The following is a 57,671-nucleotide window of genomic DNA, read 5'->3' on the forward strand; positions in this document are numbered from 1 at the left end:
GTGTAGCCCGCAAACAGCAGCCACGTCATGGTGACGGACGGGAACGCCGTTGTGGTATCCATCAGCCAGTTATGCGTCAGGCTTTCCAGGCCAACAGCCTTGAGGATGGAATTGACCACGCCGTACTGCGGGTTGAAAATATTGAGGAAGATCATGCCCATTGCGGCGTTGGAGATGATATTCGGGATCATGTATGCCGTACGAACAAATTTCCAGCCGCGCGGCTTTTTGTACAGTACAAGCGCCAGGATAACGCCGATGGAGACATGAATAATACAGTGGATCAGAATCCAGACGATTGTGTGGCCGCACGCCTGCCGGAAGGTCGCATCGCTGAACAGCTGTGTATAGTTCTGCAGACCGATGAATGTCATCGAGTCGCCTGTGAGCCGGTAATCAAACAGCGAGGAAACAAACACGATCACCAGCGGAACAGCATAGATCAGCAGGAACAATGCGACAGCCGGAAGCAGGAACACCGGCAGCCAGCCCTTTTTACGTTTCATAAAGCGGTTTCCTTTCTTGTTGAGGAGAAAAACAGGGACCCGTTTTTTGACGGGTCCCTGCGGTAAACAGTTTACTGGTTCTTCGCTGCAGCGTCCGTCAGCGTCTGGCAGAAGCCCTTTGCGTCCAGCTCACCCGAAGCGAGCAGCGGGAGCTGCTGGCTCATAACGTCGAGCAGGTTGGCGTACATCGTAGCCTGCAGAGTATCCGAGCGCTTTTCGCCCTCAGTGGTTGCAAGGTTAAGGAACTCAGCAAGCAGCGGGTACTTGTCCTTTGCGGTGTCGGTCAGCTCTACCGTGTTGGAGGCCGGAACCATACCCTGCATCTCCATTGCGGTCTGCTGTGCCTCAGCCGAGGTAAAGAACTTGACCATCTCAATGGCAGCCTCTTCTACCTTCGGGTCGTCCTGCTTGGTAACGATGTAGCCCTGAATCGGTGCATCGTATACGAAGTTGCCCGGGAACAGCGCTACGCCGACCTTATCAGCGAAGCCTTCCTCTGCCATGGAGGTATCGGAGAAATCACCGATCATCCACGGGCCGTTCGCCAGCATTGCGGTCTGGCCGGACAGGAAGTTGTTTGCAGCATTCTCATACTTGCCGCCGATTGCATCCTGCGTGGTGTAGTTCTGGTACATCTTCTGGATTTTCTCGGCTGCTGCGATCATTTCCGGCGTGTTGTAGTCGGTCGGGTTCATGGTATTCATGAACTCCAGGCCTGCGTCGGACTCGGTGCCTACCATAGCGCCCATCCACAGCTGGGTTACCCACGCAGAATCTGCGGTATCCATGGACAGCGGGGTGACGCCGGCTGCCTTCAGCTTGTCGCACTGCTGGAAGAACTCGTCCCAGGTCTTAGCCGGCTCGGTGATGCCTGCCTGCTTGAACAGCTCCTTGTTGTAGAAGTAACCGATAACCTGACCTTCCATCGAGGAAGCGTAGATCTTGCCGTCGCGGCTGTTGGTAGCCAGTGCGGTATCGGAATACAGTGCCTTCCAGTCTGCATCGGAATTTACCGCATCGGTCAGATCAACTGCCAGATCCTTGGCAACGACCATATCCAGCAGATTGTAGCCGCCGCCGTAAATAACCGGCGGGAGATCGCCCGTGCCAAGCTGTACCTTGATCTTGTCGATGTAGTTCTGGTCGCCCGGAACGTCTTCCTTCTTGATCTCGTACTTGCCTGCGTACTTCTCATTGAATTCCTTAATCAGTTCATCGCATACCGGAGCGGACGTATTCGTGCCGCACTGGAACGTCGGATAGTTGATGGTGATCACACCGGAGTTGTCACCGCTCTGTGCAGAATCATCCTTCTTGCCGCCGCAGCCGGTCAGTGCACCGGTCAGCAGCGCACCTGCCATCAGCAGGGAGAGGATACGCTTTGTTTTCATGTGGGGTTCCTCCTCTTTCTCTCCTTACGGCATTTGTCTCATTCAAATACCGCTCTGTGTTTTGTTGTATTTATTATACCCGAGGAACAGTCTGCCCTCAATGCAGTAAACCGGTCAAAACATATGACGATTTTGCTTTTCGTTCACACGCTCTGTACTCCTCTTTGAAAACATAGGATTATTTTGCGCCAAAACAGGATATTTTTTTCTAATGCCGCTTCTCCCCCTCCGGATGGTACACAAAGCGGTCGAATTGTGGTATATTTAGGGTAACTCCGCAGCTCCATTGTATGGTGCTGCCCTTGTATGGTTCGCAGAATCTCCCGTGAGGTGTATTGTATGGCAAAACGCAAGATCTCTCTTATCGGGCTGGTCGTTGTGATGATATGTGTTCTGGTATTCGCACCTGTTGTCACCGCCGGCATCTATTTTATCCATACCGTATCCGGTCAGCTGCAGCATACCGCCAGCGAGACGGTTTCCATGTATCTGAACGAATTCACCGACCGCACCGACCGCATGATGGAGACCCTGCGGGATGGTGTGTACTACCTGACCTCAGACAGCGCCGCCCAGCAGATGATGAGCAGCAGCAAACCGCTCACCCAGATCCAGATTCTCCAGCTGGAGCAGAATTTCAGCCGCGCATTCTCGCTCGGCGATTCGCTCAACCCCGATGTGGTCAGCGCCATCTACCTGATCAAAAACGACCAATATGTGCCGGTCTACGGCGGCAACTACTATTTGAATACCTCGTGGCGCGTCCGGCAGATGTACCAGACGCACGAGGACTGCAACTCCGCACGCACGCTGTACACGCACTACGCCATCATTGGATACGCATATATGATCGTCGATTTTGTTGACCTTAACACCATGCAGCCGCTTGGCAAAATCATCGTGGAGCTGAACATCGACAAGCTGCTCTCCACGCTGTCACTGAACCAGCTTTACCCTTCCACTGTCGTCATTTTCAGCGGTGCTCAGGGCAAACGCATCGGCTCTCTGCAGACCGACCTGTTCCGCGAGAACGAGGATATGAACAAGTGGTATCATGCGTCCAGCTCACTCCGAAAAAGCCGTGAGCGCGTGGACATCTATATTCCAAACGCCGAAATCCTCGCCGGTGTGCGCCAGAGTACGCGTGTGTATTTTCTCGTCTGTGCTGCCATCCTGATCCTGGCCCTGCTGCTGGCCGCCACCTGTCTCATCCTGCTGCTGCGTCCTCTGCGGCAGATGCTGCACACCATCGGCAGTATCGGCAGCGGTGATTTTTCCGTGCGCATGGATGAAACGCCATACACCGAAACGACCGCTATCTCGCATGCCTTCAACGACATGGCCGACCGGCTGGACACCCTGTTTCAGGAGGTCTATCAGCGCGGTCTGCTGCTGCGCGACGCAGAGATTCATCAGCTGGAGAGCCAGATTCAGCCGCACTTCATCTTTAATATTCTTGAACTGATCAATGTCCGCTGCATGGTAGCCGGTCAGCCAGCCATCTGCACCACGGTGCAGAATCTGGCACAGCTGCTGCGGGCAAGCGTTGTTAACCACGGCAAGCAGATTATCACCCTGCAGGAGGAACTGGATTCTGTAAAATACTATCTCGCCCTGCAAAAGGAACGCTTTGAGGAAAAGCTGCAGTACACCGTCGATGTGGAGGACGACAAGCTGCTCGGCTGCTACCTGCCTAAGCTGACCATTCAGCCTCTGGTAGAAAACAGTATCGTACACGGACTCGAACCCAAGCGTCACGGCGGCTGGGTGCGCGTCAGCATCTGGGAGGAGGAGGACGCCGTGTACATCCGCGTGCACGATGACGGCGTAGGCTTTGACCCGTCCGCCATCCCCCAGCCCGGCAGCGATGACAAGCACCACACACATGTTGCACTGCACAACATCGAGCGCCGTTTTCAGCTGCTGTACGGCGAGCCCTACGGCATGTCGATCAAATCCGAACCCGGACACGGCACGAGCATCGTGCTGACGCTCCCCATCATCACCGCACCGCCCGAAAAGGAGAAAGACCTATGCTGAAAGTTATGATCGTTGACAATGAATCCGCCATCCGCAAGGGTCTGGTACACTGCATCCACTGGGGCGACCTCGGCTGTGAGATTGCCGCACAGGCAGATGACGGCATGATGGCGCTCGAGCAGATTCCGGTCATTCAGCCGAATATCGTTATCAGCGATATCCGCATGCCCGGCATGGACGGTCTTGAGCTTGCCGAGATCATCGCCCGCGACCATCCCGGCATCAAAGTCATCATTTTGACCGGCTATCCAGATTTTGCCTACGCGCAGCGTGCCATCCAGTATCATGTGGTGGATTTTGTACTCAAGCCGATGACGGTAGAAAACCTGACCAATGCCATCGAAAAAGCCAAGGCCGCCATAGCGGAAGACCGCAGCAGTCAGGACCTGCAGGAGAGGCTCTCCACGACCTCGGCGCGCAACATGGAGCTGCAGCAGAGCATGCTGCTGCATGACCTCGTCCACCGTGTTGCATGCTCGCAGCTGTATGTGCTCAACCGCCTGGCTCAGCTGAAAATGGACCTGCACAGCTATTTTGTACTCAAGCTGTATATTACCTCGCTGTCCGAGGAAACGCTGACCGATGAAGAATACAGCGAGTATCTCAACCAGTCGCAGGAGATTCTGTCCGACTGTCTATCCTCCTACCCGCATTACTACATTGCCCGCGGCACGCAGGACTGCTTTGTGGTCATCTGTGCCGCCGGGGAAGCGCCCATTACCGCATTATGCAGGGAAGCGGTGAATATTGTCGGCAGTCTGGCGCATTTTCTGCTGTTTATCGGCATTTCTAACTGCAATGACAATCCCATCTGTCTTGCCGACGCCGCCGATGAAGCCGCACAGGCGGTGCGCTTCACCGTCTTCACGCCCGACCATCCGGTGACGCACTTCGCTGAGCTCAGCTCGTTCCCGCAGCAGCTGACCGACGAAATCTTTGAAATGCTCTCTGCCCTTAAATCTGCGATGGAACTGCGTAATCCCGCCGACACAGAGCAGCTGCTCGACTGCATTTTCGCCTATGCGGACAGCAACAAGCTGCCGCCGGATACCGTGCGCAATATCTGCGTATATATTCACCAGTTCGGCATGGAGCTGCAGTTTCCCGGAATGGCCGGACATTCGCTCGAGGGCGGCAGCATTTCCTCGCTCAAGCGCATTATGGAGACCAACTCCATCGCCGAGATGGAATCCTGCACCCGCGCACTCGTGCAGCAAACGCAGGACATGGCGCAGAGCAGCGCCGCCAGCGCAGATCATATCGTTTCCTCGGTACAGACCTACATCAGCGCACACTATGGCGAGCAGCTTTCGCTCGACCAGCTCGCCCAGCAGTTCTATCTCAGCTCAAGCTATCTCTCGCGCCTGTTTAAGCGCGAGACCGGCACAACGCTGACGACTTATCTGCAGAACGTGCGCATCGAAGCCGCAAAAAATCTGCTGCGCACTACGGCACTCAAAAGCTATGAAGTTGCCGAGCGGGTCGGCATTAACGATCCTGTGTATTTCTCACGCATATTTAAGAAGATCACCGGTCTCAAACCGAAGGATTACCGTCACAGCGTGCAGAACGAATCATCTGTATAAACGAAAAGAAGCGAAAAACGCTCCGGCATGCATCCCATCGGAACCTTTCCGCAATTCTCAAAATTGTCTGCGCAAGCAAATCGGTTGCATTTTCCGCACCTTTACTATATAATATAGTTAAATATTTTTAATTATCAGCAAAATTCATGGCAATACCGCATAATCGAATAAGAGCGGTCTGCGAGCAAATTCTGCATCCGTATCCGTCGCGGTACTGCCCTATATAAAGGTAATCTGGAAAATGAATACAACTTGGGAAACACACAAATTTGAGCACTACATATTCAGCCTTTTGCTGGCGGTGGAAGTCATTATGTCCTTTACATTTTTAGGATATGTGCACATTCCGCCGATTTCTATTACCACAGCGTATATCCCTATCGTCATTATCGCCTGCCTGTTTGGCCCGGCCGAGTCTTCCCTCGCGGGACTGCTGTTCGGTCTTGGCAGTCTGTATAAGGCTTCCGCGACCTATGTCATGCCTGCAGATGCGGTCTTTTCTCCGTTCCGGAGTGATTTTCCCATTGGAAGCATACTGCTGAGTGTCGGCACGCGCGTGCTGTTCGGTTTTCTGCTCGGCTGTCTGTTTCAGCTGGCACGCAAAAGCAAACGAAAGAATCTGTGCAAGCTGCTCATCACAATCGCGGCGCCTAAGCTGCATGCGCTTCTGGTCTATACTGCGATGGGTCTGCTCTTTCCCTCTCTCGGTTTTAATATTTTATCAATATTTATACTTGAAAAAAGTGACCTCATCATCCTGCTGTTCTGTGCTGCGATCGTTCTGACGATTGACAAGCTGTATCACAGTCCCTTTATCCAGACCTATAAAAAAGCGGTCAATGAATATGAAAACACCCCGTACTGGTCTCCAAAGATTGGTTTCGTGCTGGGGGGTGTAAGTACGTTTATCTTCTGTATGGCGGTCCTCTCGACCGTGTACTTCTCCAACCGTATGTACTACATGCTCGGGCAGCACGGCGTAGATGTCACACAGCACATTCATCGGGATATTCTCCACCTGCAGGTGCAGTTTTTGACTGCCATGCTGGCACTCAACTTCATTCTGCTCATCCTCATCCTGATGGTCTACCGCTACATGAAATTTCGTGAGTACACCGGCGAGCTGGACTTCCTGACCGGCATTATGGGCCGCAAGCTGTTCCTGCACACCTGTCTCCGCAGCCAGAAGTCCCACGCCGGAGCAGCCGGCTGGTTTCTGGTCTGTGATCTGGATTATTTCAAGCACATCAACGACAAATACGGCCATTCTGTCGGTGATGAGGTCCTCAAGCAGTTTGCCGAGCATTTACAGAACACCTTTCGTTTCTGCGGCTCTGTCGGCCGTATCGGCGGTGACGAGTTTGCCGTAATGCTCGATATAGATCTGTCGCAGGACCAACTGGAGAATCTGCTGACGCAGTTCCTGCGCGATGTTTCCGGTATTCTCGAGCAGGTCACGGTCAGCTGCAGCATCGGCGCGTACCGCTTTGTTTTCCCGCAGGAGATCAAGCACCTGCTCACCGAAACCGACCGCGTGCTCTATCAGGCCAAGGAGAACGGCCGAGCGTGCTTCGTGATGGAGGATTCGACTGAAAAGTAAATTGCAAAAGCCCGCACAGCGTAAAGCAGCTGTGCGGGCTTTTGTGTCTGTCGAAACACTAACGTTTTCCGAGCAGCCTCTCGATCGAAACCACCCTTTCGATCGAATTTCGAAGAAAAGCCGCGCCTTGCAGGCACATTTTTCTTCCCTTGTGTATCTCGGAATTTATGAATTTGCTCCGCAAATTCTATTTTATGCGTGCTGCCGCACGAAGTACAAGAGTCGAAATGCTGCTTTTTGACAGACTAAAACGGAGTGCAAACGCACTCCGTTTTACTTTCGATTTTAGAAAGGCTGTGTATAACTCCAGGTACCGATGCCGAGCGGAGAGAACGCAAGGTAAACCGCTGCAACACAAATGAGAATCAGTGCGGTAGCAACCCATCGATATTTCCACGGAGTAAGATCGACAGCGCCGATGTCCTTCTGTACCCATGCCTCCGGATGCTTTGTCTTGTTTCGCTGATTGAAAATGAACATAATCAGCAGCTCAACCGGCAGCAGAACGAATACAGCATACAGATAATGGAACTTGCTGTTGAGGAACAGCAGGAACGAGCCGTAGCAGACCACATGCAGCGCCAGAATGACCTTTGCGCTGTATTTCGGCAGGTGCTTGAAGAAGAAGCCGCCGAATACGGCCGTCAGCACCGGCAGTGCAATCAGCATAACGAGGGAATCCAGGAAGGTCTTGAGACCTGCCGGGAAGAAGTAGATCAGCGGACCAACGATGGTGGTCAGCACCGCGAAGATGATGCCGACATTCTTGCCGATCTTGACCAGTTTTTCCTCGGAAGCGTCCTTGTCGATGAATTCCTTGTAGATGTCCATGGTGAACATGGTATCTACCGAGTTCAGCACCGAGTTGAACGAGGACAGGATCGCACCGAGCATGACGGCTGCGAAGAAGCCCATCAGCGGAGCCGGAACAACCTGCGAAACCAGCTGCGGGTACGCTTCGTCCATCATGGATACCTGATCGCCCTGCAGCTCAAACAGCGCATACGCGATAACGCCCGGCAGCGCAAGGTACATAAAACCAATAATTTTCAGAAACGCGCAGTAGAGTGCGCCCTTCTGTGCTTCCTTGAGGTTCTTTGCAGCAAGTACACGCTGAATAAACGACTGGTGCGTACACCAGGACTGCAGACCGAGGAAGAACAGACCGGTAAATACGGTCGGCCACGGAACTGCAGGCGGCAGCGAATCCGCCGGAGCAATAGAGTTGAGCATGTCCGAATGGTTTTCGATCAGGAAACGCATACCATCGATAACCGACAGACCGTCACCGCCTGCTGTTTTGCCGAGCACGCTCAGTGCGAAGAACGGGATCATGAAGCCGCCGATCAGCAGGCCGATGCCGTTTACCGTATCCGATACGGCAACAGCTTTCAGTCCGCCGAAGATGGCGTAAATCGAGCCGATGACACTGATGATGATACACAGAATGATAACGGCCTGAAACTTGGTTACGCCCAGAATGCCGGATACGTTGAAGATATTTTCAAATACCAGCGAACCGGAGTACAGGATAACCGGAATCTGTACGACAATGTACAGCAGGATGTACGCGATGGAGAACCACAGCTTTGTGCTGCGGTCATAGCGCAGACCGATCAGCTCCGGAATGGTGGTAATGCCGCTTTTCAGATAACGCGGCGCCGCAAACAGCGCCAGCACGATACAGCACGGAGCCGCTACGATCTCGAACGCCATCGGGCTCATGCCCACGCTCCAAGTCTGGCCGTTTGTGCCGACCAGCTGCTCTGCCGACAGGTTGGTCAGCAGCAGCGAACCTGCGATAACAAAGCCCGGCAGTCCGCGTCCGGCCAGAAAATAGCCGTCTGCGGTGCTCTGGTCATCGCCCTTTGTTTTTACATACGAAATAACTGCAACAAGTATCGTGAAACCGATAAACGTCGCCATAGTCCAAACCATTGGAATCCCCTCTTTCACGCGGTCCCTCAACCGCTTCAATTTCCCATATTTGTAATTTAATTCTCAAAAATGCGTATAGTTAGGGCGGACGCATGTGTCGAACTCTGCGTCCGCCCTGTCTATAAACTGTTTATGCTGTCAAATGTGTGTTTGAATTACTCCCACAGGCCCTTGGACTTCATGTCGGAGACGTACTCATCGATATTGGAGGAGTCGATAACCTTGGAGCCGGAGTCGATGAAGGATTCAACAGAGCCGCCCTCAAGTACGGTAACTGCTGCTTCAACAGCCTTGTAGCCCATGTCGTAGCCCATCTGAGCGATGTCGATGGTCAGAGAGCCGTCCATAACTGCCTCAATGGCAGACTGGTTGCCGTCAAAACCGCACAGAACGGTATCTGCGTAATTGGTGTTGCCGGAATCCTTGATAACCTTTGCAGCTGCAAGCGCCATGTCATCCGCGATGGACAGAACTGCGTCTACGCCGTTCGGGTACTTCTGGATAACCGCCTCCATAGCGGCTGCTGCCTTGTCCGGCATGGTGTCGGTGTACTGCACTTCGAGCACCTGACCGCCTGCGGCTTCGATCGCATCGCGGTAGCCGCGCAGACGTGCTTCATGGGTCTCGTCGCCCTGTACGCCTGCAATGATAACCGCCGTCGGCTTGTCCTTGCCGAGTGCCTTGCAGGCCTCAGCAACCGCCTTGCCGCCGTTCAGCGCTGCGTCCTCGTTGCCGGTGCCAACGAAGCATGCCTTCTTGTCCGAGGTGAAGTCGGTATCGAGTGCTACGACCGGCTTGGTCGCGGTATCTACCAACGTTGCGGTAGAGGTGGACTGCTGCGGAGCGATAACAACGGCATCAATGCCCGGGTTGCCGAGTGCAGTCTCGATCATGTTGACCTGCTCATCATACGAGGTAGCCGAGGTCGGAGACTGGATTTCGACGTTTACATTGTCGTGCTCGCTGCCGTAAGCGCGCGCACCGGCAATAACCTTGTTGAAGTGACCGTCCGTATGCTTTACAATAACGGTTACGTTGTAGGCATCACCGGAAGCGGTGGAGCCGCTGTCGCCCGTGCTGCCAGTCGATGCGGACGAACCGCAGCCTGCCAGCATGCCGGCACACAGAGCACTCGCTAACGTCATTGCTAAAAGCTTCTTTTTCATGGTTCAAACACTGCCCTTTCTCTTCTTCTCATATTGATTTTCTTTCTTCTCTATAGGGGGTGGTGCTGGAATTGCGAAAATGCTGCGGACTTAAGGCAACACCGGACAATTAAAGCGGCGGCTCCTTGTGCAGGCTCCGGTCGCACTGCCGCGGTGCTTTGCAGAAATTTTGTGTCCTAACTTTGTTGCAGTTTTGCGGTATTGCCTTAATGAAAAATCTTTTTCTTTTACGGTATCACCGGACAATTCGGCAAGAGCAATTGTTCGGTGATACCGCACCAATTACTGGCTGATGGTCTGGCGCAGTGCGTCGATAGAGGTGTTGACACCGGCATCAACGGTCATGGTCAGGTCTTCCATCTCGAGGGAAACATCTCCGTCGTAGCCCATCATATGGCATACAGAGAAGAATTCCTTCCACCACTGCAGGTCCTTGCCGCAGCCGACAGCAACGTAGTTCCAAACGCGGTCAGCGGACTCGGTAACAGGGCGAGGCTCGAGCAGACCGTCGGTGTCAGCCAGACCGCGCTCGATGCGGGCATCCTTACCGTGAACGTGGAAAATGCAGCCCTTAAGAGCACGAGCAGCCGCGATCGGGTCCGCACCCAGAACCATCATGTGGGACGGGTCAAGGTTGATGCCAAGCATCGGGTCGGTAGCTTCACGCAGCTTGAGCAGGGTCGAAGCAGACCAAACCATGGTGCCCGGGAATTCCTCGATAGCGATGTGCTCAATGCCGCACTTCTTGCAGTGTGCGATGAATTCGTTCCAGAACTCGATCGTTACCTTCCACTGGTACTCATACGCCGGAGCCATGAAATCCGGCCAGGAAACGGTAGAGGTGATCCAGTTCGGGGTGGTGTCGGTTTCGTTGCCGGCCGGCAGACCAGCCATCGCAACGATCTTCTTGACGCCCAGCAGACCTGCAAGCGTTGCGCAGTCGTACATGGACTTCTTGTATTCCTCGCCGGTCTTGCTCGGCCAAAGCGGGTTGCAGGACGTGTTCAGAGCGGAAATACGCATGCCGCGCTTCTCGAGTTCGCCCATGAACTCCTTGCGCTTGCCCTCGTCCGCGAGCAGCTCGGCGGTGTTGCAGTGCTTGCGCGCACCCCAGCCGCCGGCGGTCATCTCGACCGCGTCGATACCGAGGGACTTTACCTTGTCAAGCATGTCCGTGTAGGACAGATCAGCGAATACGTCAGTGCAAATTGCGAGTTTCATATAAAAAACCTCACTTTTCTTCTTTTTTGTTGTAGTAGAAATCGTTGGAGCGATTTTTAGAGAGAGAATTCTTTCAAGTATGTTATCAAAAGGGAATTTTAGCGTTATAAGCGTTTAAGAGTTTACCGCTGCCCGCCTTATGGGAGGCAGCGGTACAGAGAAAAGAAATGAGAGAGTGTCTTAGTTTAGATGGAAATTGGGAGAATTACTTGAAATCTACCCATACGCCGCCCTTGTCAGCGGACTCTACACACTTGGTTACCCAGCGGATGCCGTCGATGCCGTGCTCCAGATCCGGGTAAACCAGATTCTTGAGGGTCTCCTCGTCGCCGCGGTTCTTTGCATCCATTGCGATAGCAAAACGGGTGTACAGGTTGCTCCAGGACTCGATCAGGCCGGTGTAGTGCAGAGCACCCAGGCGCTCGTACTCGAGAGCTTCCGGATTCAGGTAATCCATTGCACGAACCAGAGTCTGACGCGGCTGACCCTGTACTTCGTAGTACAGCTCATCCGGATGCATGTCGTTCCACTCGAGGGAAGCCTTGGTACCGACAATGCGGATGTGCTGGCTGCTCATGTCACCTGCGTTAACTGCGGATGCCCACATACGGCCAACTGCGCCGTTCTCGTAACGCATCAGGACGTAAGCATTGTCCTCCAGCGGTGCGCGGGACTTGATGAAGCTCTGGCGGTCGCACAGCAGCTGCTTCAGCTTCAGCTGCGGGCAGATCAGCTCGGACATGTAGAAGGTATGGGTGGACAGGTCGCCAAGTACGAAGGACGGGCCGGACTTTGCCGGATCAACACGCCACTTCTGACCCTCAGCCTGCTTGTCGCCGGTCGGGTCGCAAGCGAAGCCATGTGCGTAGCGGAGGTCTACCATAGTAACCTCACCGATGTCACCGTTCAGGACCATGGAGCGCATCTGGCTCAGCAGGTCGAAACCGGAGAAGCCGTAGGTTACGCAAACGATCTTGCCCTTTTCCTCAGCCAGCTTCTTGATCTCCTCGCCTTCCTCAACCTTGAAGAACAGCGGCTTCTCACAGATTACATGCAGACCGGCTTCCAGAGCTGCCTTGCAGACCTCAAAGTGCTGGAAGTTCGGGGTTGCGATGTCAACAGCCTCGATGCCGTCCTCGCGCTTTGCTTCCTCAGCGAACATGGTCTTGTAATCCGGATAGAGGCGTTCCTCATCCATGTTCAGGTTCTTGCCGAAGTCTACGCAGCGGGCGAAGTCCAGGTCGAACGCTGCAGCCTTGAGTACGAACGAGGTGTTGTCTCGCATAGCGCCCAGACGATGCTTGTAGCCAACGCCGGAAGTGCGGCCGCCGCCTACGATACCCCAACGGAACGGACGAGCAATTTTCTTTTCACCGATAAACATAATGTTTTCCTTCTTTCTTTGATTTGTAAAAAAGTGTTTGATTCTGTTTTGTACTGCTAATTTTGATGTTTTGTGAAATACATACAACAAATTCGATTTATCTTTGTTTATTGTATCTATTCCCTAACTTCTGGCCTAAGTATAAAATATTTTATGGATATATTCAATAAGCGTTTCTGCTGCAAAGTTCATCAATCCTGCTTTCTGTGAAAAAACACAGAAAACCAGTTCATCAATCCTGCTATTTCGTTCATGGATTCTATGAATGCAAAATACGGAAGGAGAAGAGTATATGCAAAGTGTTGATCCCGGCATCCGAAGTGAGTCGGTTTGTTTTCCGTTTACGCCGTCGCAGACCGCGAGAGAGCTGCTGTTTTACCCGACATGGTGCGGTCACTACTACTGCACCGCCAACTATTTTATGAAGCGCGACAGTTATCCGCCGCTTCTCATCGCCTACATCCGCAAGGGACGCTTCCGCGTGGAGTACCGCGGTGAGTTCAATGTCGCCGAGGCCGGTGACATACTGCTGCTCGACTGCATTGAGCCGCACTACTACCACGCCGAGGACGGACTGGAGTTCGTTTACATGCACTTTGAAGGCTCGAACGCGCGTGAGCTGTGCCGCCGCATCACCGACCGGCACGGCTGGCTCATCCGCCGCGATAACAACACGCTGATCGGCAATCTGCTGTACGACATGGTGCGCTTTTATGATGAGAACGGTGTAGAGACCGACATGCAGCGCTCGGCACGCATCTACCGCATGTTTGACCTGCTGCTCTCACCGAGTGCCGCCGAGCAGTCAGCGGATACGCCGGTCGAGCAGGCCATCCAGTACATTCGCTCGCATATCGGTCAGCCGATTTCCGTGGAGGAGCTGGCGTCTACCGTGTGCCTGAGCGCATCCTATTTCGCGCATATGTTCAAGCGCCGCACCGGCTTCTCCCCTGCCGATTATGTCATCAACTCGCGCATTGAGCGTGCGAAGGTTCTGCTCGTGCGCACGCAGAAGCCGATTGCGGAAATCGCCGAGGAGGTCGGCTACTCGACCAGCGGCAGTCTGATCAACCTGTTCGTTAAGAAGGTCGGTACGTCACCGCGGCAGTACCGTATCCAGCATATGTCCAAAGCGATTGATGCGGTATGCAAAACCGATGTGCCGTTCATAGATACAGATGTGCCGGAGCTGTAACCGTGCAAATATGCAAAAAGACGCACATCGCAAGATGTGCGTCTGAGGCTGTCGAAAAACTATCGTTTTTCGAGCAGCCTCTCGATCGAAACCACGCTTTCGATCGAATGCTGAAGAAAAACCGCGTCCTCCGGACACATTTTTTCTTCCCTTGTATAAAAACCGAGGTACATGCCCCCGGTTTTTATGAATTTGCTGCGCAAATTCTATTTTATGCGTGCTGTCGCACGAAGCACAAAATAGAAATCTAACTTTTTCGACAAGCTGAGACGCACATCGCAAGATGTGCGTCTCAGTCTGTCAAAATGTCATATTCCTGCAATTTATACAATTCGCGCGCCAGTGCACGTTAAAAGGTTTACGGTCTGTTAAGACAACACCGCATAATGAGAACCACAGCTTCTTGCGCAGACTCCGGTCGCGCTGCTGCGACGCTTTGCTGAAATTCTGCGCCCTGACTTTGCTGCGCTTCCATGGTAATACCTCAAGTATTACCGCAGAACCAAGCCTCGTCAGCACGCAAAACCTGCTCGCAAGTCGCCTTTTGTCTCATTATGCGGTGTTGCCTGAAAGGATGAAATGCAATAGATTTGTTCTGTTTTACAGTTCCTCGACCGACACGATGCCTTTACGCTCGCCGACCAGTGTCATCAGACGGTTTACCGTGCAGCTGCGCGGCAGGCGCAGTGTGAAGATGGCACAGGCATTGTGCTCACCGTTTTCCGCCGCACGGGTGATCTGGATATTCAGCACTTTGACATCACATCTGCGGTACAGCTGCAGCACATCGTCCAGACACGTTTTATCCTCATATTCCATATACACATTGATCTCGGGAACGTGCTCCAACACACGGTACTCCAGCCGCGAGAACACCTGCTCTGCCAGCATGATAAAGCCGGTGGCCAGAATGCCGCCCTCATAAAAGCCGCCGCCGAACGCCAGACCGATGATAGCCGAGGTCCACAGTCCGGCCGCCGTTGTCAGTCCCTTCACATTCTGCCGTTTGGTGACGATGATCGTACCGGCACCGATGAAGCCGATTCCGGCAACAACCTGCGCGCCCAGACGCGCCATATCAGTGAAATAATGCATATTCAGATACAGATACTGACTGGTCAGCGTGGTGATCGCTGCACCGATGCAGATGAGGATATGCGTGCGGAAGCCTGCCGGACGGCGCTTGTACGAGCGCTCGATGCCGATGATGCCGCCGCAGATAAATGCACAGGCGAGACGCACAAATACGGAGAGCGTGGTAACGCTGCGCAGACCGTCAAAAACAGATAACATATTGCTTCCCTCCCGTTACAGCTCTTCGATCACACACAGACAATCCAGACCGGCCAGTTCGGACAGCAGCTGCGTATGCGGTATTTTTTCATTCAGACGAATCGAAAAGATCGAGCTTGGATGCAGCTGCTCACCGCTCCGGTTGCGCTCGATGTCGATGTCGTAGATCTGCACATTCTGTGCCTTCAGCTGATTGATGATCGTGCTGACATCGTCCATTGAGTTAAACTCCAGATATAGATTGATATCGCGCGCGTTTTCCTGAATGTATGCATCCACGATCGGGAACAGGCGGATGCTCAGAAAGATCATAGCAAACGCGATCAGTACGCACTCGTAAAATCCCGCGCCGACCGCAAGGCCGGTACACGCCGAAGCCCACAAGCCGGCGGCGGTAGTCAGTCCCTTGACCTGCTGACGGCCGGTGACCAGAATCGTGCCTGCGCCGAGAAAGCCGATGCCATTGATGACCTGTGCGCCGAAACGGGAAACGTCGGTTTTTATGCCGATCTCTGCGCAAATATCCGACCACGGCCCTGTCACCATGGTAAATTCGTACAGGCTGAGCAGCACGGTCAGCGTTGCACCCAGACACACCAGCATATATGTACGGAAGCCCGCCGGACGGCGTTTTCGTTCCCGCTCCAGACCGATGCAGCCGCCGAGCAGCATAGCCAGAGCGAGCCGCAGCACGACCGATGCAAAGTGAAATTCGCGAAGATATGCAATCGTTTCTGTCATGTTCTGCTCCTCCTCATTTCCTGCGGAAACCGTTTACGCACACGTTTGCGCTAATGGTCGTTTTACACCCTGCGCTCCTTGGTATATATACAGTATAACACCGAATCAGGCAAAGTTTCATCCCTCACATTGTAAGAAGTATTTTGTTTATTTTTGTGTAATTTGTACATTCGCAAACGTTTGTGTATTTAATTATCACAATTTTATTATATATTAAGTTCTAAATATCTGCATTTGTGAAAATTTTTATTTCGATGCACCCTCTCCGAACTGTTTTTTCCCTTCCGCAGAGCGTAAATACCCCCATTCTGCACAGATTGTGCAGGACGGGGGTATTCATTCTGCATCGCACGAACTGCGCCTGCACGCAGCACAAGGCACTTCCGCCTTACATGGTCCCTTCCTCCTCCATTGCGCTGAGCAGCGGCGTTACCATCTGCTTTTTGCGGCTGACTACACCCGGCAGCACGACCGAATGCTCCCCGCATTCCTTGCGGAACGCGGTATGCACCAGACTCTTTGCACCCCGGCCGACATAAAGCAGTTCGGTCTTTTCCTCGATGATATTGGTCAGCATGACAAACTGCATGGACAGTCCGCTCGTCTTGAGATAGTCCTCCATATAGCCCAGCATTTTATCCCGGATGCCGTTCAGCTCATTCTCGCTGACACTCGTGATCTGCGAAATGGCGATTTTTTTATTCTGCACCTGAAAGTACTTGAAATCCATGTGGAACAACTCATCCATCGAACGGTCGCGCAGGCGCGAGCTGGAGCGAAACATCTCCGTTGCGTACTCTCTGATGTCCAGACCTGCGATCTGCGCCAGCTCCTCTGCGGCAGCGCGGTCGAGCGGCGTACAGGTCGGAGAACGGAACATCAGTGTATCCGACAGAATCGCAGAACACAGCAGACCCGCGATTTTCGGTTCGATCGGCACATTATGCTCATGATACATTCCTGTGATAATGGTCGCGGTACAGCCGAGCGGCTGATTGCGGAAATAGATCGGCCCGCTCGTTTCAACCGAATCAATGCGGTGATGATCGATGATCTCAATGATATTGGTCGAACGAATACCATCTGCCGCCTGATCCCGCTCGTTGTGATCGACCAGAATGACCGACGGACGCTCCAGATCCAGCAGATTGCGCTGAGAAAACATTCCGATATACCGTCCCTGCTCATCCAGCAGCGGATAGTAGCGCATACGCTTTTTGGATACTGCGCGCTTTACATCCTCTACCACATCATCGGGTTCAAAGGTGATCAGTCCCCTGCGGCGCATGACATGGCGCACCGGCACAGCCTGGCTGACCACCTTGGCGCAGCTGTATGTCGTCAGCGGCGTTGCGATGATGGATACCTGATTTTCACTTGCCAGCTTGCGGATGGTACGCGAGACTTTCGCGCCGAGCCCAATAATAATGCAGCCCGCGTTCATCTCAATGGCGCAGAGCTGACTCTCATAGCGATTGCCAAGAATGACCATGTCACGCGGCCCGATATAATCCTCCAGAACATCCGGATTGGCTGCCGCAACTACCACGCTGCCCTGCTCGAACCGCTTTTCGATATCACCGACAATCAGCGTACCATCCAATACATCCACCAGATTGCGATAGCTTGTGCCGGCCTCCGCCAGTGCGTTCGCGTCCTTATCCTCCATATAGAAGCGCGCGATATCACTCAGCGTCAGCAGTCCTTTAAGATGACGCTCCTCATCGACAACGGCCAGCGTCTGAATATCATTTTCGTTCATGTAATTCCATGCGCGGTGCAGCGACATCTCCTCATCAATACCGGGGATCCTGCGGTACTGCACATCGCTCAGACACGGCTCAAACGACTTGATATAACGCGGCGCTTTTACGCCGAAGCGCTCCAGGACAAATTTGGTCTCTGTATTGACATGGCCTGCCCGGCAGGGGATATATGGTTCTCCGGTCAGCCTGTGCTTAAGCTCTGCATAACAGATTGCAGAGCAGATCGAATCTGTATCCGGATTACGATGTCCGATAACAAAAACCGGGTTCATACTGTACCGACTCCTTTGTCTGAGAAATGACCGCGGGAACTGCTGTGGTTTCCCCGACGGTGTATGATTGCGGGTAAAAGGAAACAGCAGCACCGACCATGCCACTGATTCGGGTGCTGCTGTTCCCCTCGGGAAGAAATAGGACAATACCGCATAATACTGCAAGCAAATTTTTCTGTACGGACGAGGCGTGATCTTACAGCAATACCTGATGTATTAACATAAAAGCACAGCAAGGTCAGGGCACAAAATTTCTGCCAAGCGCCGCGGCAGCGCGACCGGAGCCTGCGCAAGAAACCGCGGCAGCGCGACCGGAGCCTGCGCAAGAAGCCGCTGCTCTAATTATGCGGTGTTGCCTTAGATATGGTCATTATGATTTTCCATGCGGATCATGCCGGAAACACCTGCCAGCTCCTGACGGAATGCATTCTGCGCGGACTCATATCCGTTCGGTGGAAAGCTTGCACGGAAGCTGATGATATAGGTGTTATGCGGAGTTCTGCTGAAGGACAGATCAAGCAGCTTCGCAAAATGCCGTTCTGCCAGATGCGACAGTTCCACCATGATGTCGCCCATATGGTCACATTCGATCTGCAGATCCAGTTCCGAGCGGCTTCTGGTGCGGATTTTTTCCTGAATCCCGTCAAACGCCACCAGTGTTACAAAGGCAATCACCGTACCGACCGCCGTGAGCACATAGTATCCCATGCCGACCGACAGACCGAGACAGGCAACGACCCAGACACTGGCCGCCGTTGTCAGTCCGCGAACGGTAAATCCCTCACGCAGGATCGCACCGGCACCCAGAAAACCGATGCCGTTGATGACCTGTGCACCCAGTCGCGCCGGGTCAGAGGGCGTTGTCCCAAATACTGCGATCGTCTGCTCATACAGGATGCAGCTTGTCACCATGACCACACACGAGCCGAGTGCTACCAGAATATGTGTGCGGATTCCTGCCGGATGCGAGGTCCGTGCGCGCTGCGCGCCGACGGCAAACCCGACGATCACTGCACCCAGCAGCCGCAGCACGATATCCACCACTGTAATTTTCCCCATTTTCGTTTCCCTCCTGTCTAAAATATTTGACCGCACCCTGCAATGGCAGGGTACGGTCAGAAAAAGAGAGAGAGATTGTTACGGTTACGTTCTTTTTCTTATTGCATCGTCAAGCGCTCTGCTCGATTTCGCTCCTCCAGATAATCCACCAGCTCCGGCAATTCCCGAATGATATGATCCGGCTGGTAAGCAGCATCTACACCGGCATCCTTCTGCGCCGACAGGAACGACTGGATCTGGATCGCGGCACCAAAATGCATTCGCTTTGCACCGATGATATCACGCGAGATCGTATCTCCCACATAGGCACATTCCTCCGGCTTCGCCTGCATCTGGCGCAGCGAGATTTGGAAAATAGACGGATGCGGTTTCCGGTATCCGGTCACGCTGGACAGGGTAACATCTTCAAAATAATCGCGGATTCCGTACTGCTCCAGCACATCGAACACCGAATAAAGCGATGCCGTGTTGGAGATGACGCCCAGATGATACCCGCGTTTTTTCAGTTCCTCCAGAGTCTCCTTGACCTTCGGACGAAGCTCGCGGTGATAATAGGTCACTTCCCACATGCCGGCCAGCCGTTCCGCTACCTCCTGCAGTTTTTCACGGTCCAGATTGAAGTCCGCCATATAATACTCCGGCCAGATTTCCTCCGGTTTTTTCTCCAGTTCGTTGGATTCGCTCCATTGTTTGTAGGTACGGATACCGCTGTTCAGCTTGTTCCAGAAGGTAATGTCATTACAGCCTGTACCCAAATCATGTTCATTGAGGAACGTCCGCAACTCTCCGGTAACCGAGTGAATCGTCTGATCATTATACCAGATATCCTCGAGCGTTCCTCCCATATCAAATAATATAGTGTTAATCACGTTTACTCCTCCTTCTGCGGCAGTGCAAGGGAGGCACGAACCACATTGTGATCGCTCAGCTCCGGCTGTGTATACCGGGCCAGCGCACTGTCCTGCGCAGCAAAGCCGCAGTCTGCCGTCAGTGTAGAAATCACACTGCTGCAGTGCACGGTAAAGCCGCGCGGCAGCAACCAATCCAGCTTCATATGCAGGCAGCCGCCCTCCGGCAGCGGTTTGCGCCGTGTGCAGTCCGCACCGCCCGAAGCCGCCCGCCATGCATAGCCTGCTGCGGTGCAGTCCTGCAGAAGCGGTTCATACAGGTCGATCATTTTGATCGCCGCAGCCAGTTCCTCCGGCTCGTCACGCAGATGACGAATCACCGCCTTATCGCGTCCGTCAAAGGTATTGGTATTGAGATCGCCGCCCAGCACAACGGGAATCCCCGGAAATACACGCTCAACCTCCTGCAGTACAGCTTTCATCTGCTGCAGGCGGCCCGCGCCGCTCGTCCGGTTTTCCAGATGGATGGATACCGCGCCGACCTCCTGTCCCTGCACATCCAACTTTGCAAAAACCGCATTGCGGCCGCCGATGCGCTTCTGTCGGTCATGATACCAGTTATACTGCTCCGGCAGACGGAGCACCTCTGCCCACAGGATCGGCCAGCGCGAAAAGATTGCATTGCCGTGAAACCCGTGTGCAGCGTCCTTCAGCTCGACAAACTCCAGCCCGAACACATACTGCATTCCCAGCGCACGGGCAATCTCTGCGGCAGTATCCCGCTCGCCCGACCGGGCACAGCCGCTATCCAGCTCATTGGCCAGGATCAGGTCATACGGCCGCAGCGCCGGGCATTCCCGGAGAAAATCTACTGTTTCAGCAAGACATATGCCCCGCTCCATATTGAACACCAGCGGATTCAGTTCTTTCTTCTGCGGCACCGCACCCGCAAACCGGGTCACGATCTCCGCCTCAAAAAACTGAGGAATATCCCGCATCACCGCATCCTGCGATTCCTGCTCCAACCGTGCCGCAGATTGCAGCACGCACTCTTTTGTCAGTTTTTCCATACTGCTCCCCTTTACAGGCGGCGCGGCATCGGTTTTTTGTACAGCTTGAAATATAGCGTCCACGATACCGCGTTGCCGACAAGGATCGGCATCAAGGTATACAGGAAGGTCACATACAGCATCATATTCCGGGCAGCAGGCTCCAGCTGGAACGCTGCGACCACGCACATGATCGTGATAACCGGCAGGCTCGCAAAGCTGTAAGGCACGATCCGCTTATCCGGCAGCAGAAACAGGATGCAGCAGACCGCAGTACCCACCACAGAGATCAGACCGCAGTGGATCCAGTTCTCTGCCATGCCTCCGCCGAGAGGCAGATTGTCATGCAGTACGCCGGTCAGCAGTGCATACATACCGCCGAATACCAGACAGAACAGCAGATCCACGAAAAAGCAGGTAACTGCCATCGGACTCTTGCGCTTGCCTTCCTTGGTTACGAATAAAGCCATTCTGTATGCTCCTTCCGCTTTTACTATCCGCGGCAGGCTTTTCAGCCTGCCGCGTCCGTATCGTTTTCTCTTTTGATTACGTCTTAGCCGAGCAGCGTCCAGAAATCACGAACCGGGTTGATGTTCTCATAGATATCGGTAACATTGAAATCAGAAACGTGCAGCTCGCTGTACGGGGTGGAACCCTCAGCCGGTTCGATATCATCGCGTACCGGCCAGCCGCCCAGCGTATTGAAGTACTTGTAGCCGGATACATCGCCGTCTGCGCCGCCCATCATGAAGCGGACCAGCAGCTTGGCAGCATTCGGATGCTCGCACTCGCCGACAACGTACAGGGTGTTGATCTGCGGGATACCAGTGGTCGGCTCGAGGTTTACCGGAGCGAGGCACCAGTTGTTATCCTCGTTCTTACGCAGCTTGGAGGAAGCGCAGAAGCCGATCGGCGGATTGGTCTGACCCTTGGTACCTACAGCTTCCGCGATCTCGTCAGAAGAAGAGGTGAAGATGGGTTCGTTGTCATGCAGACGCTTGAGGAACTCATAGCCTGCGTTCTCGCAGCCGTCAGACAGCGTCAGCTCTTTACCGTACAGCTCCTTGTAGGAAGCAGCCAGCTCATCCGGAACATCGCCTACGCAGAAACCGGTGATCCAGGAGCCCCATGCCAGATTATCCAGCGGGTTCTGCATCATGACACGGCCCTTCCAGTCCGGCTCGGTCAGCTGCCAGATATTCGTCACCGGAGAACCGTCCGGATAAGCTTCACTGTTGTAGAACAGCTGCGTCAGCTCGACATACATCGGGGTCTGCGTCTTGGTGTACTTTTCATCAATGTGCGACAGGATATCTGCCGGCTTGTAGTTATAGAACTTGCGCGGCAGAATATACTCGTTGTACAGCGTACCGTCCTGATCCTTGATATGCACCACGTCGGCAACGTGCTGACCGGCATCATACTCACGGGTAACCTTTTCCAACAGCTCGTTGGTGGAAATATCGAACGGCTCTACTTCAACGCCGGGATACTTCTCCATAAAGGCATTGGCGACCTTGGTGATACGGGAGGAAATCGAATAGATGGTTACCTTGCCCTCTTCCTTCGCCTTCTCGTACAGTTCCTCATCGGTCTCATCCGTGTTGAAGATACCGGAGGACTCTTCCCACTCGCTCAGTTGGAGCGTGCCCGCTGCCGCTGCCTCATTCGGATCCTGTGCAGCATCGCTGCCCGGGTCCGTCGTCGCTCCGCCTCCGCCGCACGCGGTCAGCGAGAACATCATTGTTGCTGCCAGAATACCTGCTAAAGTGCGCTTGTGCTGTAACATTTGTTTTTCCTCCTTCAGTTTCCTCTCTTTTTTTCTTGTGAAAGTGCGAATGGATGGTATGGTGCTTATTCAACCGAATACTTGATGAGGTTTTCGGTTTTCTTATCAAATACGTTGATCTTGGTGGTGTCGATCGACAGATAGACCACCTGATCCGGGTTGTAATGCGTAATGCCGAGTGCCTTAATGACCATGCTCACGCCACCGACCTTGACGGTGACCAGAGTCTCGGATCCGGCAGGCATCGAGGTGTAGATATGCGCTTCGATGTCGGACGGGGACTGACGCGAGGTGTTGATGGCAATCTGCTCCGGACGAATGCCGAGCACTGCATCGAACGATGCTTCCCGCGGCATATTCTCGTCCTTGAGATGATCGGTCGGGAATGTCATCCGACCCAGCACGCTGTTTACTGTCAGACCGGAAGCGGAAACCTCTGCCTTGCCGTCAACAAAGTTGATGCGCGGGTTGCCGATGAAGTCCGCAACGTACAGGTTTGCGGGGTTGTTGTACAGCTCCAGCGGAGGTGCCACTTGAATGATGATGCCTTCGCGGAAAATCGCGATCTTGGTAGACATGGTCAGCGCCTCGACCTGATCGTGGGTAACGTAGATCATCGTCGTGCCGGTTTCGGTGTGCAGACGCTTGAGCTCGCTGCGCATATCCACGCGGAGCTTTGCATCCAGGTTGGACAGCGGCTCATCCATCAGCAGCAGATGCGGCTCGGAAGCGATAGCGCGGGCGATTGCAACACGCTGCTGCTGGCCGCCGGACAGCTCGGACGGGTAACGGTCTACATACTGGCCGATCTGCATTCGTCCAAGGGCATCCTTGATGCGGCGATCTACCTCATCCTTGGGCAGCTTCTGGATATTCAGACCGAACGCGATGTTCTCACGCACCGTCATATGCGGCCACAATGCATAGGACTGGAATACCAGGTTGAGGTCACGTTCGCTCGGAGGCGCGAAATGAGCCTCCGCAGCGTTGACGATTTCCTTGCCGTCCATGTGAATGGTGCCGTTCTGCGGCTTCTCCAAGCCGGATACTACACGCAGCGTGGTGGTTTTGCCGCAGCCGGACGGGCCGAGCAGCGTCATAAAGTCACCGTCTTCAATCGTGAGGTTTACATCCTTCAGAATGTGGTTCTTACCGTAGAATTTATCAATATGCTTCAGTTCAATTTTGCTCATTTTCCAAACTCCTTTTTTCCGGTTATACCATGCGGATCAACCGCCCATGCTCTTCGCCAGATCTGCGTCGCCAAAGATATTCGCCAGTGCGTATACCAGGAATACGATGGAGAACATGACGATTGCCACGCAGTCAGAAGCCTGCGGAGAGTTACTGTTCTGATACTGGAATGCCAAATACGGCAGCGTGGAGGTTTTCGGGGTCATCAGCAGGATGATCAGATCGAGTTCCTTCATAATGGAAACGAAGATCAGCATGAAGCCCGAAATGAAGCCGCCCTTGGAAAGCGGGAATACAATGCGAATAAAGCGCTTGAAGAAGCCTGCGCCTGCAATCTCGGCTGCTTCCTCCAGCTCGCCGCCGATCTGCAGCATATTGGAGGTGCCGGCGCGGGAAGCGAACGGCAGATGCTTGACGACCGAGGTAATGGTCAGCAGGGCGAACGTGCCGTACAGGGACGGAACCAGTGTTACACCGAACAGCTGCTGCGGACGGGAGAACATCGACAGGAAGATACCGCCGAATGCGATGGACGGGATCAGATACGGAATAAATACCAGCTGCTCTACGACCTTGCCGTGCAGCTTGCCGCGGCCCTTGGCGCAGATATAACCGATGATCTGACCGAAGATGGTGCCGAATACACCGTTTACAAACGTCAGCTTGAGGGAATTGATCAGCGAATTGATAAAGTTAGCATTCTTGAAGATACCCGGCTGGCCTTCCATTACCGTTGCGATCGGATCGCCGATCCAGTAGTGCAGCGTCAGGTTGGACAGTGAGTAGTCGCCCTGCCGGAGCATAAAGGACTCGAGGATCAGCAGTGCGATCGGCATGATGATGCCGAAAACAAAGAACAGGAACAGCACGGCCGTGATCAGCAGCTTATGCTTGCCCAGACGGATCGGGGTGGAACGGCCGCCCTTGCCGCCGATGGTGGCGTAGGACTTGCGCGAGCCGATCAGCTTCTGGTTGACGAATACCGAGATCGAAGCGATGCAGATCATGATGAGTGCCATGGCAAACGCGGTCTGGGTATTCTGGGACTTGCTGTTCATGTACAGCTGGCTGGACAGGGTCACGAAATTGACCTTAGAGCCCAAGTAGTTGATAACGCCGAAGGTGCCGATCGCCTTGGAGAAGGTCAGGATAACGGCGGAAAGCATAGCCGGCAGTACCAGCGGGAAGGTGATCTTGCGGAGAATGGTCGCCTTGCCGGCACCCTGGATCTCGCCCATCTCCTCCAGCTCGGAGTTGATGGAGTTCAGTGCTGCGGAAACCAGCAGATACGCATATGCGTAATAATGAAGCGAAAGCACGGTGATGATCGCGACCGGGCCGTATGCCAGCCAGTCGGGAACATTGATGCCGAGACTCATCAGGAAGCCTGGCGAACCGCCGATGCGTTCGGTCTTGAACATGGTCAGCCATGCCTGCGATTTACACCAGCTCGGGATCATATAAGGAATGATAACTGCCAGCGAGAAGAACGGCTTGAAGGGAAGATCCGTGCGGACCATCAGCCATGCAAGAACCGATCCGATCAGGATGGCGAAGAACGATACGCAGACACCGATCAGCAGCGAATTGAACAGCGGCTGGAGCAGCATCTGCTTGGTCAGTGCGCTGCCGAGCAGGCGCTGCCAGTAATACAATGTGAACGATCCCGCTGTGCCGCCCGCCAGTCGTGCATCCTTCTGTGCCAGCGTAAACGAGGTCGAAATCATATCCAGCAGAGGAAGAACGATCAAGTAGGTCAGCAGCACAATCGCGATCAGCACGATCAGGTTATATGGGTTGGTGACAACCGCCTTGATCTGGTTCTTTAACCTTCTGGATTTGGAGTAGTTCTGATCTTTTGGTTTCATTTCAGTTTTGCCCCTCCTTCAAATTCCGATTGTATTGTTCCACCGCGGTTACCACTTCGGGCAGCGAGCCGATCTTGACATCCGGCTCATACCCCATGCCGCGGTACTTTTCGTCTTTGTGATAAATGCGAGGGTTATCGATCTGAATCATCAGCGGCCATCCGGCGTTCCGCACGCCGCGCACATCGCGAGAGATGGTATCTCCGACGTAGGCCGCCTGTTCTTTCCCGATTCTCATTTCGTTCAGCGCGATCTCGAAAATCTCCGGCCGCGGCTTGCGGATACCGCAGACGCTGCTCATCGTAATCGTTTCAAAATACTGCGCTATGCCGTGTTCCTCCAGAATGCGCGGTACGAAGGTCGTGCTCATAATGTTGGAGATTACACCCAGCCGATACCCGCGCTGCCTGAGAGCCTCCAGCGTTTCCTTCAGCCCCTCGCGTTTGACGATGTGCTTGCGGTATCGGTCGAACATGTAGCAGAGCTCCTCGCCCAGTCCCGCAAGTTTTTCTGCCGGAATGTCAAAGTCCTTCAGGAAGAACTTCTGCCAGATCACATCCGGCGGCAGCTCGATCAGTTCCTGTTCGGTATAGGCCTTGTATGCTTTGGCGCCTGCATTGATGTGCTCCAGAAGCTGCTCCGGCGTTTCTGCTGTGTAAATATGATTCATATGAAGGAAGCACCACAGTCGGCGGATATAATCGCGGTCACTCTCCGGGGTAGCGTCCTGTGTATGTACGGTTCCTCCAATATCGAAGAAAACAGCTTGTATCATAACAACTCCTCTCTCTTCCCTTTTTTCTTTACTCCTGCATTTTCATTTGCATCACGTTTTACGCAAACGTTTTCATTTCCTGATTCAACCGTACCACTATCTCCCGGCTATGTCAATAAAAAATCACATTCTCCTATCAAAGTTTTATGATATTCACAATTTACATCCAGGTGTTTTCGTTAATTATGCACAGTTGCTTTTCTCTCCATATTCCCGTATACTGTAATCAACGCAAACGTTTCCGTAGAAATAAGAAAGAAGGATTCGTATGAAATATGATCTTATGCTGATCGGACCCGCCACGCGGGACATCAATATCGACTATACCGGTCAGGAAGTCCGCGAAATCGGCGGCGCTGTATTCTTCTGTGCATACGCTGCCGCAGCCGCTTCCGCAAACCTTTTCGCTTCAGTCAAGATCCATCCGGACGATACCGATGTACTGGATGCATTTCATCTGGACAGCGACCATATCGCCGTGCTGCCCGCCCAATGCACCACCCTGATGCAGAACACCTACTTCACCGCCGACCGCGAACGCCGCAAGGCCGAATGCCTGGCACAGTCGGATGCCATCACTCCCGATCAGATCCCCGATGTGGACTGCGGCCTGTATCATCTGGCCGGTCTGCTGTACGGCGATTTCCCCAACGAGCTGATCCCCGCGCTTTCCAAAAAAGGCAAGGTATCCGCAGATATTCAGGGATTTCTCCGGCACAACGAAAACGGCCTGATGAACTTCCACGACTGGAAAGACAAGCTGACCTATCTCCCCTATTTTGATTTTCTCAAAACCGATGCGGCAGAAGCCGAGATCCTCACCGGTCTGACCGACCGCCGCGCCGCCGCCAAGCAGCTTTATGAATGGGGCGCAAAGGAGATCCTGATCTCGCACAACAGCGAAATGCTGGTCTATGACGGCAAGGACTATTATACCTGCCCGGTCAAGGCACGCAATCTGTCCGGCCGTACCGGACGCGGTGATACCACCTTCGGTGCTTATCTTGCCAAGCGCATGATGGGCGTTTCCATCCCGGACGCGCTGCTGTTCGCTACCGCAGCCGTTTCGCTCAAAATGGAAACCCCCGGTCCGCTGCAGGGTCCCGAACAGGCTGTCCTCGACTATATCAAGGAATTTTACGCCTGAGTCCATCCGGAACCGCTTCGGCACCCGGAACATATCTGATATTTTTCCCGCCTTCTGCCGTTATCCTTGTCTTTCCCCGGCAAATACGGTATTATATTCTTATTAAAACTACTATGGGAAGGAAGCGGCATCTATGCGACAGCACATTACCATCAAAGATATCGCCCGCATTGCCGGTGTTTCGACTTCTACCGTCTCCCGCGCACTCAGCAATTCGCCTGAACTGAGCGAGCAAACCCGCCAGCGGATCCTGGAAATCTGCCGACGGGAGGGCTACCGTGTCAATGCACTCGCACGCAGTCTGATCTGCAATAAAACCAACGTCATCGGCCTGATCGTTCCCGAGGTGACCAATCCGTTCTATGCCGAACTCTCTCTCGGCATCGAAACGCACGCACGCAGCCTCGGCTACAACATGATCCTGTGCAATGGGCAGAATGATCCCAAAGTGACCGAAGAGCTGTTCGGTTTCCTGATCAGTCATCAGGTTGACGGCATCATCCTCGCCAGCTCACAGCAGGATGCAGGAACCATGATCCAGAATTTCGCTCCCCGACTGCCTACCGTTCTGCTCGGAACGCCGGCACTCGTCAGCGGCGATGAGGTCAACTCGGTCTGCATTGATAATCTGGCAGGCGGCCGTCTGGCAGCAGAGCATCTGCTGGAGCTCGGCCACCGTGACATTGTCTATCTGGGCAACCGCCCCAACAGCCTGACGCACCAGCTTCGTCTGCGCGGCTTTACCGAAACACTGGAAAAAGCAGGTATCACCCCGCAGGTCATCGACAATCCGCATGGTTGCTCCTCGATCGACATCGGCTGTGCACTCAGCCGGGAGTTGTTCGCAAACGGCTGTTCCGCCACTGCGATCTTCGCCTCGACCGATTCCATGGCGCTCGGCGTATTGCAGGCAGCAGACGAATACGGCATCTCTGTCCCCGATGATATTTCCCTGCTCGGCTTTGACAACATCATTTATTCCGCACTGCCAAAGATCGAGCTTTCCACCGTCGATCAGCGCAAGCAGCTTCTTGCAGAAGCCACCGTTGATCTGCTCACGCGCATCATTGATTCGGATGAGCAGGACGAGTTCACGCACCGCATGATCCGTCCGACACTGGTTTCGCGCAGCTCATGCCGCGCATCAAAAAAATAAATCCACAGCACTGCGCACCGACCGCCTTTCTCTCTTAACCCTTTTATCACACACAATACACCAACAGGTCAACCGCAGCGCTGCTGATTGAGAATGCCGCAGGATTCTGCGGCATTCTCATACACCAAAAGGAGGAGCTTATGTACCGCATTGAAACCCATCTGCATACCACCTACATCTCCCGCTGCGGCTGGCTTGGCGCAGAGGCCATTATGAAGTATTATACCGCTTGCGGCTATGACGCGATCTGCGTCACCGACCACTACAACCGTGAATGCTTCGACTATGCCGAAATTGATCTGACCACCCCCGGCAGTAAAACGCAGGCCTTCCTGCAGGGCTATCACCGGCTGAAAAAAGTGTCCGAAAAATACAATATCCGCGTGTATGCGGGTGCTGAACTGCGTTTTGACGAATCGGACAATGATTATCTGCTGTACGGCTTTCACGATGCCCTGCTGGCCGATCCGGATCGCGTCATGCGCGAGGGTCTGGCGGCCTTTGCCCCGCAATACCGCGCAGACGGCGCACTGCTCGTGCAGGCACACCCGTTCCGCAAAAAATGCACCCCCGCTCCGGCGGAATATCTGGACGGCGTCGAGGTGCTCAACCTCAACCCCCGCCATGACAGCCATAACGATCTTGCGCTGGCCTATGCCAAGGAGCATCATCTCATCATGACGGCCGGATCGGACTGCCACCGTCCCGGTGATCAGGGTACGACCGGTATTCTGTCCGACACCCTCCCCGAAGACAGCTTCGGTCTTGCAGATCTGCTGCGTTCGGGCAACTATACCATCATCCGTCCCGAATGCACCGAGGATTGAGACAAAACGATACCATGTAAAAGCTGCTGTTGCCCCAACGCAACAGCAGCTTTTTTGTCGTACATCACGCTTTATCCCCAGTGCACCGCAAACGTTTTCCGTTTGTATTTCACCTTTTATTCTTCTTATTTCATGCAGTTTGCCTTTTCTATTGTTCATTCTGCATAAAAGTATTTTTATTTCATTGTATATTCCGTATACGTTTGCGCTTGTTTTGCACAAAGTAATCTGGTAGAATATCATCAGTAAAAAAAACAAGACTGAATTGAGGTAATTGTAATGCGTAAGAATTTTTCCAAGTTTCTGATGAACACCGCTATGTTTGAGCTGTCCTGCGATCCCGGCACCACTAAGCTGTTCACTGCACACCGCACCAGCCGCAAGTAAGCTGCTCCTCAGAAAACACAAACTCCGCAAGCGAAAACGCTTGCGGAGTTTTTTCTGTTCCGGGCAGCGACAGCCGCCGGCTGCGCCCCCGTTTATGGTTTATCTTTCAAAGGATCATGCTGCAATGCGCTGCATGATGGTCGCCATCTCCGCACGGGTGATGGTAGACTTCGGCGCAAATACCTTGCCCGGCTTGCCCTGCACCAGACCGGTCTTTGCACAGTAGGCTACGCCTGCTGCTGCCCAGTCGGCAATCGTGCTGCCGTCGGTAAACTGCTTGACGATGCTGCTGTCTGCCGCGGTATCCTCACCGCTCAGCTTGCGCTGACGGGTCAGAAGCGTTGCTGCCTCCTGACGGGTCACACTGCGGTCGGGCGAGAATTTGCCGCCGCCGACACCCTGCATGATACCGGTCTTTTCTGCCCATGCAATCGCGGTGCGAGCCTGATGCGTTACCGGAACATCGCTGAAGCTGTCAGTCAGCTTGGTCTTGGGCTGGCCTGCCAGATTGTACAGTGCCTGTGCGACCTGTGCACGGGTCAGCGCCTTGTTCGCGCCGAACTCGTAAGCCTTATCACCGGAGAGCAGACCGTTTTTGGTGACATACTGCGCCGCATCATAGTACCATGCGCCTGCCGGAATATCGGTAAAGTCCTCTGCGTCCTTGCCTTCGCGCAGGGTGTTGCGGATCTCGTAGCTGTCCACTGCCTTGAAGCTGTTCCAGTTGTCCTCATCCTGCTTCTGGTAAGCGGTGCCCTTGATGGAATTCTCGCTGAACTCGATGATGGAGAATACCTGCTTATCCTCTTCATCGGTGTAGAAATCGGTGGAGTAGTCCGAACGAGCCGGAATGTACTCGTAGAACTTGTTGCCTACCGTACCGCCGGTCAGATAGGTCGTGCCGTCGCCGGTATTGACCTTAATGTCGTTCTTCACGGTGGAACGGATATAGATGTGGTCATGGCCGTTGAGGAACAGGTCAACGCCCATTGCGTCGAGCGAATACTCGCTGTCGTTGATATAATAGTCGCGTACATCCATCGGATCATGGTTGGAGGTATACGGGCCTGCGTGCGTCATAACGATGCGCCATTTCTTGTCGGAAGCATCCAGCACGCTCTTGCACCACTGCAGCTCTTTCTTCATGATCTCTGCCTTCTTGTCGGCCGGCGTAACCTCGCCGTTCAGGATTACGAAGATCGCGTCGCCGTACTCAAAGTAGCCCATTGTGCGGTCAAACTGCGGATAGCCGGTGTTCGCGCCCGACATATTGAAGCGCTGTGCGAACGATACGAAATTCCAGTCGCCCTTCATCTCGTGGTTGCCCGCAACAGTAACGGTCGGATACTTGGCGTAGTAATCGCCCATAACGTCAAAGCATGCCTCCCATTCGGTGGACTTATAGCCGTTCTGGGTGGTGTCGCCTGCGGAGATCATCAGATCCGGATTCGGGCAGATCTTGAGTGCCTGGTCGATGGAGTACTTGAAGCTCATGTAGTTCTCTACGGACTCAGACTGCGGGTCAGAGTAGAAGATAACGCTGAAATTCTTATCCGAAGCGGACTTCGGTGCGGTGAACGACTTTTCCTCGCTCATAAAGCTGCCGCCGTCGCCTACGCGGTATACATACTCGGCAGACGGTTTCAGACCGGTGATTTCCACACGATGTGCGGCTTTTTCCTTATAGCCTGCGGTTACGGATTCTACATAAGAGGTGCCGGACTTGCTCTCCCACTTGGAAGCACCCTTTACCTTGTACTGGATAACGCTCTTGGTGACAGCGGGGTCAGTCAGCCAGCTGAAGCGCAGGCCGCCCTGCTTGGTATCCGGCGTAATGGTGATCTGATCGGGTTCGCCCTTTACCTTGCCGTCATCAATATTCAGCACGATCGGCTCGGACTTGGTGTACGGCTTGGTTACGGTTTCCTTGTCGGTCTTAACCTCGATATAGTAGAACATATCGCCGGTCTTATCGGTCGGCAGAGAAGCGGTGTAGGTGCCATTCGATTCCTTCATGGCAACAGCGGTATCGACCTTGGAAGAATCATAGCCGTAGTACAGGGTCGCGCTCTGTACCTTGTCGCTGGTGACGATGCGGGCAGAGACCTCGGCCTTGCCTTTATGCGGTGCGGTGTTCAGCGCGCGGGAGATGATGCGCGTGCCGCTGACGGTGTAATCCACTGCCGGGAAGATAGAGGCATCATAGCCGCGCAGAACAGGCTGCTTGCCGGAGGCACTCCAGTCCCAAACCTTGCTCATATCCCAGCCGAGTGCTTCATAGGTGGACTTATCCTGCATTTTTGCGGTGGAAACATCCTCCCACTTGATCGGCTGCTCGGTCGGCTCGTTGCCGGACAGCAGCGTGCCCTCCCATGCAATATTGCCGGTGATGTTGGTAGCTGCCTCGTCGTCGAGCTGACCGACGATCTTATCCACGTCCGCAACGCCGTTGATGACGGTCTGTGCAGAAACGCTGTCCTTAAGCGTTTCACCGGCGTTGAACGAGCCTGCAATACCGCCCGCATGACCTACCGTGCCGCTCTTTGCGATGGTATCGACCGTACCGGCTGCAAAGCAGCGTGCCAGATAGCCGCCGCCGTCCTGAATGCCGGCAACGCCGCCCGCATCATACGGAGCGGAAACGTCTGCGTTGACATAGCAGTCCTCAACATGACCGACGATCGGGCCTTCGCCCTCCTTCAGCTTGCCGCAGATACCGCCTGCGGTGTGCGAGTTGGACAGATCCAGGCACTTTACCTCACCGGTGACAACACAGCCGGTAATCGTACCGTAGTTTACGCCTGCCAGAGCGCCGACATTCTGCTGACCGGTCACATAGCAGTCGAGCAGGGCAACATCCTTGATATACGCCTGATCGTCCTGATTGCCGACATAGCCGAACAGGCCGGCATATTTCTTTTCATATTCTACGCGCAGTCCCTTGATCGCATGGAACTGACCGTCAAATGTGCCGGTAAAGCCCTGATCCTTTTTGGAAGCAATCGGCTTAAATCCTTTGACGCCGGTCATATCAATATCGGCAGTCAAAACATAATGTCCATCGCGGGGAGCGCCGTCCCTCCAGCTGCCGGACAGATAGAGCAGCTGGTCCGGGGTAGAGATTTCATAGCAGCCTGTTGCCTTATTATATACCGGCGGCTTTCCCTTGTCGCTGGCAGCAAAGGCTCCCGTCGGGAGCATCGTCAAAGCCATTGCAGCAGACAGTGCCAAACTGAGTATGCGTTTTTTCATGTATCTCGGACCCTCTTTCTTAAAATTTTGTTTCTTTCTCGATTCTGCAGCGAAATCTCATTCCTCCTCCCCGTGCAACAGATTCGTGTGGTTATGCATTCCGTTTTCTTTCTCGCAAACGTTTGCGTAACTTGTACTTATAATTCTATCCCTGTTCCGTCAGAAAAGCAATCTCACTTCTCACCAATCTTTTCAAGCAAAAATTATGCATTTCTTCCTCAACGCGTGTCCGCTGCTGCGCGCAGAAAAGCTCCCGCCGGAACCGATCAACCGTTCCAACGGGAGCTTTTCTGTAATTATCCCTACTTGCGGGCAATGGCACGCAGAGCTGCCGCCGCAATATCCTCTGCAGTGAGGTTATACTGCTGCATAAGGAAATCCTGCGGGCCTACCTGACCGAAGCGGTTCTGGATGCCGATACGTTCCACCGGAACCGGATTCTTTGCGCTCGTCAGGTTGGTGATGGCAGAGCCGAGACCGGTGCCGACCTGATGGTTCTCTGCGGTGACGATGCAGCCGGTCTCTGCAGCCGCACGGAGCACCAGCTCCTCGTCAAGCGGCTTCCAGGTGTGCATGTCGATCACGCGGGCGGAAATGCCCTGTGCTGCCAGCTGCTCCTCTGCCTTGAGTGCCTCGTCTACCAGAATGCCGGAGGCAATAATGGTTACGTCCTTGCCGTCGCGCAGCGTAACACCCTTGCCGATCTCAAAATCAGAGCCATCCGCGTAAACCGTGGTGAAGCCCTTGCGAATCAGACGCATGTAGGACGGGCTGCCGCAGGCAGCCAGCTTCCTGGTCAGTGCCTTGGTCTGTGCAAAGTCGCACGAGTCGATAACGACCGCGTTCGGAATGTTCATGTACAGCGCACAGTCCTCAAACGGCATGTGGGTTGCGCCGTTGAACGCTGCGCAGACACCCGGGTCGGAACCGATCACATGCACCGGCAGCTCAGAGTAGCCTGCTGCCAGAAATGCCTGATCGAACATGCGGCGGGCAGCAAAGCAGCCGAACGAGTGCGCGAATACGGTCAGGCCGGTGGCGGCCATGCCGGAGGCAACGCCCATGGCGTTCTGCTCCGCGATGCCTGCGTTAAAGGTCTGGGCCGGGAACGCCTTCAGCAGCTTTCCGGTGTTAATGCAGCCCATCAGGTCGCAGTCAACGTGCATCAGCTTGGGATTTTCCGCCATCATTTCGAGCATGGCTTCTACATAGCCGTCGCGATTGGCGCGGCTGTCCTTTTCATGCTTGCCGATCAAAGTAAAACTCATTGTGTTCCCCTCCCTTACTTTTCGTTTTTCACTGCAGCCAGAGCGGCTTCGGATGCGGCGATCGCTTCATCCCACTGCTCCTTGGTCGGCTGAGAAGAATGTGCGCCGGACGGCTCGGCAAAGGTTGCGCCCTTGCCCTTTACGGTGTTCAAAATCAGGCAGGTCGGCTTGCCCTTGCACGCCTTCGCCTGCTCGAGCGCGTTATAGATCTGCTCAACATCGTTGCCGTCGGCTACGTCAATAACATTCCATCCGAATGCGTCAAACTTGGCACCGATACCCTTGCCGTGGCTCATAACGTCGGCAACCGCGCCGTCCAGCTGACGGCCGTTGTTGTCCACGAGACAAACGAGGTTATCCAGCTTGTAGTGTGCGGCAAACTGCGCGCCTTCCCAGATCTGACCCTCGTCACACTCGCCGTCGCCTACGGCAACGTAAACACGGCTCGGACGATTCTGCGCACGATTGCCGAGCGCCGCGCCGATGGCTTCGCTCATGCCCTGACCGAGCGAACCGGTTGTCAGGTCAACACCAATGGTCTTGCTGCGGTCGGTATGCGACGGGAAATTCGTGTTCGGCTGGTTGAGCGTGTACGCGCTCTCCATCGGGTAGTATCCCTTGAGACCGAGCGTCGCATACATGACCGGGCCGCCGTGACCCTTGGACAGAACGAACCAGTCGCGGTCCTCCCAGCGGGGATTCTTCGGGTCGATATGCATAACCTCTCCATACAGCACCGCCATAGCATCCGCCATCGACATCGAGCCGCCCACATGGCCGAAGCCGCGCGACGCGATCACCTTGAGCGTTTCCAGACGGATTTCCGCCGCAAACACACGCAGCTCGTGCAGTTTTTGCTTATCCATTGCTTTCCTCCTTGAAATTACGGTTTGCAGAACAAAACCCGCCCTTCCGCAATAAAAAGGACGGGTCTTGTTAGTTTTTATCGGTGATATTGCCGCTTTCGTATCGGTCTGCCGGTTAGACATACTCCATTTTGACATGGAACCGTCAGACCTTCCTTATGCAGCAGTTCTCACAGAATTTACTTTATGCTTTAGCCAATGCGCGCGATCTTCTTCGCCAGTTCCTTCTTCATTTCCATGTTGGACTGACGAGCGATCATAATGCGCTGTGCCTGCGGCGAGCCTGCGCCGTGCATGGACTCGGGCAGGTAGCCGACAGCAGCGGTGCCCATGGTCATGTTCTCGATCAGGCGCAGCAGACGCATGCGGTCCTCGGTCGGAACGGAAGCCACACCCTTGAGGTACTTCTCGATGTAATCGTGGGTTGCCGGGTTGCGGTAATCTGCCTCGGACGGCTGAGTAACCATGATGCCGCCGGCCAGATCCTGTGCCAGACGCGCGATCTCGTACGGGAAACGGGTGACATTCTGCTTGCAGACGTTCGCCAGAAGCAGATCGATCAGGTAGTTGCCGCTCTTGGTCTTGGTGCCCTGAGACGAGCATGCAATGCCGCAGCAGTACAGGGTTTCGTTCAGGTGGGTCATCTCGATCAGCTTATCCTTAACATGAGAAGCCTTTGCAGAGCCAGCCATCTCACCTGCCAGTGCGGTAGCGCCGATGAGCACATCGCCTACACCAACCTTGCAGCCGCCGTAGGACTGACGGTGATAGCCTGCAAAGCGCTCTACCATCATGCCTGCGAACTGGGTCTCGCCGTTGAGGAAGATCATGTCATTCGGGATAAATACACGATCGAAAATAACCAGAACCTCGTGACCGCCGTAAACCTTGTTGCCGACGTCGATGTCGTTAAATTCCTCGGTCTTGCGCGTGTCGCAGGACTGGCGGCCCAGAATCAGGGTAATGCCTTCTGCATCGGTCGGGCACGCGAAGGAAATCGCGTAGTCCTCGTCGCCTTCACGCATGGAAATGGTCGGCATAACCAGAACGTAATGGCTGTTCAGATAGCCGGTCTGGTGTGCCTTTGCGCCGGTAACGTAAACACCGTCAGCGGTGCGCTCGACAACGTGCAGGAACAGATCCGGATCCGCCTGCTTGGACGGAGACAGACCGCGGTCGCCCTTAACGTCGGTCATCGCGCCGTCAACGCCCCAGTCGTTGTTCTGTACATCGGTCCAGAACTTGACAAAATTCTCGTGGTACTTGGTGCCGCACGCTTCATCGGTCTCGAACGTAGTCGAATAAACCGCATTTGCTGCGTCCATGCCGACACAGCGCTGGAAACAAGCTGCGGTCTTCTGGCCGAGCAGACGCTGCATCTTTACCTTCTTGATCAGGTCATCGGTGGACTGGTGCAGATGGGTAAACGGTTTACCTTTTTGCCGGTCAGATTGGACGTTGCCGTCATCAGATCTTCGTACTGCGGGTCCTCTGCCAGCTCGTACGTTGCTGCAAACGAGTTGAGCGACGGACGAACGATCGGGTTGTCCACGACGTTCTCGACCTTCTTGCCGAAGCTGTACAGATTGAGGTGCAGCTTTCGCAGGGATTCGATGTACTGGTCTTTTGTCATCATGATATCATCTTCCTTGTCCTTTTTCTTTTCAATAGGAAAAAGCGCCGATTCACCGATTTTTATAACATATTTGAGGAGACATGAAGGGAATAGTCTTTGTAATGGGAAAGTTCGGTTTCTCGGCGCATATCCACAGAATTTATACGCCCATGAGCAGATGTGTGAGGTAAACACAGCAGCCGGAGAGCGCGATCAGCAGCAGCAAAATCACATGAATATAGATGATTTGAAAACGCGAGAATGTCTTTTTCATCGTTATGACCTCCTGCTGTATGTTGAATCTTAATTGGTTACACCTTGAGTTTTTCACCGAAGCGCTTCTCGAATTCCTCGGCAAGTTCTTCGCGGAATTTCGGGTGTGCGATAGCAATCAGACGCTTTGCGCGCTCGCGGAGCGTTTGACCGCGAAGCTGTGCCACGCCGTACTCGGTGACAATGTAATTGACATCGCAGCGGCTGGTGGTAACCGGACCGCCGGTGGTAATGGTTGTAACAATCTTAGACGCAGACTCGTCCTTGGTGGTCGAGTGCAGCGCAATGATGGAGCGACCGCCCTTGGACAAGTTTGCGCCGCGCACAAAGTCCATCTGGCCGCCAATACCGGAAATCTGGCGCAGACCGATTGCCTCAGCGCAAACCTGACCCTGCAGATCAACCTCAACGCACGAGTTAATGGAAACCACGTTGTCGTTCTCCGCGATCACAGCCGGATTGTTGCAAACATCCACCGGAAGCATGTTGATAATTGGGTTGTTATCCACAAAATCATACAGCTTGCGCGTGCCCATCAGGAAGGTTACGCTCACCTTGCCGACGTCGCGCTGCTTGCGCTTGCCGTTGATGTTTCCATTTTCAAGCAGCGGCAGCACGCCGTCCGAAATCATCTCGGTATGCAGACCAAGGTCGTGCTTGTCGCCGAGGAACGAGCAGACCGCATCCGGCACCGCACCGATGCCCAGCTGCAGGCAGTCACCATCACGCACGAGTTCAGCGATATATTTACCGATTGCACGGTCTTCCTCACCGATTTTCGGCGGCGCGGACTCCGGCAGCGGCTCCCACGAGCACAGGAAGCCGTCAATCTCGGATACATGAACGAAGCTCTCGCCATAGGTGCGCGGCATGTTCGGGTTGACCTCGGCAATGACCGTTTTCGCGGATTTGACCGCCTGTGCGCCGTAGTCGCAGGACAGACCGAGCGACACATAGCCGCGCTCGTCCGGAGGCGAGCAGGTAAACGCAAAAACATCAACCGGCAGCGTGTTGTCGCGGAACATGCGCGGCACATCCGAGAAAAACGCCGGAGTGTAGTCTGCACGGTTTTCCGCGATCGGCTTGCGGGCCGGACCGCCGACAAACAACGCGTTGTGGCGGAAATGACTTTCCATGCCCGGCTGCAGATACTCGCCCGAGCCAAGGTATACCATGTGTGCAACTTCCACGTTATGGAACTGCTCTGCCATTCGCGCCATCGTGCGCTGGAATACAATGGGTTCGCCAACCGCGTGACCGAACACAACGCGATCGCCGTCATGGATCACACCAACCGCCTGCTCAGGCGTCATCGTGTGCTCTTTATAGTATGCTCTCCAATCCATTTCTCGTCCCTCCCGCGCTCAAAATGCCTTGCGGTAGATGTCGAGCAGGTCGTCCTCGGTCAGCTCCACATAGTTGTTGCCGAGCAGGCGCTGCTGGGTTTCGATGACATTCTTTGCAAAGACCGGCAGCTCATCAGCGGTTACCCCGTGTTCGTGCAGGGGATCCTTTTTCAGTACCTCGTCCATCAATTCGTACAGATTTTCGAGTGCAAATACCGGTTCAACATCCAGTTCTGCGCTCAGAAGTTCTTCCAGCTGATTCAACTTGCCGATGGGCTTCTTTTCCTGATACTTGCGCATTACGTCCGCGAACATCAGCTGATTTGCCTGACCGTGCGGAATGTGATGCACGCCGCCGAGCGGATATGCCATCGCATGAACAGCCGCACAGCCCGCGTGACCAAACGCGATGCCTGCATAGTTGGAGGCGCGCAGGAACTCAAGTGCATGCTTCTTCCACGCATCCTTGCCGCCGCTTGCTACCGCGTCCTTCCAGCAGGACAGGATCAGGTGCAGCGCCTTTTCGGAGAACAGCTCGCTCAGTGCGCAGGCGTTCGGAGAAAGGTAGCTTTCGACCGCGTGAACCATGGCGTCAATGGAAGAAGTTGCAAAAACCGGATACGGCAGGCTGAGCAGCATGCCCGGAACGAGCGCCGCTTCGTCCGCAAACATCGCCGGAGACACCAGACCAACCTTGACGCCCTTAGTCGTACGGTTGATGATGGAAATGTTGGTAACCTCAGAGCCGGTGCCACAGGTAGTCGGCACGATGATCAGCTCATGCTCCTTCTCGAGGTTTGCCATGCGGTCGTACAGATCGTCCACACGGTCGGTAGACTTGGCAACGGTCAGCACCTTTGCGATGTCGATTACTGTACCGCCGCCGACCGCGATAATGCGGTCAAACTCCTTGCCGCGCAGGTCGTCGAGGATGGCGTCAACCATGACGTCGGTCGGCTCACCGCCGCCGAACTTTTCCTGAAAACAGGTGTGGCAGCCGAGGTTCAGCGCCGCGATTGTCGGATTGTAAATATATTCATTTGTCAGAATCAGGTCTTTCGCGCCAAGGCTTAATTCCTTCGCCAGCGTGCGAAAATCGACGTATTCCGCAATAGAAGGTACGATTTTGAAGGCTTTCATGTTATTTCACCGCCTTAAATATCCGGGAAATACTTCGCGTCGGCCTTAGTTACCCACTCATACTCGGGCACAACGGTCGTCACGATGTTCTTGTCGTCCTGCAGGCGGATGCACCACAGGTAATACTCCGCGTAGCCGGGAGCCGCAGCCTGAGAATGGGTCACGTTTTCCGGCATGCCGGTCAGGTCGTTGTTCTTTACCTTAAAGGCATCGTCGCCATATTCCGCCAGACCGTAGCCGTTTTCCGGCAGGAACTTGTAGTAGTACAGCTCCGGTTCAACGTGCTGATGCGGCGGATAAGAGGACCACTTGCCGGGGAAATGCACCACTTCACCGATGAAAAAGTTAGTTTCCGGGCAGTTGGAGCGGTCAAAGAAGGTGCGTACCAGACGGGTCGAGCACTCGTTCATCTGACCGGCGCCGCGCTCCTCATTTGCGCACAGGCAGTCCTCGGGGCGCAGCAGACGAGCTGCGAAATCACGCTTGTTTTCCGTGCGGGAAACGGCGATTTCCACGTCGCTTACGGCAGAAATTGTCACTTGGGTGTTCTGCGGAACGTGCAGCAGGATTGCACCCTCGTGGAACACGTCACGGCGGGTAACGGTCTCGGACTTGCCATTCCACTCGAAGGTCACGCTGCCGCTCATCAGGTCGTAAACGACCTCCTGCGCGTAGTCAAAGTGCATCACGTCGCCCGCTGCCATCTTGACAACACCGAACTCCATGCCCATCATTTCCGGGTTCTCGACTGCGGAGACCATGCCGTTGTAGCCCTTATCGAAGGGGGCCTTGTGCGTATATTTCATAATTCTTGCTCCTCTTTTCTTTGCTCGATACCTTATTATATAAGATTATATAAGCGAAGCCGCCCGTCCGAAAACGGGCGGCTCATATTGAATCTGCGTTAAATTAGTACATGCGTGCTTCTGCCAGATGATCGTCGATGCGCTTGCGTGCAGCCTTTACCTCGTCAGACTTGGAGGTGGACGCTACGCCGATGTGCCACCAGGACTCGTAGCCCTCAGCCATGGTCTTGGGCAGAACCTTTGCGTCGATGATGCAGGAAACACTTTCCTTCTTGGCGTCCTGAACGGCCTTGCGGAATTCGTCCGGGGTCTTGGCGTAGAACGCCTTCATGCCGAAGCCTTCGCCGATCTTGCCGAAGTCGGTGTAGCAGTAATCGCCGTCCAGTTTGCCGGTAGTCTCGTTGCGGTGACGCATTTCGGTTGCCAGAGAGCCAACGCCGTTACCCATCTGCAGGTTGTTGATGCAGCCAAACGCGCAGTTGTCGAATACAACAACGGTGATCTTCGCGTTCTCCTGCATTGTGGTCGGGATCTCGGAATTCAGCATCATGAACGAGCCATCACCGACCAGTGCATAAACTTCCTTATCCGGCTCAGCCAGCTTGGCGCCGAATGCACCTGCGATCTCGTAGCCCATGCAGGAAGCGCCGTATTCCATATTGTAGGAGTTCGGTGCGTCGGTGACCCACAGACGCTCGAGGTCTGCCGGCAGCGAGCCTGCTGCTGCAACCACGATTGCGTCGTCGTCTGCCTCCTCGCGGAGAATGCCGACCGCATTGGACTCAGTGATGGTGCCGCCGATCTGGTCAACAAAATCGTTCATGATCTTCTCGGTCCAGCTCGGTACACAGGGCACAAACTTGCCTTCACCAAAGCCTTCGCCCTTGTACTGAACGCCCAGAACACGCAGACGCTCCTCTTCCCAAACCTTGCGGATATCCTGAATTTCGGTGGTGTAGCCGGACTTATAGCCGTCTGCCTTGAGCTTTTCCATGATAGCCTCGAGCGTTACCTTTGCGTCACCGATGCAGCGGGTTGCATCCAGCTTTTCCGCGTGGAACTCGGAGGTGTTGATTGCCAGAACCTTAATATCCGGGTTGCGGAACAGCACCCACTTGGAGCCGGTAACGAAGTCGTTGAAACGGGTGCCGGCACCGATAACGAGGTCACAGTCCTTGCACAGTGCGTTCGCCGCCAGACCGCCGGTTACGCCGATGCCGCCAACCGCCAGTTCAAACGAATCCGGCAGGCAGGAGTGGCCGGCCTGTGTCTGAGAAACCGGAATGTTGAACGCCTTGCAGAAGTCCATTGCGGTCTGACCGGCCTCGGAGTAACGAACGCCGCCGCCTGCAATGAACATCGGCTTCTTGGAAGCCTTGATCATCTCAACTGCCTTCTCGATATCGTAGTCATCCGCTACGCGGCGTGCAACGTGATGTACGCGCTTCTGGAAGAAGTAGTCCGGGAAGTCGAAGCTCTCACCCTGTACATCCTGCGGAAGCGAGATAACAGCGGTGCCGCAGTTTGCGGTGTCGGTCAGGACGCGCATTGCGTTGACCATCGCGCTCATCAGCTGCTCCGGACGAGAAATGCGGTCCCAGTACTTGGCAACCGGCTTGAAGCAGTCCGAAGCGGACATGGACAGGTCGTTCGGAACCTCGAGCTGCTGAAGAACCGGGTCCGGCTGACGGGTTGCGAAGTAATCGGACGGGAACAGCAGCAGCGGGATGTTATTGATGGTAGCGGTCAGTGCTGCGGTTACCATATTTGCTGCGCCAACGCCGATGGACGAGGTGCACGCGATGATCTTGCGGCGGTTGTGCTGCTTTGCGTAGCTGATGGCGGCGTGTGCCATGCCCTGCTCGTTGCGGCCCTGGTAAACTCTCAGGTGGCCCGGATCCTCTTCCAACGCCTGACCGAGACCGACTACCATGCCGTGACCGAAGATCGTGAACATGCCGTCTACGAAGGGTTCCTCTTTGCCGTCCATCTCAATGTACTGCTGATTCAGGAACTTTACGATTGCCTGACCGACTGTCATTCTGGTTTTGCTCATTGTGTTTTCCTCCTCAAATGCTTTACTCTTTTTCCCTGCCGAGGCTCTTTCTTTTCGCTCCCGGCGGTGTTCTCTTTTGATGATTTAAGTTTAGCATTTGAGCGTTTGCTTTTCTTCTAACATCTTGAGAAATCGCCTTTTTTCTTATATTTTTACGTTACATACGAATATTTTCACATTTTATTATAGAATTCAGAACTTTTCTCTCCCCTACCGCATTGTTTTCCGTGTCTGCCGCTCCCGCCTGCGGCCTGCGCTTTGCACCTGTTTTTTTAATATCTCGCTATCGTGCGGAAAACGCGGCATACTGTCATTACAGAATTTCGCATTTTCCGTCCTAAACAACAAGTAAAAAAGCATATATCTCAATATTTTATAAAAATACGCAATCTTTCTCCCGCCTTTATTTTTCACTCACAGGCTGCATTTTCACCACTTTTTATAGGTTGTTGCTGCCGTTTTCCGCGTATGCTGACCGTCTGTGCCGGTCAAATTATAGATTCTTGCTCAACTCTATCAAATACAAGAAGTTAGAAGAAAAACCGCGTCCAAGGGACTACAATAGAATCATCAAAGGAAAGCCGAACGCAAACGGCGAAAGAACGGATAACGGAGGAATAAATATGTTATTCACCATTTTTCTGTAGTAGTTATCCTTGCAAACATGGTCTTTACGCAGACCGTGCTGTATCAATAAGATAATTATGCTCCGGCAAACAATCATCACACACACTCTCTAATTTCACACACATCTCCATTTCACCGGCGCAGCCACCCTCTCTCTCGGCTGCGCCATTCTTCTATTTGTAAGTAAGATAGAAAAACACCGTGCCAAGCGTTACTGCTCTGCACGGTGTTTTCCGTTTTACGATTCCTCTTCTTCACTTTTTCCTTTTTCGCTGTGCGTGATGCTCTGCTTGAACGACTGCCGGAACTTGCCGGGCGGTGTGCCGGTGTACTTCTTAAACATGGTGTTGAAGTGACAGATACTGCTGAAGCCGAGTGTGTCCGCAATCTCGGCGATCGGCATGCCGGTATTCATCAGAAAACCCTGCGCCTCACCAATCCGGCGCTTCATCACATACTGCATAGGCGGCACGCCGAACTCCTGCTTAAATACATGCGCCAGATAATACTCGCTCACGCGCAGTCGCTCCGCCACCATACGCAGCGTGATCGGCTCACAGTGGTGTGCATCCAGATAGCGCCGCACGCGGTGCGCCAGCACAGACGGCATTTCACGCTGCTGCTCCTGCTGGTGGATACGACTGCGGAGCAGGGAATCGGTCAGATTCAGCATTGCCTCTGCCAGACTGCAGCACACGGCATGCAGGTTTCCCGCATCGGCGCTGAGCAGATACAGCAGGTGCATGGTCTCGCCTACCTGCCTTGCAAGCTGTCCGCACGAGACGACCGGACACTCCCCTTCCGCGATCAGGCAGTTGGGCGGCAGACCTTCTACATTGACATCGGTAATTGCGACGCTGTACGACCGGATCTGCCGCACCTGATCGGGTTCCTCGCCGTGCAGCACACCCTGATTGCAGACAACAATGTCGCCCTCTCCAATCGGATAATACCGGTTATCCACCATGTACTGTCCTTGTCCGCTGCACACATAGAACAGCTCCAGACGGTTGTCGTGCATATGCGGAAGTATAGACTGCTGGTTGTTGTAATTGCGATCGATCGAAATACAGTTGAAGAATGTTCCGCTCAGTTTACAAGGCTTGTTTCCCATGTATACTCCCTCCCAAGAATCGCAAGATTACGAAAGCCTTCCCTCGATTTTCTTTCTTCCCCTCGGAAAATCCTGCTGTTTTTTCCACAAGAACACGATAACGCTCTCACGGACTTTGTTTGTATAATAATCACAAGAAAAGCGTAAATGATTCAAAAACAGCAGTTTATATCGTTGTTATGTTCGATATTTCAACGTTGTTCTTCTCTGTGTGCAATTATTATATCATAGAAGCACAGAAAAAAACTTCTAACATACTGCTTTTTGAGCAAACGCGTCAATTCAGGTTTCAGAGTAAAAAAGGAGTGCAAGAAAAAATGGCAAACAAGGTAAGAATCGGTCTGCTGGGTGCAGGCAGAATCGGCAAGCTTCACGGCGAAAATCTGGCACATGCAGTGCCGAACGCAGACCTCTACGCAGTGGCTGATCCGTTCATGAACGATGCGACCCGTGCATGGGCAGCGGACATGGGTATCGAGAAGTGCTACGATGATCCCGAGATGATCTTTGGCGATCCGACCATCGAGGCCGTGTTCATCTGCTCCTCCACCGCAACGCATGCAGACTTCATCATGCGCGCTGCGCAGACCGGCAAGCACATCTTCTGCGAGAAGCCGATCGACACCAAGCTGGCAAAGATCGAGGAAGCACTCGCTGCGGTAAAGAAGGCAGGCGTTAAGCTGCAGGTCGGCTTCGTGCGTCGCTTTGACCACAACCACAAGGCCGTCCGCGATACGGTCGCTTCCGGCAAGCTGGGCAAGCCCAATCTCATCAAGGTCACCTCCCGTGATCCCGATCACCAGCCGATGAGCTATATCAAGGTTTCCGGCGGTATCTTCATGGACATGACCATTCACGATTTCGACATGGTCCGCTATCTGGCAGGCAGCGAGGTTACCGAGGTTACCGCTTACGGTGCAGCGCTCTCCGGTGCAGGCTACGAGGAATACGGCGATGTGGACACCGCCATTGTAATGATGAAGTTTGAGAACGGCGCACTCGGCGTGATCGACAACTCCCGTGCCGCACACTACGGCTACGACCAGCGCACCGAGGTGCACTGCGACCAGGGCTGCGTGCAGGTTGCAAACGATCTGAACAACACCGCCATGATCTCCTCTGCCGCAGGCGTCGAGGTTGCAAAGCCGACCTGGTTCTTCCTCGAGCGCTACAACAACGCATTCATCGCAGAGGCAAAGGCGTTCACCGATGCCGTTCTGAACGACACCGACACGCTGGTTACCGGCTTTGACGGTCTGCAGCCGGTCAAGATCGCAATGGCAGCAAACCTGTCCATGAAGGAAGGCCGTCCGGTCAAGCTGAGCGAAATCGAGTAATTTATCCCTGCATATCACAGGAAAAGAGAAGAAAAAGAGTTATTCGGCAAGCCGCCGCACTCGGCGGCGGCTTCCGTTTTTTGAGAAAAGAAAGAGGGGTTGCTCCTTATGAGTGAAAAGAACAACACGGCCTCCCTTGGCTGGGGAACCCGTATCTCCTATGGTTTAGGCGATACCGCCTGCAACATTGTGTTCGGTATGATCACCGCGCTGCTCACCCTGTTCTATACGGATTACTGCGGTATTCCGGTCGTTACCGTCGGTCTGGTCATGCTGATCTCGCGTATTTTTGATGGCTCGTCCGACGTTATCATGGGCATCATCGTAAGCAAGACCAAATCCAAATGGGGCAAGGCCCGTCCGTGGATCTTGTGGATGAGCGTACCGTATGTTCTGTGCGCGGTTGCGATGTTCTGTGTGCCGCACAGCAGCAGCACGACCGTTCAATTCTGGTACATTTTTGTTACTTATAACCTGTGCACCACCGTATGCTACACCGCAATCAACGTGCCCTACGGCACCCTGTCCACCATGATGACCCGCTCCTCGCACGAGCGCGACCTGCTGTCCGTTGTGCGTATGTCACTGTCTCCGATTGGCAAGATCATTGCCGTAACCTTCACCATGCCGGTCATCAAGCTGTTCGGCAACGATCAGGCCGCCTGGATCAAGACCATGAGCATCTGGTGCGCCATCGCACTTGCTCTGCTTGTCATCTGCTTTGTTCGCTGCAAGGAAACCGTCAATTTCGAGGCCGCGCAGCAGGAGCAGCCCAAGGTTCCCGCTTCCCGTGCGCTGAAAGCCCTGCTGGGCAACCCGTATTTCTGGGCAACGCTCGTTCTGTGGACTGTCACCTGCGTACATACCACCATCATCGGCACCGATCTGCCGTATTACTGCAAATATGTTCTCGGCAACGATGAATGGTATTACAGCGTCATTTACACCTCCGAGATCGTCGCACTGATCGTTGGCGCGCTGATGTGTCCAATACTGCTGCAGAAATTCAACAAGCGCAACCTGTCGCTCGCCGGCTGTATCGTAGTTGTTATCGCCCATGCACTCATTATGGTAAACCCGATGAGCTTCCGGTGGATTCTGGTAATGACCATCATCCGCTCGCTCGGTCAGGCTCCGCTGACCTCTCTGGTATTCGGCATGATGGGCGACGTTGTAGAGTACGGTCAGTGGAAGAGCCATCTGCGTCAGGAAAGCCTGATCTTCGGCGGCGGTTCGCTCGGCTTTAAGATCGGCACCGGTATCACCAGTGCGGTTATGACTGCCATGCTCGAGGGCGCAGGCTTCCTCAGCTCGGTTACCGGCGGTGCTATGCAGCCGACTTCCGCCCAGCAAATGATTTCCTCTATCTTTAAGTTCGGTCCGATTCTGGTCTGGATCGTTGCCATTATCGTCCTGCTGTTCTACAAGCTGGATAAGATTTATTCCACTATTATGAAGGAACTCACCGAGCGTGAAGCACGCGGTGAAATGTAAAGGAGACTGTCTTATGCTGAAACTCGGATATAACGAAGCAACCTGCAAGGAAAATTCCACAGTTGAAAACGACCTGCTGCTGTGTGAAAAGTACGGCTATGACTATATCGAGCTGCGTCTCGATATGCTGCAGGAGTATCTCAAGACCCACACCACAGACGATCTCAAGGCGTTTTTTGCAAAGAGCCATATCAAGCCGTTTGCATTCAACTCCATTGAAAACATCAACTTCTGCACGCCGGAGGAGTGGGAAAAGCTTGTAGAGCTGTTCACCTTCGGTTGCAAGGTGGCTCAGCAGATCGGCAATCCGTACATTATTGTTGTGCCGACCGTTACCAACGAGATCTGCACCAAGAACGAGAAGGAGATCTTCGACGACTCGGTGAAGGTGCTGAACGAACTCGCCGACATTGCTGAGCCGTACGGCGTCAAGCTGTCCTTTGAGCCGATCGGTGACAAGAAATGGTGCGTCAACAGCGTTCGTCAGGCGCTCGAGATCGTAAACGCCGTCAACCGCGACAGTGTTGGTCTGACCGTGGACTGCATCAATGTTTACCTGCACGACAAGTGCGCGGACGTTGATTTCATCCGCAAAATTCCCAAGGAGAAGCTGTTCGTGTTCCACATCAACGACTGCGAGGACCTGCCGCTCGGCATCCTCGACCACTGCCACCGTCTGATGCCCGGTCTGGGCGCCATTCCGGTGCAGGAGGTTGCTGATGCGGTACAGGCAGTCGGCTACGACGGCCCTGCGTGCCTCGAACTGTTCCGTCCGGAATACTGGAGAATGCCTGCTGAGGATGTGATCCGCATGGGCGCGGAAACCACCCGTCCGTTCCTCGGTTAATTTTCCCGAATCGCAGATCAAATTCCACATTCAATTTATTCTCTCTTATTTATATTCAAGTCTCCAAACAGAATACAAATATAATTTTCTCCACAAAAGGACGGAAGGTACTTGGACCCTTCCGTCCTTTTGCTTTCCATCACATCAGACAATCCTGCAAAACCCCAAAGGGCGCTCCTTCGAGCGCCCTTTGGGGTTATGGAAAGACCTGACTTTCGTCAGACCGATCGCACTTGTCTTTACCGCAGCGTGAGCACCATCAGCACAACTGCCGACACGCTCAGCACAAGGCCGATAATGCGCGTCAGCCGCGTTACGCCGCGGATGCTCATCGCGTGAAAGCTCTCAAACGAGGTGACCGGATACGGAAACGCGATAAACGCCAGTCCCGCAACAAGCTGACCGGCATACGCACCGATCATGCGCAGCGGACTGTCACCGCCGAAAAATGCACTGATAACAAATCCGATGCCGCCCAGAAAGACCAGAAGATACAGCGCGGTCTTGAATCGCTTATCCAGCTTGATATACTGTTCGGTCTTTGCCGCACAATCCGCGCAGCACACCTCAAACGAGCGCGTGCGCACCTTTACCTTAGTCGGCTTTTCCGGCAGATCACCGCCGCAGTATACGCATTTTTCCTCCATAATGGTCCCCTCCTGCAAAATTTATTTCTGTCGGTAGGTCTGGAATGCCTCCAGCACCGAGCTGATCTGCTCGTCATTCAACAGCTTCGGCTCCTGACCGGCTGCCTTACAATTATAATAGAGCTGTGCGCAGAATTCGATCTGCTCGGACACATCCAGCGTGTAGCTGATATTGCCGCCGACGCACAGCAGACCGTGATTTCCGAGAATGCAGGCGTAATTATCGCCCATGCCGTCCAGCGCCGCCTGTGCCAGTTCATAAGTGCCGAACGGCACATACGGAATGCACGGCACCTCTCTGCCCGAATACGCCACCAGATAGTGCAGCGGCGGAATGCTCCAGCCGAGACACGCCAGCGTAGTAGCGTAGCGCGGATGCGTGTGCACGACCGACTTGATGCCCGGGCGCTTCTGGTAGAAAATACGGTGCATGTCCACCTCGGAAGATGGCTTGCGGTCGCCGTCCGCCTTTTCACCGTCGAGCGTCATAACGACCACATCGCTTGCGTCGGTCTTAAAATAGTCCATGCCGCTCGGACTGATGGCAAACAGGTTCTCCTTCTCGTTGTAAATGCTCAGGTTGCCGAAGGTGCCTGCGGTCAGACCGCGCTTGAGCATTTCCTGTCCGTATACAACGATTTTCTCTCTTTCTTCCTGCAAAAGCATTGCGTTTCCTCCTTACTCCAGTGTAATGGACACATGATTTACCACCCGATCGGTCACTCCGTCAGCCAGAAACCGATCGACCTCACGCATAAGCAAAAACGGCGCCCGCGGGATCGCGTCTACCGTGGTGCCCGCAATGTGCGGCGTTAGCAGCACGTTGTCCATCTGCAGCAGCGGATCGTCCACGGCGAGCGGCTCGCTGTCGTACACATCCAGTGCCGCGCCTGCCATGCAGCCCTGCTGCAGCGCCTCGACCAGTGCCGGCTGATCGACCAGACCGCCGCGCGCGGTGTTGATAAAGTACGCCGTTTTTTTCATGCGGGAAAAATACTGCATGCCGATCATATGCTCGGTATCCGGTGTCAGCCGCAGGTGCAGCGATACAATATCGCCCTGTTCAAACAGGATTTCAAGTGAATCGACTAGCTTGATTGCACCGAGACCGGCCTTTTCCAGCTTTTCCGGACTGGTGTATGCGTCATACGCGATCACCGGCACGCCGAGTGCCAGCAGACGGCGCGCCAGCGCGCTGCCGACGTTGCCGATACCGGCCAGCGCCACTGTATGGCTGGAAAGCGTCATCAAATGGTCCGAGTTGTAAAAGCTCTTCATCCATACACCTTCGCGCATTTTGCGGTGCGATAGCGCGATATCGCGCGTCAGATCGAGCATCATGCCGAGGGCAAAGTCCGCGACCGGCTCTGCATTGCGGATAACGTTGAGCACCGGAATATTGCGCTCACTTGCAGCTGCAAGGTCAATGTGCTCCATGCCGCCGCGGCAGGTCAGGATGACCTTGAGGTTAGGCGCTTTCTCAATCAGCGCACGCGGCACCGGATTGAAATGCACGAGCAGAACCTCTGCCTCGCCGATCACCTCGTCCAGACCGTCCGCATACGGTACGGCTTCCGGACCGTTCCGCTCGAGTTTAAGCTGCCGCGAGGTGAATTCCTGCTTGTCGGAGCCGCCCCACATCAGCTTGGTGATCCTGCCGCAGCAGAGTGTGCTTTGCTGCACCGCCTGCTCCATCGTGTCCGGCGAAACAAAAGCATCACCGACCAGTACGATATTCTGCGGCTTTTGTATCAGTTCCTTCATCTTTTCCTCCTCTTCGGAATAAAACACCAGCCGGCTGCGCTGCATTTGTTTGCAGCAGCAGCCGGCTGTTTTCAGTTTAGAAGCAATCGCTTAGTATGCCGAGTAAGCAGCAGCAGCGTTCTCCAGATAGCCAACGAAACGCTCCTTGTTCTTCTTGAACAGGAAGTACAGTACGAAGTATGCAATGACAACCGCACCGATGATGATCGGATTCTGAGACCAGAATGCGTAGAACAGACCGGCGATCAGCGGGTGGCACATAATACCGAAGCTGATGATGAATACGCCTTCCTGTGCCAGCTGGAAGCCTGCGTCAACAGCGACCTGCGTAAAGGTCGGTGCGAGAACGGACGCAACAACCAGGCCCAGAGAGAACCAGATCGCACCGGAAACAACGCTCTTTGCGATGTTGCCGTTGGATACGCAAACAAATACCTCAACCATGTACGGCAGAGCGCACAGGTCAGCCATCGGCAGGATGGTGTTGCCCGGAAGAACAAATGCTACAACCAGCATGATCGGGATCAGCAGGATGCCGGTAACCAGTGTATTCGGCTCGCCGTAACCGCATGCATCGTTAACAGAAAGATACCACTCACGGCCTTCGCCGGACTTGGCAGCCTTGGACTTGTACGCATCAGTCAGAGTGGTAAATGCGCTTGCGAAGATACCGGCTACCTTCGGGAATACTGCCATGATCGCTGCGGTGGAAACGGCTGCAGAGGATACCGTACCCCAAGCCGTCAGCGCACCCTCGCCGACCAGAGCGTTGAAGTTGCCGATGATGCCGATCAGAGCGCCGACAACCAAGCCGATGAACATAGGCTCACCGAGGATGCCGAGCTTCTTCTGCAGGGTCTGTGCATTCAGCTTGATCTTGTCAAAGCCGATCTTTCCAAGGAACCAGTTCATGAATACCGCAAACGGCAGGCTCTCCAGATGATGAGGAGCGGTCATGCAGCAGTTATCGTAATCATAATAGGTAGACCAGCGCTTTGCGCAAGCCTCAGAGAACAACAGGATGTACAGCAGCTGAACGACCATCAGAGCCATGGAGAGCATCATGTTGTCGGTCAGAGCATACAGCATGGAACCCCAAACCATGAAGGAGTAGTTGTTCCACAGATCGGATGCCATAAATACGTTTGTCCACTTGGTGAAGAACAGCACAAGCTGCAGAATGATTGCAACGCCGATGAAGATCAGGCCGACCTTGGTCGAATACGCGATAACCGACGTGGACTGCCAGCCGGTATCGAGCGTCGGCAGATTTACGCCTGCGTTCGTAACCATCTGGTTGACAACCGGTGCGATAATCGCGGAATAGCTGTTGATAACGAGGTTGAAGCCCGTCAAGCCGACTGCACACAGCAGTGCCGTGTTAAATGCCTTCTTACCGGTAACACCCATACACTTTGCAATGATAAACAGAATAACCGGTACGAATACTGCAGCACCGAATGCACTGAATACATCACTTAATGTTTGAAAGAAACTTGCCATGCTTGGAACCACCTTTCTTTTTACCCTTTTGCCTTTACTCTTTGCTATGGATGACTATGAGAAAATGCGCCTTACCCTTTACGCATTTGCCTCCAGGATCTTCAGGCAGTCATCGACTACCTTGTCCTCGGACAGACCGGTCAGCATGCCGACTGCCTTTACCTTCGGGATGCCGAAGTCCTCGTAAACCGGGCTTACACATGCAATCAGATCAAACTTCTTGCCGGTGATCTCGGTCGAAATGCTGTTCGGACTTGCTTCCACCATGGCAGCGTCCCAACCCTTTTCCTTCAGGCGCTCTTTGAGCTTGCCTGCTACCATTGCGGAACTTACGGTACCCGAACCGCATACACACAGAATGTTACAAGTTTTCATCATTTGACCCTCCAATAAATTAGATTTAACCGTGTTTTGAACAGAACCGCAGTCCTGTAATCAACCAATGTACTTCTGAGCCGCCTCGAACAGCTCGTCTTCATTTTTTGCTGCGCGGAATGCAGCAACGACCTCCGGCTGCTGGAATACGCCGAGCACCTTCTGCAGCAGCTCGACCTGCTCATCCGGATTCTTGATGGCCATCATGAACAGCATTTCCGCCTGCACCTTGGTATCCGGATCGCCCATATGTTCAAACTCGACCGGGTGCTTAAGCTGTGCGATGCACACGCCCGGGCGGTTAACATGCTGCGGATCGGTGTGCGGCATAGCTACCGCGATATCCGCCAGCTGCAGACCGGTCGCGTAATTCTTCTCACGCGCAACAACTGCATCAATATAGGTGTCCTTTACGAAGCCTTCATCGTAAAAACGCTGACCGACCTTGCGGATTGCCTCCTCGGCGTTTGCCGCTTCCACATCCCGCAGGATCAGATTGCGAAAGGTTGCCTGTTCCATCTTTGCTCTCCTTTTCTCTTAGCTGCTGTTCTTAGTCGGTCAAGCCTTCCAGAAACTCCATAATCTTTGCACCGGATTCCTGCTCGCTGGCACCTTCTACCTCGATCTTGATCGCTGAACCTTTTTTCAGACCTGCGGTCAAAATTCCAATTACATTTTTGGGGTTAATCGTGCCTTTTTCGCAGATCAGACGAATATCATCCGGAATATCCTTGCACAGCTTGGCCAGCTGGCTGGCCGGACGTGCGTGCAGACCGGTTGGATTTTTTACAACAAATTCACTGGTGAACATGGATGTTCCTCCTATTCCTACTATTCCTATGGAATATTATCGCAATTCCTATGGGCAATATCATATTGGATTTTTCGCTTTTTGTCAATACGTTTATTGACATTCTATACGAAAAACGCTATACTTTGTGTTGTGAACAAATGTTCATCTAACTTTTCAAATTTTTAAGGAGGCCTATTATGAGCAGCCGTACCGATTTGCTCGTACGAATCTCCGAGCTTTATTATCAGCAGAATCTCAGCCAGCAGGATATCAGCAAAATCACCGGCATTTCCCGTCCCACCATCTCCCGCCTTCTCGATGAAGCGAAGGAGACCGGTGTGGTTGAAATCATCGTTCATAGTCCGATCAACAAAAATCCGCAGCTTTCGCACCTTGTTCGTACGACCTTCGGTTTACGCGATGCGGTCATCGTTGCCGGAGATTATGAATTCGACCAGTCCCTGACACGCTGTGCACACTGTGCAGTAGATTTTCTTTCGACCGTACTGGAAAACAACATGTCTATCGGCATTTCGTGGGGCCGTGCACTGGAAGCACTGTGCGATGTCCTCGAACCGACCGATTATTCCGACTACTATAATGTAACTGTTGTGCAGATGGTCGGCTGCCTCGGCACCGGCAATCCGCGTGTGGACGGCCTCGAGCTTGCGCTCCGGCTTTCCAAAAAGGTGCACGGCACCTATTCCAACATCTATGCACCGGTCTATGTGGACAGCGAGTTGGTTTACTCCTATCTCACCGCCGAGCCGCAGATTGAAGCAACACTCAAGAAGGCAGGTTCGGTAGATATCATCCTCACCGGCATCGGTTCGCTGAATGACGCCAACGGCTCACTTTATAAATCCGGCTGCTACAACGCTGAGGAACGCAAGGAGCTGATGCGCCGCGGTGCGGTTTCCAGTCTGCTCGGCCGCATGTTTGACATCAACGGCAACGAGGTTCAGCTGGACAGCCGCTACGTCATCTCCGCTCCGTTGGAGGCAATGCGCACTCCGGCGTGGTCGATCGGCATCAACGCCAGCGCCGAAAAGGCAGAGTGCACGCTTGCCGCCGTGCGCGGAAAATACATCAACGTACTGGTCGCGGACGAGGCACTCGCCCGCCGCATGCTGGAAATGGAAGGCGTTGCCGTTCCCGAATAAGCACCCCTTTTTAGAATCAACCAATACCGCAACAGCGGTATTGGTTTTTTCTTTTCTCTCATTTCTTTATCATAATCAGTTCATTCTTTATCCGTCGTGGGATTGCTTATTGCAGACTGTCATCCAGCACGATAACACCCTTGGCGCCTTCGCCTCGGATCATCTTGTCAAAGCCGTCGCGCCATTTCTCCAGCGGATCGATTGAGGTGACGATCTTTTCCGGTACAACTGTGCCTGCCGCCAAAAGCTCCAGAGCCTTGACCCACGAGGACGGCTTCTGGCTGCGGGAGCCAACATAGTTGATCTCGTGATGCAGGATCAGGTCGGTCCAGATACTCTCATGCGATTGCGGGAACACGCCCATCTGTACAACTGTGCCCTTGCGGCGTACCAGCTCAAGCGCCTTGTTGGCTGCCGGAACCGCACCCGAGCACTCAAAGCACTTGTCCGCACCGACACCGTTCGTCATCTCCATCACGATATCCTTGATGTTCTCGGTCTGCTGATCAACACAGCGGTCCGCGCCTGCACTCTTTGCAATCTCAAAGCGTTCCGCATCGTGGCTCAGTCCGGCAACGATAACGGTCGCGCCCTGACTCTTTGCCACCTGCATAACCATCTGGCCGATCGCGCCGACACCGAATACCACGCAGATATCGCCAGGCTGTACATTGCCCTTCTCGATAGCAGCATGTACGCCGCACGCAAGCGGTTCGGTGAGCGCGGCACTCAGCAGCGATACGTTATCCGGCAGGACGTGAACGCTTTCCTCTCTGCTGACCAGATACTCAGCCATCGAGCCATTAATCTGGGTGCCGATGCCCTGCCGGTTGCCGCACAGATTGTAATCCTTGGATTTGCACATCGGGCATACGCCGCAGGTCTTGAAGGTGGTCTCGCTGGTAACGCGGTCGCCCACCTTAATATTCTTTACATCCGGACCGATCTCGGTGACTACGCCGGAGAACTCATGGCCGAGTACGACCGGCGGCTTAGTGCTCGCGTAGGTACCCTTAAATGCATGAAGATCAGTGCCGCAGATACCGGAGTACGCGATCTTGATCTTTACCAGATCTCCGGTCGCTTTGGGTTCCGGAATATCTGTATACTGCATATGATCAAAACCGGTCTCCGTTTTCACAACAGCTTTCATAATTCATCTTCCTTTCATGGAACTCGCGGGAATGTTTGAAATTTTGTTCATTGTTGTGAACCGTTTTCCGAATTCCTTTTATCTCATTATAGGCAATATAAACAGTCTCGTCAAGCTATTTCCGCGCTTTAATCGTCGTTTCTCACTATTTAACCAATTTCGTCAACTTGTTTTTGGCACAAATGACAAGTTTTCTATCGTTGACATTTGTTCTTGTATGTGAAATAATCTTTTTAAGAGATCGACACCGCAACCCACAGCACCGGCTGTTCGTATAGGTATTGGATTCAGAAAGGAGTCATGCTCTTATGAGTGAAAAAAATTATTCCACCGCCGATATTCAGGCGGTCGCTAACGGAATCCGCAAGCAGATTCTCGGCGTTGCACTGAAAACCGGCGGCTGCTATCTGGCACAGGCGTGCTCGTCGGCAGAAATCATCGCCTCCCTGTACACCCGTGTGATGAACCTCGGTCCGTCCGTCGGCAGCTGGGAGCCGATCCCGTTCCCCGGCGTTCCGGGGCCGGATAATATGGATTATCAGCGAGGCTCCTCCTATAACGGCGCTCCCGCACCGGATAAGGATCGTTTCTTCGTATCCTGCTGCCACTATGCTTCGGTTATCTACGCCGCACTGGCAGAGACCGGCCGCATCAGCCCGGACTGCATGGACAAATTCAATGTAGACGGCTGGAACATGGAAATGATCGGTGCGGAGCACTCTCCCGGATTTGAGAATACCGCAGGCTCGCTTGGCCAGACCATCTCGATCGCAGGCGGCACGGCCCATGCTCGTAAGCGCCGCGGCGACACCGGCAAGTGCTATGTTCTGCTCGGTGACGGTGAGCTGCAGGAAGGTCAGACCTGGGAGTGCATTCAGGCTGCCGGCTACTACAAGCTGGATAACTTCATCGTTGTAATCGATGCAAACGATCAGCAGGTTGAGGGCAGGATTGAGGATCAGATGACCGAGGAGCCGCTGATCGACCGCTTCACCTCGTTCGGCGCAGTCTGCGTTGAGGCAAACGGCCACGACATTGAGGACTTCTGCAAGGCATGTGAGACCCCGCATGAGGGCAAGCCGCTCGTTGTTATCGCACGCACGCACGGCTGGACCGGCGTTAAGCCGCTCGAAAAGCCGCGTTCGATGCACTTTATCCGCATCGGCGCTGACGAGCGTGATGAATTCCAGAAGATCTATGACGAGATGTGAGAAGGAAGGAGTTCAAAATGAAGATCGAAGTTAATACACATGAAAAAAATATGATCCGCTTCGCAGCCGAGCATCCGGAGGTTCTGGTTATGTCGGCCGACCTCGGCTCCTCCTGCGAAGTAAAAAAGTTCCGCCAGACCTACCCGGACCGCTACCTGACCATGGGTATCGCCGAGCAGAACATGTGCTCCTGGGCAGCCGGCATGTGCCGTGAGGGCTACCGTCCATTCCTGCACACCTTTGCGGTATTCCTGTATCGCCGCATCCTCGATCAGCTGGAAATGAGTGTTGCTTATCCGAATCTGCCGGTTGTATTCGTCGGCTTTGTGCCGGGCATTACCACGCCGGGCGGTGTTACCCACCAGTCCATCAACGACATCGGCGTACTGCGCACGGTGCCGAACATGGCCATCTTCGACATCGGTGATGCAACCGAAATCGAAGGCGTGCTCGATCTGGCATACAACTACAACGGTCCGGTTTACATCCGCATGCTTCGCAAGGAAGTTCCGCGCCTGTTCCCGGCAAACGAGCCGATGCAGTTCAACCGTGCCCGCGTGCTGAGTGAAGGCGATGACATCGTTCTGCTGTCCTCCTCCATCTGCACTGAGGAAGCAATGCGCGCTACCGCAGTTCTGAAGGAAAAGGGCGTTTCCGTACAGCATATGCACGTTTCCACCCTCAAGCCGTTCACCGACCCGACCATCGTTGAGGCCATCAATAAGAGCAAGTACGGCGTTGTTACCATCGAAAACCATCTGGATATCGGCGGTCTCGGCTCCGCTGTTGCTGATGTTATCGCAGAGAACGGACTGGGCAAGCG

At 53.9% G+C, this 57,671-nt stretch carries 46 protein-coding genes and 1 pseudogene (2 of these 47 cut by a window edge); 13 read left to right on the plus strand and 34 right to left on the minus strand.

What is annotated here, in order from left to right; genetic code table 11:
- A protein-coding gene (locus tag PG722_RS01830; RefSeq protein WP_270579475.1) for a carbohydrate ABC transporter permease crosses the window boundary here: on the minus strand, positions 1 to 506 show its 5' portion. 367 nt of this gene lie to the left of the window's left edge; only the first 506 of its 873 coding nucleotides appear in the window; the start codon lies at positions 504 to 506; its stop codon lies beyond the left edge, outside the window.
- Between the two features lie 71 nt (positions 507 to 577).
- Positions 578 to 1,897, minus strand: coding sequence for an ABC transporter substrate-binding protein (locus tag PG722_RS01835; protein WP_270579476.1), 1,320 nt, complete (start codon positions 1,895 to 1,897; stop codon positions 578 to 580).
- Between the two features lie 339 nt (positions 1,898 to 2,236).
- Between PG722_RS01835 and PG722_RS01840 the strand changes: the two genes are divergently transcribed.
- The 3 genes from PG722_RS01840 (at position 2,237) to PG722_RS01850 (ending at position 7,123) form a co-directional block, all read left to right on the plus strand.
- Positions 2,237 to 3,937: a sensor histidine kinase gene (locus PG722_RS01840; protein WP_270579477.1), complete on the plus strand. Its 1,701-nt coding sequence runs from the start codon at positions 2,237 to 2,239 to the stop codon at positions 3,935 to 3,937.
- The gene (locus PG722_RS01845; RefSeq protein WP_270579478.1) at positions 3,931 to 5,523 is read left to right on the plus strand and encodes a response regulator; all 1,593 of its coding nucleotides are present in this window, start codon (positions 3,931 to 3,933) and stop codon (positions 5,521 to 5,523) included. Before PG722_RS01840 ends, PG722_RS01845 begins: the two co-directional genes overlap by 7 nt.
- 241 nt (positions 5,524 to 5,764) lie before the next feature.
- Complete coding sequence (locus PG722_RS01850; RefSeq protein ID WP_270579479.1) at positions 5,765 to 7,123, plus strand: ECF transporter S component; 1,359 nt, start codon at positions 5,765 to 5,767, stop codon at positions 7,121 to 7,123.
- A gap of 285 nt (positions 7,124 to 7,408) precedes the next feature.
- On the opposite strand, the gene PG722_RS01855 is transcribed toward PG722_RS01850, so the two are convergent.
- From PG722_RS01855 to PG722_RS01870, 4 genes are all read right to left on the minus strand, one after another.
- Positions 7,409 to 9,061 carry a solute:sodium symporter family transporter gene (locus PG722_RS01855; RefSeq protein WP_118646578.1) on the minus strand — a complete coding sequence of 551 codons (1,653 nt, stop codon included), beginning with the start codon at positions 9,059 to 9,061 and terminating at the stop codon, positions 7,409 to 7,411.
- A 155-nt stretch (positions 9,062 to 9,216) separates the two neighbouring features.
- Positions 9,217 to 10,227: a sugar ABC transporter substrate-binding protein gene (locus PG722_RS01860; protein WP_270439677.1), complete on the minus strand. Its 1,011-nt coding sequence runs from the start codon at positions 10,225 to 10,227 to the stop codon at positions 9,217 to 9,219.
- 282 nt (positions 10,228 to 10,509) lie between these two features.
- The gene (locus PG722_RS01865; protein WP_118284888.1) at positions 10,510 to 11,448 is read right to left on the minus strand and encodes a sugar phosphate isomerase/epimerase family protein; all 939 of its coding nucleotides are present in this window, start codon (positions 11,446 to 11,448) and stop codon (positions 10,510 to 10,512) included.
- 205 nt (positions 11,449 to 11,653) lie between these two features.
- Complete coding sequence (locus tag PG722_RS01870) at positions 11,654 to 12,832, minus strand: Gfo/Idh/MocA family protein (protein WP_117751205.1); 1,179 nt, start codon at positions 12,830 to 12,832, stop codon at positions 11,654 to 11,656.
- 292 nt (positions 12,833 to 13,124) lie between these two features.
- Here PG722_RS01870 and PG722_RS01875 point away from each other — a divergent pair, with 292 nt between their 5' ends.
- A complete protein-coding gene (locus tag PG722_RS01875; RefSeq protein ID WP_118761364.1) occupies positions 13,125 to 14,027 on the plus strand; it encodes an AraC family transcriptional regulator in 903 nt (300 codons plus the stop codon).
- A gap of 600 nt (positions 14,028 to 14,627) precedes the next feature.
- Here the strand turns inward: PG722_RS01875 and PG722_RS01880 are convergent.
- From PG722_RS01880 to PG722_RS01930, 11 genes are all read right to left on the minus strand, one after another.
- Positions 14,628 to 15,320 (minus strand): MgtC/SapB family protein, encoded by a 693-nt coding sequence (locus PG722_RS01880; RefSeq protein WP_117489569.1) that lies wholly within the window; start codon positions 15,318 to 15,320, stop codon positions 14,628 to 14,630.
- Positions 15,321 to 15,335: 15 nt separating this feature from the next.
- Positions 15,336 to 16,061, minus strand: a complete 726-nt coding sequence (locus PG722_RS01885; protein WP_117554962.1) for an MgtC/SapB family protein — start codon at positions 16,059 to 16,061, stop codon at positions 15,336 to 15,338.
- 388 nt (positions 16,062 to 16,449) lie between these two features.
- A complete protein-coding gene (locus PG722_RS01890) occupies positions 16,450 to 18,099 on the minus strand; it encodes a putative manganese-dependent inorganic diphosphatase (RefSeq protein WP_270579481.1) in 1,650 nt (549 codons plus the stop codon).
- A gap of 357 nt (positions 18,100 to 18,456) precedes the next feature.
- Positions 18,457 to 19,158 carry an MgtC/SapB family protein gene (locus tag PG722_RS01895; protein WP_270579483.1) on the minus strand — a complete coding sequence of 234 codons (702 nt, stop codon included), beginning with the start codon at positions 19,156 to 19,158 and terminating at the stop codon, positions 18,457 to 18,459.
- 98 nt (positions 19,159 to 19,256) lie between these two features.
- Positions 19,257 to 20,027: an HAD family hydrolase gene (locus PG722_RS01900; RefSeq protein WP_158557264.1), complete on the minus strand. Its 771-nt coding sequence runs from the start codon at positions 20,025 to 20,027 to the stop codon at positions 19,257 to 19,259.
- 2 nt (positions 20,028 to 20,029) lie between these two features.
- The gene (locus PG722_RS01905; protein WP_270579484.1) at positions 20,030 to 21,076 is read right to left on the minus strand and encodes an endonuclease/exonuclease/phosphatase family protein; all 1,047 of its coding nucleotides are present in this window, start codon (positions 21,074 to 21,076) and stop codon (positions 20,030 to 20,032) included.
- Between the two features lie 11 nt (positions 21,077 to 21,087).
- On the minus strand, positions 21,088 to 21,525 hold the full coding sequence (locus PG722_RS01910; RefSeq protein ID WP_118360253.1) for a hypothetical protein: 438 nt from the start codon (positions 21,523 to 21,525) through the stop codon (positions 21,088 to 21,090).
- 83 nt (positions 21,526 to 21,608) lie between these two features.
- Positions 21,609 to 22,844, minus strand: a complete 1,236-nt coding sequence (locus tag PG722_RS01915) for an ABC transporter substrate-binding protein (RefSeq protein ID WP_117751211.1) — start codon at positions 22,842 to 22,844, stop codon at positions 21,609 to 21,611.
- A gap of 65 nt (positions 22,845 to 22,909) precedes the next feature.
- On the minus strand, positions 22,910 to 24,037 hold the full coding sequence (locus tag PG722_RS01920; RefSeq protein WP_118284894.1) for an ABC transporter ATP-binding protein: 1,128 nt from the start codon (positions 24,035 to 24,037) through the stop codon (positions 22,910 to 22,912).
- A gap of 36 nt (positions 24,038 to 24,073) precedes the next feature.
- On the minus strand, positions 24,074 to 25,906 hold the full coding sequence (locus PG722_RS01925) for an ABC transporter permease (protein WP_118729043.1): 1,833 nt from the start codon (positions 25,904 to 25,906) through the stop codon (positions 24,074 to 24,076).
- Position 25,907: 1 nt separating this feature from the next.
- Complete coding sequence (locus tag PG722_RS01930) at positions 25,908 to 26,681, minus strand: HAD family hydrolase (protein ID WP_118284896.1); 774 nt, start codon at positions 26,679 to 26,681, stop codon at positions 25,908 to 25,910.
- A 268-nt stretch (positions 26,682 to 26,949) separates the two neighbouring features.
- Here PG722_RS01930 and PG722_RS01935 point away from each other — a divergent pair, with 268 nt between their 5' ends.
- The 3 genes from PG722_RS01935 to PG722_RS01945 all read left to right on the plus strand — a co-directional run bounded on the left by PG722_RS01935 (position 26,950) and on the right by PG722_RS01945 (position 29,811).
- Positions 26,950 to 27,828 (plus strand): PfkB family carbohydrate kinase, encoded by an 879-nt coding sequence (locus tag PG722_RS01935; RefSeq protein WP_192924436.1) that lies wholly within the window; start codon positions 26,950 to 26,952, stop codon positions 27,826 to 27,828.
- 133 nt (positions 27,829 to 27,961) lie between these two features.
- Positions 27,962 to 28,984: a LacI family DNA-binding transcriptional regulator gene (locus PG722_RS01940; protein ID WP_118564433.1), complete on the plus strand. Its 1,023-nt coding sequence runs from the start codon at positions 27,962 to 27,964 to the stop codon at positions 28,982 to 28,984.
- Positions 28,985 to 29,124: 140 nt separating this feature from the next.
- On the plus strand, positions 29,125 to 29,811 hold the full coding sequence (locus tag PG722_RS01945) for a PHP domain-containing protein (protein WP_117751218.1): 687 nt from the start codon (positions 29,125 to 29,127) through the stop codon (positions 29,809 to 29,811).
- Between the two features lie 501 nt (positions 29,812 to 30,312).
- On the opposite strand, the gene PG722_RS01950 is transcribed toward PG722_RS01945, so the two are convergent.
- The 9 genes and pseudogenes from PG722_RS01950 to PG722_RS01990 all read right to left on the minus strand — a co-directional run bounded on the left by PG722_RS01950 (position 30,313) and on the right by PG722_RS01990 (position 44,561).
- Positions 30,313 to 33,450 (minus strand): S-layer homology domain-containing protein, encoded by a 3,138-nt coding sequence (locus tag PG722_RS01950; protein ID WP_270579487.1) that lies wholly within the window; start codon positions 33,448 to 33,450, stop codon positions 30,313 to 30,315.
- 302 nt (positions 33,451 to 33,752) lie between these two features.
- The gene (locus PG722_RS01955) at positions 33,753 to 34,718 is read right to left on the minus strand and encodes a transketolase family protein (RefSeq protein WP_270579489.1); all 966 of its coding nucleotides are present in this window, start codon (positions 34,716 to 34,718) and stop codon (positions 33,753 to 33,755) included.
- 14 nt (positions 34,719 to 34,732) lie between these two features.
- Positions 34,733 to 35,584 (minus strand): transketolase, encoded by an 852-nt coding sequence (locus PG722_RS01960; RefSeq protein WP_270418045.1) that lies wholly within the window; start codon positions 35,582 to 35,584, stop codon positions 34,733 to 34,735.
- 191 nt (positions 35,585 to 35,775) lie between these two features.
- Positions 35,776 to 37,220, minus strand: a pseudogene (locus tag PG722_RS01965) (4-hydroxyphenylacetate 3-hydroxylase family protein).
- A 290-nt stretch (positions 37,221 to 37,510) separates the two neighbouring features.
- On the minus strand, positions 37,511 to 38,818 hold the full coding sequence (locus PG722_RS01970) for an acetyl-CoA hydrolase/transferase family protein (protein WP_118360749.1): 1,308 nt from the start codon (positions 38,816 to 38,818) through the stop codon (positions 37,511 to 37,513).
- 18 nt (positions 38,819 to 38,836) lie between these two features.
- Positions 38,837 to 39,958 (minus strand): 4-hydroxybutyrate dehydrogenase, encoded by a 1,122-nt coding sequence (locus PG722_RS01975; RefSeq protein WP_118479032.1) that lies wholly within the window; start codon positions 39,956 to 39,958, stop codon positions 38,837 to 38,839.
- Between the two features lie 14 nt (positions 39,959 to 39,972).
- A complete protein-coding gene (locus tag PG722_RS01980) occupies positions 39,973 to 40,764 on the minus strand; it encodes a 5-deoxy-glucuronate isomerase (RefSeq protein WP_118360747.1) in 792 nt (263 codons plus the stop codon).
- A 103-nt stretch (positions 40,765 to 40,867) separates the two neighbouring features.
- The gene (iolD, locus tag PG722_RS01985; protein ID WP_270579491.1) at positions 40,868 to 42,820 is read right to left on the minus strand and encodes a 3D-(3,5/4)-trihydroxycyclohexane-1,2-dione acylhydrolase (decyclizing); all 1,953 of its coding nucleotides are present in this window, start codon (positions 42,818 to 42,820) and stop codon (positions 40,868 to 40,870) included.
- A gap of 865 nt (positions 42,821 to 43,685) precedes the next feature.
- A complete protein-coding gene (locus tag PG722_RS01990; RefSeq protein ID WP_270579493.1) occupies positions 43,686 to 44,561 on the minus strand; it encodes an AraC family transcriptional regulator in 876 nt (291 codons plus the stop codon).
- Between the two features lie 317 nt (positions 44,562 to 44,878).
- On the opposite strand from PG722_RS01990, the gene iolG reads away from it, so the two are divergent.
- The 3 genes from iolG to PG722_RS02005 all read left to right on the plus strand — a co-directional run bounded on the left by iolG (position 44,879) and on the right by PG722_RS02005 (position 48,239).
- Positions 44,879 to 45,898, plus strand: a complete 1,020-nt coding sequence (gene iolG, locus PG722_RS01995; RefSeq protein ID WP_118729049.1) for an inositol 2-dehydrogenase — start codon at positions 44,879 to 44,881, stop codon at positions 45,896 to 45,898.
- 108 nt (positions 45,899 to 46,006) lie between these two features.
- A complete protein-coding gene (locus PG722_RS02000) occupies positions 46,007 to 47,392 on the plus strand; it encodes an MFS transporter (protein ID WP_270579494.1) in 1,386 nt (461 codons plus the stop codon).
- A gap of 13 nt (positions 47,393 to 47,405) precedes the next feature.
- Positions 47,406 to 48,239 carry a sugar phosphate isomerase/epimerase family protein gene (locus PG722_RS02005; protein WP_243022881.1) on the plus strand — a complete coding sequence of 278 codons (834 nt, stop codon included), beginning with the start codon at positions 47,406 to 47,408 and terminating at the stop codon, positions 48,237 to 48,239.
- A 239-nt stretch (positions 48,240 to 48,478) separates the two neighbouring features.
- On the opposite strand, the gene PG722_RS02010 is transcribed toward PG722_RS02005, so the two are convergent.
- From PG722_RS02010 to PG722_RS02040, 7 genes are all read right to left on the minus strand, one after another.
- Complete coding sequence (locus PG722_RS02010) at positions 48,479 to 48,886, minus strand: TRASH domain-containing protein (protein ID WP_270418051.1); 408 nt, start codon at positions 48,884 to 48,886, stop codon at positions 48,479 to 48,481.
- A gap of 21 nt (positions 48,887 to 48,907) precedes the next feature.
- Positions 48,908 to 49,552, minus strand: a complete 645-nt coding sequence (locus tag PG722_RS02015) for an L-fuculose-phosphate aldolase (protein ID WP_118479018.1) — start codon at positions 49,550 to 49,552, stop codon at positions 48,908 to 48,910.
- 12 nt (positions 49,553 to 49,564) lie between these two features.
- Positions 49,565 to 50,650: a 2-hydroxyacid dehydrogenase gene (locus PG722_RS02020; RefSeq protein ID WP_270579495.1), complete on the minus strand. Its 1,086-nt coding sequence runs from the start codon at positions 50,648 to 50,650 to the stop codon at positions 49,565 to 49,567.
- Positions 50,651 to 50,740: 90 nt separating this feature from the next.
- Positions 50,741 to 52,153, minus strand: coding sequence for a PTS galactitol transporter subunit IIC (locus PG722_RS02025; RefSeq protein ID WP_118729053.1), 1,413 nt, complete (start codon positions 52,151 to 52,153; stop codon positions 50,741 to 50,743).
- A gap of 78 nt (positions 52,154 to 52,231) precedes the next feature.
- Complete coding sequence (locus PG722_RS02030) at positions 52,232 to 52,531, minus strand: PTS sugar transporter subunit IIB (protein WP_199667385.1); 300 nt, start codon at positions 52,529 to 52,531, stop codon at positions 52,232 to 52,234.
- A gap of 57 nt (positions 52,532 to 52,588) precedes the next feature.
- A complete protein-coding gene (locus PG722_RS02035) occupies positions 52,589 to 53,047 on the minus strand; it encodes a PTS sugar transporter subunit IIA (RefSeq protein WP_118479014.1) in 459 nt (152 codons plus the stop codon).
- Between the two features lie 31 nt (positions 53,048 to 53,078).
- A complete protein-coding gene (locus tag PG722_RS02040; protein ID WP_118479012.1) occupies positions 53,079 to 53,339 on the minus strand; it encodes an HPr family phosphocarrier protein in 261 nt (86 codons plus the stop codon).
- A gap of 179 nt (positions 53,340 to 53,518) precedes the next feature.
- Between PG722_RS02040 and PG722_RS02045 the strand changes: the two genes are divergently transcribed.
- Positions 53,519 to 54,484, plus strand: coding sequence for a sugar-binding transcriptional regulator (locus tag PG722_RS02045; RefSeq protein ID WP_118479010.1), 966 nt, complete (start codon positions 53,519 to 53,521; stop codon positions 54,482 to 54,484).
- A 106-nt stretch (positions 54,485 to 54,590) separates the two neighbouring features.
- Here PG722_RS02045 and PG722_RS02050 read toward each other — a convergent pair whose 3' ends face one another.
- Positions 54,591 to 55,637, minus strand: a complete 1,047-nt coding sequence (locus tag PG722_RS02050; protein ID WP_270579496.1) for a zinc-binding dehydrogenase — start codon at positions 55,635 to 55,637, stop codon at positions 54,591 to 54,593.
- A gap of 308 nt (positions 55,638 to 55,945) precedes the next feature.
- On the opposite strand from PG722_RS02050, the gene PG722_RS02055 reads away from it, so the two are divergent.
- Together PG722_RS02055 and PG722_RS02060 are read left to right on the plus strand one after the other, a co-directional pair.
- Positions 55,946 to 56,848, plus strand: coding sequence for a 1-deoxy-D-xylulose-5-phosphate synthase N-terminal domain-containing protein (locus tag PG722_RS02055; RefSeq protein WP_118284910.1), 903 nt, complete (start codon positions 55,946 to 55,948; stop codon positions 56,846 to 56,848).
- Between the two features lie 17 nt (positions 56,849 to 56,865).
- Positions 56,866 to 57,671, plus strand: partial view of a transketolase family protein gene (locus PG722_RS02060; protein WP_118479004.1) — the 5' portion only. It continues 181 nt past the right edge of the window; the window shows 806 of its 987 coding nt (coding positions 1-806); it begins with the start codon at positions 56,866 to 56,868; its stop codon lies off the right edge, out of view.

The organism is Butyricicoccus sp. OF27-2pH9A, from assembly GCF_027693185.1.
Taxonomy (GTDB): domain Bacteria; phylum Bacillota; class Clostridia; order Oscillospirales; family Butyricicoccaceae; genus Agathobaculum; species Agathobaculum butyriciproducens.

Bases quoted from the DNA above. Each gene is read 5' to 3' on its own strand.
- PG722_RS01835 (WP_270579476.1), bottom strand. From the start codon at position 1,897: ATGAAAACAAAGCGTATCCTCTCCCTGCTGATGGCAGGTGCGCTGCTG.
- PG722_RS01840 (WP_270579477.1), top strand. From the start codon at position 2,237: ATGGCAAAACGCAAGATCTCTCTTATCGGGCTGGTCGTTGTGATGATA.
- PG722_RS01845 (WP_270579478.1), top strand. From the start codon at position 3,931: ATGCTGAAAGTTATGATCGTTGACAATGAATCCGCCATCCGCAAGGGT.
- PG722_RS01850 (WP_270579479.1), top strand. From the start codon at position 5,765: ATGAATACAACTTGGGAAACACACAAATTTGAGCACTACATATTCAGC.
- PG722_RS01855 (WP_118646578.1), bottom strand. From the start codon at position 9,061: ATGGTTTGGACTATGGCGACGTTTATCGGTTTCACGATACTTGTTGCA.
- PG722_RS01860 (WP_270439677.1), bottom strand. From the start codon at position 10,227: ATGAAAAAGAAGCTTTTAGCAATGACGTTAGCGAGTGCTCTGTGTGCC.
- PG722_RS01865 (WP_118284888.1), bottom strand. From the start codon at position 11,448: ATGAAACTCGCAATTTGCACTGACGTATTCGCTGATCTGTCCTACACG.
- PG722_RS01870 (WP_117751205.1), bottom strand. From the start codon at position 12,832: ATGTTTATCGGTGAAAAGAAAATTGCTCGTCCGTTCCGTTGGGGTATC.
- PG722_RS01875 (WP_118761364.1), top strand. From the start codon at position 13,125: ATGCAAAGTGTTGATCCCGGCATCCGAAGTGAGTCGGTTTGTTTTCCG.
- PG722_RS01880 (WP_117489569.1), bottom strand. From the start codon at position 15,320: ATGTTATCTGTTTTTGACGGTCTGCGCAGCGTTACCACGCTCTCCGTA.
- PG722_RS01885 (WP_117554962.1), bottom strand. From the start codon at position 16,061: ATGACAGAAACGATTGCATATCTTCGCGAATTTCACTTTGCATCGGTC.
- PG722_RS01890 (WP_270579481.1), bottom strand. From the start codon at position 18,099: ATGAACCCGGTTTTTGTTATCGGACATCGTAATCCGGATACAGATTCG.
- PG722_RS01895 (WP_270579483.1), bottom strand. From the start codon at position 19,158: ATGGGGAAAATTACAGTGGTGGATATCGTGCTGCGGCTGCTGGGTGCA.
- PG722_RS01905 (WP_270579484.1), bottom strand. From the start codon at position 21,076: ATGGAAAAACTGACAAAAGAGTGCGTGCTGCAATCTGCGGCACGGTTG.
- PG722_RS01910 (WP_118360253.1), bottom strand. From the start codon at position 21,525: ATGGCTTTATTCGTAACCAAGGAAGGCAAGCGCAAGAGTCCGATGGCA.
- PG722_RS01915 (WP_117751211.1), bottom strand. From the start codon at position 22,844: ATGTTACAGCACAAGCGCACTTTAGCAGGTATTCTGGCAGCAACAATG.
- PG722_RS01920 (WP_118284894.1), bottom strand. From the start codon at position 24,037: ATGAGCAAAATTGAACTGAAGCATATTGATAAATTCTACGGTAAGAAC.
- PG722_RS01925 (WP_118729043.1), bottom strand. From the start codon at position 25,906: ATGAAACCAAAAGATCAGAACTACTCCAAATCCAGAAGGTTAAAGAAC.
- PG722_RS01930 (WP_118284896.1), bottom strand. From the start codon at position 26,681: ATGATACAAGCTGTTTTCTTCGATATTGGAGGAACCGTACATACACAG.
- PG722_RS01935 (WP_192924436.1), top strand. From the start codon at position 26,950: ATGAAATATGATCTTATGCTGATCGGACCCGCCACGCGGGACATCAAT.
- PG722_RS01940 (WP_118564433.1), top strand. From the start codon at position 27,962: ATGCGACAGCACATTACCATCAAAGATATCGCCCGCATTGCCGGTGTT.
- PG722_RS01945 (WP_117751218.1), top strand. From the start codon at position 29,125: ATGTACCGCATTGAAACCCATCTGCATACCACCTACATCTCCCGCTGC.
- PG722_RS01950 (WP_270579487.1), bottom strand. From the start codon at position 33,450: ATGAAAAAACGCATACTCAGTTTGGCACTGTCTGCTGCAATGGCTTTG.
- PG722_RS01955 (WP_270579489.1), bottom strand. From the start codon at position 34,718: ATGAGTTTTACTTTGATCGGCAAGCATGAAAAGGACAGCCGCGCCAAT.
- PG722_RS01960 (WP_270418045.1), bottom strand. From the start codon at position 35,584: ATGGATAAGCAAAAACTGCACGAGCTGCGTGTGTTTGCGGCGGAAATC.
- PG722_RS01970 (WP_118360749.1), bottom strand. From the start codon at position 38,818: ATGGATTGGAGAGCATACTATAAAGAGCACACGATGACGCCTGAGCAG.
- PG722_RS01975 (WP_118479032.1), bottom strand. From the start codon at position 39,958: ATGAAAGCCTTCAAAATCGTACCTTCTATTGCGGAATACGTCGATTTT.
- PG722_RS01980 (WP_118360747.1), bottom strand. From the start codon at position 40,764: ATGAAATATACGCACAAGGCCCCCTTCGATAAGGGCTACAACGGCATG.
- iolD (WP_270579491.1), bottom strand. From the start codon at position 42,820: ATGAGCAAAACCAGAATGACAGTCGGTCAGGCAATCGTAAAGTTCCTG.
- PG722_RS01990 (WP_270579493.1), bottom strand. From the start codon at position 44,561: ATGGGAAACAAGCCTTGTAAACTGAGCGGAACATTCTTCAACTGTATT.
- iolG (WP_118729049.1), top strand. From the start codon at position 44,879: ATGGCAAACAAGGTAAGAATCGGTCTGCTGGGTGCAGGCAGAATCGGC.
- PG722_RS02000 (WP_270579494.1), top strand. From the start codon at position 46,007: ATGAGTGAAAAGAACAACACGGCCTCCCTTGGCTGGGGAACCCGTATC.
- PG722_RS02005 (WP_243022881.1), top strand. From the start codon at position 47,406: ATGCTGAAACTCGGATATAACGAAGCAACCTGCAAGGAAAATTCCACA.
- PG722_RS02010 (WP_270418051.1), bottom strand. From the start codon at position 48,886: ATGGAGGAAAAATGCGTATACTGCGGCGGTGATCTGCCGGAAAAGCCG.
- PG722_RS02015 (WP_118479018.1), bottom strand. From the start codon at position 49,552: ATGCTTTTGCAGGAAGAAAGAGAGAAAATCGTTGTATACGGACAGGAA.
- PG722_RS02020 (WP_270579495.1), bottom strand. From the start codon at position 50,650: ATGAAGGAACTGATACAAAAGCCGCAGAATATCGTACTGGTCGGTGAT.
- PG722_RS02025 (WP_118729053.1), bottom strand. From the start codon at position 52,153: ATGGCAAGTTTCTTTCAAACATTAAGTGATGTATTCAGTGCATTCGGT.
- PG722_RS02030 (WP_199667385.1), bottom strand. From the start codon at position 52,531: ATGATGAAAACTTGTAACATTCTGTGTGTATGCGGTTCGGGTACCGTA.
- PG722_RS02035 (WP_118479014.1), bottom strand. From the start codon at position 53,047: ATGGAACAGGCAACCTTTCGCAATCTGATCCTGCGGGATGTGGAAGCG.
- PG722_RS02040 (WP_118479012.1), bottom strand. From the start codon at position 53,339: ATGTTCACCAGTGAATTTGTTGTAAAAAATCCAACCGGTCTGCACGCA.
- PG722_RS02045 (WP_118479010.1), top strand. From the start codon at position 53,519: ATGAGCAGCCGTACCGATTTGCTCGTACGAATCTCCGAGCTTTATTAT.
- PG722_RS02050 (WP_270579496.1), bottom strand. From the start codon at position 55,637: ATGAAAGCTGTTGTGAAAACGGAGACCGGTTTTGATCATATGCAGTAT.
- PG722_RS02055 (WP_118284910.1), top strand. From the start codon at position 55,946: ATGAGTGAAAAAAATTATTCCACCGCCGATATTCAGGCGGTCGCTAAC.